This is a genomic window from Providencia sp. UF-183, from assembly GCF_058246155.1.
The window spans coordinates 171,925-229,595 of record NZ_JBSICD010000002.1 but is presented as its reverse complement, the minus strand read 5'-3'; the positions used below and the strand labels follow the sequence as shown (position 1 = coordinate 229,595).

Annotated in this window: 53 protein-coding genes and 1 pseudogene (2 of these 54 only partly in view); 36 read left to right on the top strand and 18 right to left on the bottom strand. The window is 38.6% G+C overall.

The window, feature by feature from the left end; genetic code table 11:
- The 8 genes from fadD to AC4IFT_RS02480 all read left to right on the top strand — a co-directional run.
- Window positions 1-660: the final stretch of a long-chain-fatty-acid--CoA ligase FadD gene (gene fadD / locus AC4IFT_RS02515; RefSeq protein ID WP_219248341.1), read on the top strand. Its footprint begins 1,029 nt before the window's first position; the window shows 660 of its 1,689 coding nt (coding positions 1,030-1,689); the start codon falls outside the window, past its left edge; its stop codon occupies window positions 658-660.
- Window positions 661-750: 90 nt separating this feature from the next.
- The gene (gene rnd / locus AC4IFT_RS02510; protein ID WP_490732833.1) at window positions 751-1,872 is read left to right on the top strand and encodes a ribonuclease D; all 1,122 of its coding nucleotides are present in this window, start codon (window positions 751-753) and stop codon (window positions 1,870-1,872) included.
- 245 nt (window positions 1,873-2,117) lie between these two features.
- On the top strand, window positions 2,118-2,858 hold the full coding sequence (locus tag AC4IFT_RS02505; protein WP_490750547.1) for a Slam-dependent surface lipoprotein: 741 nt from the start codon (window positions 2,118-2,120) through the stop codon (window positions 2,856-2,858).
- A 388-nt stretch (window positions 2,859-3,246) separates the two neighbouring features.
- On the top strand, window positions 3,247-3,999 hold the full coding sequence (locus tag AC4IFT_RS02500; protein WP_490750546.1) for a Slam-dependent surface lipoprotein: 753 nt from the start codon (window positions 3,247-3,249) through the stop codon (window positions 3,997-3,999).
- A gap of 90 nt (window positions 4,000-4,089) precedes the next feature.
- Window positions 4,090-5,502 (top strand): surface lipoprotein assembly modifier, encoded by a 1,413-nt coding sequence (locus tag AC4IFT_RS02495; protein WP_490750545.1) that lies wholly within the window; start codon window positions 4,090-4,092, stop codon window positions 5,500-5,502.
- Window positions 5,503-5,520: 18 nt separating this feature from the next.
- A complete protein-coding gene (locus tag AC4IFT_RS02490; protein ID WP_490750544.1) occupies window positions 5,521-6,177 on the top strand; it encodes a TonB-dependent receptor plug domain-containing protein in 657 nt (218 codons plus the stop codon).
- Between the two features lie 218 nt (window positions 6,178-6,395).
- On the top strand, window positions 6,396-8,531 hold the full coding sequence (locus AC4IFT_RS02485) for a TonB-dependent receptor domain-containing protein (RefSeq protein WP_490750543.1): 2,136 nt from the start codon (window positions 6,396-6,398) through the stop codon (window positions 8,529-8,531).
- A 50-nt stretch (window positions 8,532-8,581) separates the two neighbouring features.
- A complete protein-coding gene (locus AC4IFT_RS02480; protein WP_490750542.1) occupies window positions 8,582-9,358 on the top strand; it encodes an energy transducer TonB in 777 nt (258 codons plus the stop codon).
- Window positions 9,359-9,453: 95 nt separating this feature from the next.
- Here AC4IFT_RS02480 and minE read toward each other — a convergent pair whose 3' ends face one another.
- Genes minE through minC form a run of 3 tightly spaced genes read right to left on the bottom strand, consistent with a single transcriptional unit; the run spans window position 9,454 to window position 11,282 of the window.
- Window positions 9,454-9,738: a cell division topological specificity factor MinE gene (gene minE, locus AC4IFT_RS02475; RefSeq protein ID WP_206084203.1), complete on the bottom strand. Its 285-nt coding sequence runs from the start codon at window positions 9,736-9,738 to the stop codon at window positions 9,454-9,456.
- Between the two features lie 3 nt (window positions 9,739-9,741).
- Window positions 9,742-10,557, bottom strand: a complete 816-nt coding sequence (minD, locus tag AC4IFT_RS02470; RefSeq protein ID WP_490732507.1) for a septum site-determining protein MinD — start codon at window positions 10,555-10,557, stop codon at window positions 9,742-9,744.
- Between the two features lie 23 nt (window positions 10,558-10,580).
- Window positions 10,581-11,282: a septum site-determining protein MinC gene (gene minC / locus AC4IFT_RS02465; RefSeq protein WP_490750540.1), complete on the bottom strand. Its 702-nt coding sequence runs from the start codon at window positions 11,280-11,282 to the stop codon at window positions 10,581-10,583.
- 129 nt (window positions 11,283-11,411) lie between these two features.
- On the opposite strand from minC, the gene AC4IFT_RS02460 reads away from it, so the two are divergent.
- The 7 genes from AC4IFT_RS02460 (at window position 11,412) to AC4IFT_RS02430 (ending at window position 15,695) form a co-directional block, all read left to right on the top strand.
- A complete protein-coding gene (locus AC4IFT_RS02460; RefSeq protein ID WP_219248329.1) occupies window positions 11,412-11,681 on the top strand; it encodes a YcgL domain-containing protein in 270 nt (89 codons plus the stop codon).
- A 49-nt stretch (window positions 11,682-11,730) separates the two neighbouring features.
- Window positions 11,731-12,819 (top strand): lytic murein transglycosylase, encoded by a 1,089-nt coding sequence (locus AC4IFT_RS02455; RefSeq protein WP_490750539.1) that lies wholly within the window; start codon window positions 11,731-11,733, stop codon window positions 12,817-12,819.
- 20 nt (window positions 12,820-12,839) lie between these two features.
- Complete coding sequence (locus AC4IFT_RS02450) at window positions 12,840-13,496, top strand: fumarylacetoacetate hydrolase family protein (protein ID WP_490732513.1); 657 nt, start codon at window positions 12,840-12,842, stop codon at window positions 13,494-13,496.
- Between the two features lie 20 nt (window positions 13,497-13,516).
- Window positions 13,517-13,957 carry a cysteine cluster protein YcgN gene (gene ycgN, locus AC4IFT_RS02445; RefSeq protein WP_490732515.1) on the top strand — a complete coding sequence of 147 codons (441 nt, stop codon included), beginning with the start codon at window positions 13,517-13,519 and terminating at the stop codon, window positions 13,955-13,957.
- A gap of 298 nt (window positions 13,958-14,255) precedes the next feature.
- Entirely contained in the window at window positions 14,256-14,612 is a 357-nt protein-coding gene (locus AC4IFT_RS02440; RefSeq protein WP_490750537.1) for a hypothetical protein, read from the top strand.
- Between the two features lie 111 nt (window positions 14,613-14,723).
- Window positions 14,724-15,251: a hypothetical protein gene (locus AC4IFT_RS02435; RefSeq protein ID WP_490732519.1), complete on the top strand. Its 528-nt coding sequence runs from the start codon at window positions 14,724-14,726 to the stop codon at window positions 15,249-15,251.
- Between the two features lie 54 nt (window positions 15,252-15,305).
- Window positions 15,306-15,695 carry a hypothetical protein gene (locus AC4IFT_RS02430; RefSeq protein WP_490732521.1) on the top strand — a complete coding sequence of 130 codons (390 nt, stop codon included), beginning with the start codon at window positions 15,306-15,308 and terminating at the stop codon, window positions 15,693-15,695.
- 127 nt (window positions 15,696-15,822) lie between these two features.
- On the opposite strand, the pseudogene AC4IFT_RS02425 reads toward AC4IFT_RS02430, so the two are convergent.
- Window positions 15,823-16,122, bottom strand: a pseudogene (locus AC4IFT_RS02425) (helix-turn-helix domain-containing protein); the annotation flags it as partial.
- A 1,209-nt stretch (window positions 16,123-17,331) separates the two neighbouring features.
- Between AC4IFT_RS02425 and AC4IFT_RS02420 the strand changes: the two are divergent.
- The 7 genes from AC4IFT_RS02420 (at window position 17,332) to AC4IFT_RS02390 (ending at window position 25,473) form a co-directional block, all read left to right on the top strand.
- Window positions 17,332-17,751 (top strand): hypothetical protein, encoded by a 420-nt coding sequence (locus AC4IFT_RS02420; protein WP_490732523.1) that lies wholly within the window; start codon window positions 17,332-17,334, stop codon window positions 17,749-17,751.
- Between the two features lie 351 nt (window positions 17,752-18,102).
- Window positions 18,103-18,312, top strand: coding sequence for a hypothetical protein (locus tag AC4IFT_RS02415; RefSeq protein WP_490732527.1), 210 nt, complete (start codon window positions 18,103-18,105; stop codon window positions 18,310-18,312).
- A 518-nt stretch (window positions 18,313-18,830) separates the two neighbouring features.
- Entirely contained in the window at window positions 18,831-19,061 is a 231-nt protein-coding gene (locus AC4IFT_RS02410; RefSeq protein ID WP_490750536.1) for a putative hemolysin, read from the top strand.
- Window positions 19,062-20,625: 1,564 nt separating this feature from the next.
- On the top strand, window positions 20,626-21,201 hold the full coding sequence (locus tag AC4IFT_RS02405; RefSeq protein WP_490732531.1) for a fimbrial protein: 576 nt from the start codon (window positions 20,626-20,628) through the stop codon (window positions 21,199-21,201).
- A 97-nt stretch (window positions 21,202-21,298) separates the two neighbouring features.
- Window positions 21,299-22,000 (top strand): fimbrial biogenesis chaperone, encoded by a 702-nt coding sequence (locus AC4IFT_RS02400; protein WP_490732533.1) that lies wholly within the window; start codon window positions 21,299-21,301, stop codon window positions 21,998-22,000.
- Between the two features lie 9 nt (window positions 22,001-22,009).
- The gene (locus AC4IFT_RS02395) at window positions 22,010-24,490 is read left to right on the top strand and encodes a fimbria/pilus outer membrane usher protein (RefSeq protein WP_490750535.1); all 2,481 of its coding nucleotides are present in this window, start codon (window positions 22,010-22,012) and stop codon (window positions 24,488-24,490) included.
- Window positions 24,481-25,473, top strand: coding sequence for a fimbrial protein (locus AC4IFT_RS02390; RefSeq protein ID WP_490732537.1), 993 nt, complete (start codon window positions 24,481-24,483; stop codon window positions 25,471-25,473). The genes AC4IFT_RS02395 and AC4IFT_RS02390 overlap by 10 nt, the downstream gene beginning before the upstream one ends.
- 207 nt (window positions 25,474-25,680) lie before the next feature.
- Here AC4IFT_RS02390 and AC4IFT_RS02385 read toward each other — a convergent pair whose 3' ends face one another.
- Both AC4IFT_RS02385 and AC4IFT_RS02380 read right to left on the bottom strand, forming a co-directional pair.
- Complete coding sequence (locus tag AC4IFT_RS02385) at window positions 25,681-25,992, bottom strand: helix-turn-helix domain-containing protein (protein ID WP_490732539.1); 312 nt, start codon at window positions 25,990-25,992, stop codon at window positions 25,681-25,683.
- Window positions 25,993-26,497: 505 nt separating this feature from the next.
- Complete coding sequence (locus AC4IFT_RS02380; RefSeq protein WP_490732541.1) at window positions 26,498-27,097, bottom strand: DJ-1/PfpI family protein; 600 nt, start codon at window positions 27,095-27,097, stop codon at window positions 26,498-26,500.
- A gap of 175 nt (window positions 27,098-27,272) precedes the next feature.
- Here AC4IFT_RS02380 and grxB point away from each other — a divergent pair, with 175 nt between their 5' ends.
- Window positions 27,273-27,911: a glutaredoxin 2 gene (grxB, locus tag AC4IFT_RS02375; protein WP_490732543.1), complete on the top strand. Its 639-nt coding sequence runs from the start codon at window positions 27,273-27,275 to the stop codon at window positions 27,909-27,911.
- A gap of 81 nt (window positions 27,912-27,992) precedes the next feature.
- On the opposite strand, the gene AC4IFT_RS02370 is transcribed toward grxB, so the two are convergent.
- Window positions 27,993-28,433 carry an META domain-containing protein gene (locus AC4IFT_RS02370; RefSeq protein ID WP_490750534.1) on the bottom strand — a complete coding sequence of 147 codons (441 nt, stop codon included), beginning with the start codon at window positions 28,431-28,433 and terminating at the stop codon, window positions 27,993-27,995.
- A 12-nt stretch (window positions 28,434-28,445) separates the two neighbouring features.
- A complete protein-coding gene (locus AC4IFT_RS02365; protein ID WP_490732547.1) occupies window positions 28,446-29,444 on the bottom strand; it encodes a 2-hydroxyacid dehydrogenase in 999 nt (332 codons plus the stop codon).
- A 232-nt stretch (window positions 29,445-29,676) separates the two neighbouring features.
- Between AC4IFT_RS02365 and AC4IFT_RS02360 the strand changes: the two genes are divergently transcribed.
- From AC4IFT_RS02360 to AC4IFT_RS02350, 3 genes are read left to right on the top strand one after another with little or no spacing between them, the layout of a single operon-like run.
- Entirely contained in the window at window positions 29,677-32,277 is a 2,601-nt protein-coding gene (locus tag AC4IFT_RS02360; protein WP_490750532.1) for a YdbH family protein, read from the top strand.
- Window positions 32,274-32,501, top strand: a complete 228-nt coding sequence (locus AC4IFT_RS02355) for a YnbE family lipoprotein (protein WP_219248296.1) — start codon at window positions 32,274-32,276, stop codon at window positions 32,499-32,501. Before AC4IFT_RS02360 ends, AC4IFT_RS02355 begins: the two co-directional genes overlap by 4 nt.
- The gene (locus tag AC4IFT_RS02350) at window positions 32,498-32,827 is read left to right on the top strand and encodes a YdbL family probable chaperone protein (protein ID WP_490750531.1); all 330 of its coding nucleotides are present in this window, start codon (window positions 32,498-32,500) and stop codon (window positions 32,825-32,827) included. Before AC4IFT_RS02355 ends, AC4IFT_RS02350 begins: the two co-directional genes overlap by 4 nt.
- A gap of 64 nt (window positions 32,828-32,891) precedes the next feature.
- Here the strand turns inward: AC4IFT_RS02350 and AC4IFT_RS02345 are convergent, their stop codons facing one another.
- Window positions 32,892-33,491: an FMN-dependent NADH-azoreductase gene (locus AC4IFT_RS02345; protein WP_490732553.1), complete on the bottom strand. Its 600-nt coding sequence runs from the start codon at window positions 33,489-33,491 to the stop codon at window positions 32,892-32,894.
- A 214-nt stretch (window positions 33,492-33,705) separates the two neighbouring features.
- On the opposite strand from AC4IFT_RS02345, the gene hrpA reads away from it, so the two are divergent.
- Window positions 33,706-37,605: an ATP-dependent RNA helicase HrpA gene (hrpA, locus tag AC4IFT_RS02340; RefSeq protein WP_490732555.1), complete on the top strand. Its 3,900-nt coding sequence runs from the start codon at window positions 33,706-33,708 to the stop codon at window positions 37,603-37,605.
- Window positions 37,606-37,890: 285 nt separating this feature from the next.
- On the opposite strand, the gene AC4IFT_RS02335 is transcribed toward hrpA, so the two are convergent.
- Both AC4IFT_RS02335 and ydgH read right to left on the bottom strand, forming a co-directional pair.
- The gene (locus tag AC4IFT_RS02335) at window positions 37,891-39,231 is read right to left on the bottom strand and encodes a basic amino acid/polyamine antiporter (protein ID WP_490732835.1); all 1,341 of its coding nucleotides are present in this window, start codon (window positions 39,229-39,231) and stop codon (window positions 37,891-37,893) included.
- A gap of 362 nt (window positions 39,232-39,593) precedes the next feature.
- Entirely contained in the window at window positions 39,594-40,544 is a 951-nt protein-coding gene (gene ydgH, locus AC4IFT_RS02330; protein ID WP_490732557.1) for a DUF1471 family protein YdgH, read from the bottom strand.
- Between the two features lie 389 nt (window positions 40,545-40,933).
- Between ydgH and pntA the strand changes: the two genes are divergently transcribed.
- Together pntA and pntB are read left to right on the top strand one after the other, a co-directional pair.
- The gene (gene pntA / locus AC4IFT_RS02325) at window positions 40,934-42,463 is read left to right on the top strand and encodes a Re/Si-specific NAD(P)(+) transhydrogenase subunit alpha (protein WP_490750530.1); all 1,530 of its coding nucleotides are present in this window, start codon (window positions 40,934-40,936) and stop codon (window positions 42,461-42,463) included.
- A 13-nt stretch (window positions 42,464-42,476) separates the two neighbouring features.
- Window positions 42,477-43,865 carry a Re/Si-specific NAD(P)(+) transhydrogenase subunit beta gene (pntB, locus tag AC4IFT_RS02320; protein WP_490732837.1) on the top strand — a complete coding sequence of 463 codons (1,389 nt, stop codon included), beginning with the start codon at window positions 42,477-42,479 and terminating at the stop codon, window positions 43,863-43,865.
- Between the two features lie 62 nt (window positions 43,866-43,927).
- Here the strand turns inward: pntB and AC4IFT_RS02315 are convergent, their stop codons facing one another.
- The gene (locus AC4IFT_RS02315) at window positions 43,928-45,127 is read right to left on the bottom strand and encodes an MFS transporter (RefSeq protein WP_490732561.1); all 1,200 of its coding nucleotides are present in this window, start codon (window positions 45,125-45,127) and stop codon (window positions 43,928-43,930) included.
- 168 nt (window positions 45,128-45,295) lie between these two features.
- Here AC4IFT_RS02315 and AC4IFT_RS02310 point away from each other — a divergent pair, with 168 nt between their 5' ends.
- Entirely contained in the window at window positions 45,296-45,916 is a 621-nt protein-coding gene (locus AC4IFT_RS02310; protein WP_490732563.1) for a TetR/AcrR family transcriptional regulator, read from the top strand.
- Window positions 45,917-45,977: 61 nt separating this feature from the next.
- Here the strand turns inward: AC4IFT_RS02310 and uspE are convergent, their stop codons facing one another.
- Together uspE and fnr are read right to left on the bottom strand one after the other, a co-directional pair.
- Entirely contained in the window at window positions 45,978-46,928 is a 951-nt protein-coding gene (uspE, locus tag AC4IFT_RS02305; protein WP_490732565.1) for a universal stress protein UspE, read from the bottom strand.
- A gap of 125 nt (window positions 46,929-47,053) precedes the next feature.
- Window positions 47,054-47,809: a fumarate/nitrate reduction transcriptional regulator Fnr gene (gene fnr, locus AC4IFT_RS02300; RefSeq protein ID WP_068443675.1), complete on the bottom strand. Its 756-nt coding sequence runs from the start codon at window positions 47,807-47,809 to the stop codon at window positions 47,054-47,056.
- Window positions 47,810-48,173: 364 nt separating this feature from the next.
- Between fnr and AC4IFT_RS02295 the strand changes: the two genes are divergently transcribed.
- The 5 genes from AC4IFT_RS02295 to AC4IFT_RS02275 all read left to right on the top strand — a co-directional run bounded on the left by AC4IFT_RS02295 (window position 48,174) and on the right by AC4IFT_RS02275 (window position 53,751).
- Complete coding sequence (locus AC4IFT_RS02295) at window positions 48,174-49,184, top strand: NAD(P)H-quinone oxidoreductase (protein ID WP_490732839.1); 1,011 nt, start codon at window positions 48,174-48,176, stop codon at window positions 49,182-49,184.
- 402 nt (window positions 49,185-49,586) lie between these two features.
- Window positions 49,587-51,530 carry a pyridoxal phosphate-dependent decarboxylase family protein gene (locus AC4IFT_RS02290; RefSeq protein WP_490750529.1) on the top strand — a complete coding sequence of 648 codons (1,944 nt, stop codon included), beginning with the start codon at window positions 49,587-49,589 and terminating at the stop codon, window positions 51,528-51,530.
- Between the two features lie 77 nt (window positions 51,531-51,607).
- On the top strand, window positions 51,608-52,756 hold the full coding sequence (tyrP, locus tag AC4IFT_RS02285) for a tyrosine transporter TyrP (RefSeq protein WP_490732569.1): 1,149 nt from the start codon (window positions 51,608-51,610) through the stop codon (window positions 52,754-52,756).
- Window positions 52,757-53,003: 247 nt separating this feature from the next.
- The gene (locus AC4IFT_RS02280) at window positions 53,004-53,561 is read left to right on the top strand and encodes a PadR family transcriptional regulator (RefSeq protein ID WP_490732571.1); all 558 of its coding nucleotides are present in this window, start codon (window positions 53,004-53,006) and stop codon (window positions 53,559-53,561) included.
- Window positions 53,554-53,751, top strand: a complete 198-nt coding sequence (locus AC4IFT_RS02275; protein WP_490732573.1) for a DEAD/DEAH box helicase — start codon at window positions 53,554-53,556, stop codon at window positions 53,749-53,751. Before AC4IFT_RS02280 ends, AC4IFT_RS02275 begins: the two co-directional genes overlap by 8 nt.
- A gap of 101 nt (window positions 53,752-53,852) precedes the next feature.
- Here AC4IFT_RS02275 and AC4IFT_RS02270 read toward each other — a convergent pair whose 3' ends face one another.
- From AC4IFT_RS02270 to AC4IFT_RS02260, 3 genes are all read right to left on the bottom strand, one after another.
- Window positions 53,853-54,251, bottom strand: a complete 399-nt coding sequence (locus AC4IFT_RS02270; protein WP_490750528.1) for an exonuclease domain-containing protein — start codon at window positions 54,249-54,251, stop codon at window positions 53,853-53,855.
- Between the two features lie 117 nt (window positions 54,252-54,368).
- Window positions 54,369-54,506: a host cell division inhibitory peptide Kil gene (gene kil / locus AC4IFT_RS02265; protein ID WP_490732577.1), complete on the bottom strand. Its 138-nt coding sequence runs from the start codon at window positions 54,504-54,506 to the stop codon at window positions 54,369-54,371.
- A gap of 255 nt (window positions 54,507-54,761) precedes the next feature.
- Window positions 54,762-54,953, bottom strand: a complete 192-nt coding sequence (locus tag AC4IFT_RS02260) for a DUF551 domain-containing protein (RefSeq protein ID WP_490732579.1) — start codon at window positions 54,951-54,953, stop codon at window positions 54,762-54,764.
- 513 nt (window positions 54,954-55,466) lie between these two features.
- Here AC4IFT_RS02260 and AC4IFT_RS02255 point away from each other — a divergent pair.
- Window positions 55,467-56,054, top strand: coding sequence for a YiiX family permuted papain-like enzyme (locus AC4IFT_RS02255; RefSeq protein WP_490750597.1), 588 nt, complete (start codon window positions 55,467-55,469; stop codon window positions 56,052-56,054).
- A 95-nt stretch (window positions 56,055-56,149) separates the two neighbouring features.
- Here AC4IFT_RS02255 and AC4IFT_RS02250 read toward each other — a convergent pair whose 3' ends face one another.
- Window positions 56,150-57,671: the 3' portion of an ABC-F family ATP-binding cassette domain-containing protein gene (locus AC4IFT_RS02250; RefSeq protein WP_490732583.1), read on the bottom strand. It continues 221 nt past the right edge of the window; 1,522 of the gene's 1,743 nt are visible here — the last part of the coding sequence; its start codon lies beyond the right edge, outside the window; the stop codon is at window positions 56,150-56,152.

The window sequence follows — 57,671 nt, the reverse complement described above, 5'->3', positions numbered from 1 at the left end:
AAATGGCAACAATTGACAGGCAAACACTTACTTGAAGGTTATGGCCTAACTGAGTGCTCGCCGTTGGTGACAGGGAATCCATATAATCTTACGGCATACAGTGGTAGTATTGGTTTACCGGTTCCATCAACCGATGTGAAATTTCTTAATGATGAAGGCCAAGAAGTTCCTCTGGGTGAGCCCGGTGAAATGTGGGTAAAAGGCCCGCAGGTGATGAAAGGGTATTGGAATCGCCCAGATTCTACCGCTGAGGCAATCGTTGATGGTTGGATAGCGACAGGCGATATCGCAGAAATCGACAGTGAAGGTTACATCCGCATTGTCGACCGCAAAAAAGACATGATCATTGTTTCAGGGTTTAACGTCTATCCTAATGAAATTGAAGATGTTATTGCAACTCACCCTGATGTTATTGAATGTGCGGCGATTGGCGTACCTAGTGAAAGCACTGGGGAAGCCGTGAAAGTTTTTGTTGTCACGAAAAATGCGAATTTGACGGGGGATGAGCTAAAAACATTTTGCCGTCGTTCATTAACCGCGTATAAAGTGCCTAAAATATTTGAATTTCGTGAAGAATTGCCTAAATCAAACGTTGGAAAAATCCTACGAAAAGACTTACGCGATGAAGAAAAATTGAAAAGAAATAAGTCACCCGCCTAAAAGTGATTTAGAATGTATAAATATAACGAATAGATGACGCCGGTTTATACCGGCGTCTCTGTACTGAAAATAGACAAAGAGAAACGTGTTTTGAATTATCGTTTAGTGACCACAGATAGCGAACTCGCTCAAATATGCCAAGAAGCTAACGATGCACCTTGGCTTGCACTGGATACTGAGTTTGTTCGTACAAGAACATACTATCCTCAATTAGGTTTGCTACAGTTGTATGATGGAAAGCAAGTTTCGTTGATTGACCCACTTTCAATATCAGATTTCAGCCCTTTTAAAGCGCTGCTGATGAATCCAAATCAGCTTAAATTTTTACACGCTGGTAGTGAAGACCTTGAAGTGTTTATGCACGATTTTGATTGTGTACCAGAGCCTATGATTGATACTCAAATCGTTGCGGCTTTTTTAGGGTACCCAATTTCATGTGGCTTTGCGTCATTGGTTGCAGAGCACCTTGGTATTGAGCTGGACAAAAGTGAATCACGGACAGATTGGCTAGCACGTCCGTTAAGTGAGAAACAATGTGACTATGCCACTGCGGATGTGTTGTATTTATTGCCATTAGCTGAAATTCTCATGCAGAAGGTTACTGAAGCAGGGTATTTAGACGATGCGAAAGATGAATGCCAGCGTGTAGTTGCGCGTCGCCAAAAAGCGCTGAAACCAGAAAAAGCGTACTTAAATATCCGTAATGCGTGGCAGTTACGTGACGAGCAACTTGCTTGTTTACAACTGCTCGCTGATTGGCGTTTGAACCAAGCCAAAGCACGGGATATGGCAATTAACTTTGTGGTGAAAGAAGAACATTTATGGAAAGTTGCTCATTTCCTACCGACTTCCCTTGGCGAGCTAGATAACCTTGGTTTGACAGGGCAAGAAATTCGTTGCCATGGCAAGCGCTTGCTGAGCATTGTTGAGCAAGCTAAGAAGCTAGATGCAAGCCAATATCCAGCACCAGTGGCGAATATTACCGAACAAAGCCAATATAAAAATGTCTTTAAAGAAATTAAAGCCGTAGTTAAAGATATTGCTGAAAATGAAAAGTTTAATGCAGAGTTATTAGCATCAAGACGCCAAATAAATCAGTTATTATCTATTCATTGGGGGATTAAGTCTTCCAGCACACCACCTGAATTATTAGCAGGTTGGCGCGGTAAATTACTGGCTGAACCACTTACTAAATTATTGTCGAGCTTGTGATTTAAATTTAGTCTGAAAATGGCATGCCAAAAAAGGAATAATTAACGTTATTCCTTTTTTTATTTTTTATTCTTATTGGTTTTCATATAACTATCAATTTGATTATATAAATTATTAAAAAATAAATAATGAAAGGCATATTTGTATTTTAGGTGCACCTTAATATACTCGATTCGATTTAATTGAAAAGCTAACAGAGGTTAGCCTGAAATAGTATCAATCTGATTATAGAAAAGGATGAGTATATGACGAAAGTATCAACCGTAATATCAGTTGCTTCATTTATATTTTTACCTGCAATGGGAATGGCTGATGTTTTATCTCAACAAAGCCAAAGTTATAACCAAGGCAAGACAGACATTGACGTTGGTAAAACACAGTATGAAGGTGGCGGGGACGTGAAAGAGGGTGACCCCGGTTTAGGTTATCGTTTCGTGACAGAAGGCATCACAATTTCATTATCAGAGCTAAAAGAGAAAGCCACTAAAGCAGCTAATGGTGTTTATATCATAGATAAAGCAGAAGATTATCACGGCAGCATAGGTAGGTTTAATTTTACACAAGTTGCAGACGCCGAAATCTATTATGGGGATTGGTCTCAAACCGGCGATATAGCGGATTCAAAGCACACCGCGTTTTATTCTGGTAAAGAAATAAGCAACGATATCCCAATAGAAGGCCAAGCCAGTTATACAATCAGTGGTGTTAACCAGTATGAAAGTAGCAGTAAAATGCCCGGCACATTCTTGGTTAATTTTGGACAAAAAACGTACGAAGGCACATTGGATGGGCAACTGGCTAACATCAAATTTAGTGGTGAAATTGGTGAGAACGGTAAATTTTCAGGTGTTGCACTTGCTAATGACCAAGCCGAAGGCATAAGTGCTGGACAGTTATTTGGGCAAGATGCTGCACAGGTCGCAGGTATTACTAGCTTTGCAGGAAATCACCAATACGATACAGCATTTGGTGGCGTCAAAAATTAAGTTATAGATAAATTAATTATATTCAATGGGCGAATAATACTTGCCCATTTTTATTTTAAAAGATAGGTATGTTGAATCCTTATTATTAATAAACCAATTCCAAATTTCAAAATGAACTTAGTCTTAAAAACTTATCTATTTAAGTAAAATACTAACTCTAAATTTTAATTTATACCCATTAATACTATGCGGGATATAAAGTAATTTATTGAAATAAAAATAAAATAAAACTCTCTGTGAATTAATTATTTAAATTCAAATTATAATTAACCTATTTGTAAATGAAAATCATTTTCATATACTTGATCTCGGCTTAATGGAATGACTAAAGAGAGTTAGTCATTAATATGAGGATTTACCTCGTTATATCCTAAATAAGGAAATACAAATGAAAAAATTAACATTAGTTGTATTAATGGCGTCATTATCAGGGGCTTCTACCAGTGTATTTGCAGAGGCCACATCACAACAAAGCCAAAGTTATACTGACGGTGTTGTCGATATTCGTATCGATAAAACTGAGGCAATGGGGGGGCCTCATGGTGGAGTTGCGGGTGCACCGGGTATCGGTTATCGCGGTACGCATAATGGTAAGACAATCGCATTTTCAGGTTTGAAGATGATGTCCACGCAAAAACCTGATGATGTGTATCAGTTAGAAAGCAGCGGCGGCCACCATGTCAATATGGGTAAATTCCAATTTAGCCAAGTTGCAGATGCCGAAATCTATTATGGGGATTGGTCGCAAACTGGGGTAAATGGCGATAGCACACATACCGCTTATTTTTCAGGTAACAATGCGAGTACCGAGGTTCCCACCAATGGAAGCGCAGTATATAACATCGAGGGGGTTAACCAATTTGATGGTGAAGGTAAGTTAACAGGTACCTTTAATGTCGACTTTGGTCAGAAGTCGTATGAGGGCTTACTGGAGGGGAATGAATTAAAGCAATCCATGGAGGGGGACATTCTTGAAGATGGTAAGTTTGCAGGAACAGCTAAAGCCATTTCCCATGATTCTATTTCAGGGCATAGCATGGGACAATTCTTTGGGGATAATGCGGAGCACGTCGCCGGTATCACCTCATTCAAAGATAATCATGAGTTAGACACCGCATTTGGTGGCAAAAAAGCGAATTAATTATTGCTAAATAACCATTGTTAAATATGTAAGAGTAAAAAGTAGGCACAATGCGTTGCCTACTTTTTATTTTATAAAGGTAAACTATATATGTTTAATATTGTTAAAGTTGGAATTAATTTTTGTATTATGATTTTATCATCTTGCTTGTCTTTTTTTGTTTTCTCTCAACCTGAAAAACAAAAACCTTTTGTTGATATTTTAAATAAAGCAAATAATCACAATCAACAACGCTCTCATTATTTAGAAGAAAATAATCAAAAAAACATCGACGAAATGGGTTTTCTCCTTTATGATTTCCTGCGTAAAAAAGAGCTAAAAAAAATTGATGCAATAATTAATGAATATATACGCTATCAACAGCATGATAAAAACTTGGTGAAATTTATTTTCGCCGAAAAAGAAATAATAAAACGAAATTATGATAAGGCAATATTGTATTATCAAGAAATATTGGAAGATAAACCAAATACACTCGCTGTTGAATTAAAACTCGCACGGGTTTTATTTGATATTAAACGCGACCAAGACGCGTTATCGGTATACCAAGGGATACGGCTTAGTTACAAAAATAAATTACCGATAAGAATAGAAAGATTTGTTAATCAGCAAATAACCTACTTACAGAATAAAAACAGTTGGCAAGGCGCAATCAAGTTTGGTTCCAGTTATAATTTGAATTTAAATGAGGCATCAAATAAAAATAAACAACATTGTGCTTATCGAATCTGTATGGGCAGTGGGAGTAAACCGATAGCAGGTGGGAAATGGCAGTATAGCGTTGACGTTTCCAAACGATACCCAATATACCAGCAACATGCGGGCAAATGGCTACTGGGTGGTTCTGGTATCGAGCCCATGAAAGATATAACAAGTCGGAGAAATAGCCTATTTATTGGTGGGGGGTATCAGTTTGAGGATGACGTTAAAAAAGTGGAGTTATTCCCTGTGTTCAAAACACACTGGTGTGATAACCAATTTCGACATGCAAGTGTCGGTATTAAATCGGCAATAGGCTATTCGTTAGATGAACAAGTATCATTATCCGGTTATTTATCAGTCGATAAAAGTTACCATATTGCTAATTATGATTTTAATGATGGCCTTGAAGTGTCTTACTTTCTAATGGGGCGACATATAATAACCCCAAGTACAGTATTATCATTAAGCTTTCATGGCGAGAATAGGGATAAAAGGTTATCCAGTGACAGCTATCAACAACAGGGCGTTAAAGCTGATATTTTAAAGTATTATGATCTATTCGAACTATTAATAAGTACGGGGTATAAGAATACGCAGTTTAAGTCCTTTGACAGAAGTATTAATGTTAAAAGGGAAGACCATAATTGGTATTTAAATACACAGTTATCACTCAGAAATAAAAGTATCTTTAAATTTACTCCATCTATCTATTTTAATAATCAATTAAACAAAAGCACAGCGGATGTTATTTATTCTTTTAAGCAAAGTGAAGTCGGTGTCAATTTTATTAAGCGATTCTAATTTTCACCGGAAGGATTAATGAAAGTAAAGACAGTAATAGCAATCAATATTGCGACAGGGTTATCCTTATGCTGTATGCCAAGCGTATTATCTGCACAACTACGTGAAGATATTGGTGCCATTCAGGTTAATGACAAAGCCAATACGATCAAACAGCGGGATAAAAAAAAGGCGGATGAACAGTACGATAAAGATGAATCAAACATCTATATTGGTAAAGAGGAAGTGGAACGTTATAAAGGCACCAACCCCGCGGATACCATTAACCATGCCGTTGGTGTTTACAGCGGTGATGCACGTAACAGTGGCGCATTAGACCCGAATGTCCGTGGGATACAAGGGCAAGGGCGGGTTCCTGTGACCGTTGACGGCACGGAGCAAGCGATCACAGTTTGGCGGGGCTATAACGGGGCGAACAACCGTAATTATATCGACCCTAATATGATTAGCAGTATTTTGGTAATGAAAAGCGCAACATTAGACCGTGATGTGCGCACATCAACAGGGGGCGGCATTGCAATCAGTACAATAGGTATTGATGATGTAGTCAACCCTGATGACAAATTTGGTTTTGATATTAAATTAGAAACCAGCAGTAATACCACTAAGCCAAGGCTTGGTACATTAAACCATGGTATAGATTACCGCGACGATAAACTTTTTTTGACTCTTTAGATTATCAAACATTTCGTGGTATTTATTTTCAAGACCAAGAGATATTAGTTAAGCCACACGCTAAGGGCAGTGCCAATTTTTTTAATTTACAAGATAACGCAGCACGTATTGCCGTTGGAACACGGCAAGACAAATTCAATATTACGCTGGCATACAGTGTTCGCCATCAAGGTAATTATTTTGCGGGAAGCCGTGGGGCGGAGCAATATGATGAAGAGATGATTACCTATAACGGCAATTATGGCAAAAAACAGATTGACCCTTATATTCCTTTCGCGGCTAAAGTTTATGGTTCAAATAAAGAGGTCAGTAATACTTCAGCGGAAATGTCGACATGGTTAGCCAAGCTAAATTTTATGTTGCCTCACGGGCAAGATGTGTCCTTTGGCTATTACCGAACGGGCAGTCATTATGGCGAGATAATGCCATCCAAAATCCGCTACCATGATTTGAATGGCAAAGTGGTCCAATGGCCTTTAGCTAACCTCGCCTTAAATACGTTTTATGCAAATTATGCATTTAAGCCAGAGACGCATAATTGGGTGGATTTTCGTTTAAGTTATTGGTTAACTCGAACAGATTTAAATTCAAATACAGCTGGAGGGCAGCCGAGAGAGCCCTTTGATAGAGATTGGCAGTATGAGTTTAAGAGCCAGAACAAACCAAGAGACCCCAATATTGATGGAATATTAGTCGATGGCATTAAATTAAGTCAGCTGAATAACCGCCACGGTGTCTCACTTTCGAATAAATTCCAGCTTGCCCCAGACTTTAGCCTAACATTGATGGGCAATTTAATTGATGAGCGTATAGACAGCCGAGTTGATGTTTATAGCTCACGCACGACCCCTAAATCAGGCATGTTTAGAGCCGTTCCACGGGAAGGCCAGCGCAGGGAATATAACGGCGCAGTTAGGTTGGATTGGCAGCCCACAGATTGGTTAAAGTTTAATGCAGGGGCACAATACATTAGCTATTGGTCGAAAGATACCTTAAAAGAAAGGCGAATGGCAGCCAAAGATGAACGGTTTGCCTTAAATAGTGAAAAAACGGCAAGAAACTTCCAGTTATCCCGTGTACTGACACCTGAAGAGTACCAAAAAATTCAGAACTACGTTAATAGAAAAGGGCAGACATTTGAAGAACTAAGAGATGACAGAACATTTGATAGATTAAAACTGGTTGAAGAAGCATTAGGCATGCCAGCTCGTTCTTTAGAATATGCAACGTTTTGGCGTGGAAGGGGAGATAAAAAAGACTTGGAGTTTCGAATTTTAGAAGCAAACCGAATAGTTAAATGGCAGGCGGATGAAAATAAACGCTTTACCCGTAAAAATAACCCTTTTTATAACGGCGAAATAGATTTAAAAGAAACGGTTGTTGACCCTGTCACACAGCTTACCGCCCTAAAATACAGGGCTAGGGATGCACAAAATGGTTGGGATGAAATTAAATTCACGGGTGACGAACGGTTTAGACCACCAAAAAGAAAGGAAGACGCTGCGTGGGCACCTGCATTAGGGGCAACTATTTATGTGACAGAAAATGACCGTATTTTTGCACGTTATTTAGAAACGGTCAGAATGCCCAGCATTTTTGAAAGCACTGTCGGTTTTTCTGGAGGCTCAGTGTATAACTATATTGCCCCCACATTTTTACCCGAGCGCAGCCACACCATAGAGCTGGGTTATGTGCGTAATTTCCAAGAGTTATTGAATGCACAAAACCACGCCGATTTACGAGTCAATTACTATAGTACCGTAGTGGCGAATGCCTTTGATCGGGATATGGACCTAAACTTTACCCAAGTTGATAAACACAATACGGCAGGGTTAGAGCTACTTGCCCGTTACGATAACGGGGCTGTTTTTGGTGATATTGGCATTGATTACCGCTTAAAAAATGAGGTGTGTGACCAAGTCAATTTTATGTTGATGGACCCTAAAAATGAATTTGGGGGCTCTGAATGCATAACCGCAGGTTTCCCCGGTGGTTATTTGCGTACTCAATTACAGCCGAAATACAGCATCCATGCCAATTTTGGTCTGCGTTTCTTAGATGAAACACTAGAAGTTGGCAGCCGTATGCGTTATCACAGCACGGCCAAAAATGAAGACGAAGCGGAATTTATGGATAAATACCCGTATCAATTTATGCCGTTAAATAACAGCCCAATGCGTTGGAATGCGGTGTTTACGACGGATGCTTACGCAAATTTCCATGTGAATAAAAATCTATCGTTGGAGTTTATTGCAACAAACCTTCTGGATGAATATTACATTGACCCACTGACGCGCAGCATGATGCCAGCACCAGGGCGGGCTTTCCGCTTTAGTGTGACCAGCAAATTCTAACTGCAAGCCCTTTGTACCTCGGTATAAGGGGCTTTTTATTGGAATGTAAAATGACGAATTCACGTTTTCTATTTGCCATAATTGGTTCTTTAGCACTGCATGGTGGGCTGGTGTATTACCACATATTGAATCACAGTGATTCGAGCAAAATCATGATGCCAATAAATGCGCCGGTTATCGCCATCGCAGTGACCCAAGCAGTGATTGAGAAACATATCGCTAAGGTGGAGGAGATTGTTGAGGACAGTGGCGGGGCAATTCATTCACCTATTGAGGTCGATAAAGCCGTTATTGAGGTAGCTAAAGCGCGCAGTGAGAAAGCCAAAGACGGTCAATCGTCTAAAAAGCCTATTAACCCCACAAAGCCAGAGAAACCGCGCAAGATTGAGCCTAAAAAACGCATTGAAACGGAGGAAAAAGTAAAAAAAGACCAAACTGATGAAATTGAGCAGCAAGCAAAGTTGGGGGATAGCCAAGCTGAATCTGTCGCCAGTGGTGAATCGGGGACGCAGAAAAATTCAGTTGCGGGGGAAAATATTACGGATATTCGGCTCGCATATTTAGCCAAAGTGCGCAATGAATTAGAACGCCATAAACAATACCCACGGCGAGCACGGGCGATGCAAATTCAAGGTGCTGTTGTGGTGCATTTTCAAATTACGCAACAAGGTGATTTGGTGAATGCCACGATAGTTAAATCTGAGCGCAGTGAAATATTGGGAAAGGCGGTGCTTGATGCAACAAAACAGTATAAATCGGTAGGGGAAAGGCCTGCGGGTGTATCTCCGTTAGTAAGCTTAGTGATCCACTTTAATTTAGATAAATAAAACCAATAGGTGAACGTTGGCGCTTGGCGCCAAAGAATGGAGGAATATTTAACGTAAAAGCAAGCCGCCATACAACATAGCGGCTTCTTTGCGAATTATTTTTCTGTTGTTGTGGTTTTAATTTCGTCACCTTCTGGTAGCGTGACGTTTAACTCAAGAACAGAAATATCATCGTCTTTTTGTTCAAATTGTACGGAGAGCATCTCAGGGTCAACTTGAACATATTTACAGATGACTTGCAAAATATCACGTTTCATATCAGCAAGATATGCGGGTTCGCTATCACCGCGGCGGCGTTCCGCAACGATGATTTGTAATCGCTCTTTTGCGATATTCGCTGTCGTCTTTTTTCTCGACAGAAAGAAATCCAATAAAGCCATTATTTACCCCCCAAATAGGCGTTTTAAGAAGCCTTTCTTCTCTTCTTCAATGAAACGGATAGGGCGATCTTCACCTAAAATACGCGCGACACAGTCGTCGTAAGCTTGGCCTGCTTCAGATTCTTTATCTAGAATAACAGGTTCACCTTGGTTAGATGAGCGCAAGACAGATTGATCTTCTGGAATAACCCCAATTAATGGAATGCAAAGGATTTCCAGCACATCTTCCATACTTAACATATCACCGCGAGTAACACGACCTGGGTTATAACGCGTCAGTAGAAGGTGTTCTTTTATTGGGTCTTGGCCTTTTTCTGCACGACGTGATTTAGAGGCTAAGATGCCTAAAATACGGTCAGAGTCACGAACTGAAGACACTTCTGGGTTGGTGGTAATAATCGCTTCATCAGCAAAATACAGCGCCATTAATGCACCGCTTTCAATACCCGCAGGTGAGTCGCAAACAATAAAATCAAAGCCAAGGCTATCACTGAGCTCATCAAGGATTTTTTCAACGCCTTCACGGGTTAGTGCGTCTTTATCGCGCGTTTGCGAAGCAGGTAAAATAAACAGATTTTCGGTACGTTTATCTTTAATCAAGGCCTGATTTAGCGTTGCATCACCTTGGATAACGTTGACGAAGTCATAGACAACCCGACGTTCACACCCCATGATGAGGTCAAGGTTACGTAGACCGATATCAAAATCGATTACGACGGTTTTTTTCCCTTTTTGTGCTAGGCCAGTTGCTATGGCCGCGCTTGAAGTGGTTTTACCAACGCCACCTTTACCAGAAGTCACTACAATTATGCGTGCCATGAATAATTCCTTGTAAATAAGGTCTAATTTAAATATTCGATGTTAAGTTTGTTATCAACTAAACGAAGTTTAGCTGCTTTGGCGAGAAATTCAGCAGGGATTTGATCGCTCAGCCAATATTCACCTGCAATAGAGACCAACTCTGCTTGCAAATGAATACAATAAATCTGACTTTCCGTATCACCAGAAGCACCTGCTAAGGCACGACCCCGCATCACACCATATATATGAATATTACCATCTGCTAACAGTTCTGCACCTGCACTCACGTTACTTGTGACGATAAGATCACTATTTGGTGCGTAAATACGTTGCCCAGAACGAACAGGGGTATTGATAATTCGAGTCTTACGATAAACCGGCTCATTTTGGACTGCGGCAACACTTGCCTCAGTCTGAATTTCAACAGGTTTCTGGCTTTTACCTTCACTTAATATCGGTAAGCCAGCTTCATTGGCTTTTTGGCGCAATAAAGGGTCTGTACACCCACTAACCCCAACAATGCGCAATCCCGCAGAAACCACAGATTTATGAATGCTGTATAAATCTGCCTGTGCAGTTAATTCTGCAATATTGATAACGACAGGAGCATTTTTAAAGAAATCAGGGGCTTGGTTTACTTTATCTTGCAGCGCTTTTTTGATGAGTTTAGGCTCTTCACTGTGTAAGTGAATAACTGAAAGAGTAAAACTGCTGCCTTTAAGTTCTATTGGCGATTGTGGCATCTATCTAGACTCAGCAAATTAAAATTTCCGAAACAATCCTCGGGCGAAGATATTCTGTAAAACAATAGCATGTTATAGTTACTGTATTCTTCAAGCAAGCTAATGAACTAAGAAAAAGAGTTAAATATAATGATTTGTGCAATTTATAGAAGCCCTAAGCGTGAGCAAACCTATCTTTATGTTGAAAAGAAAGATGATTTTTCACGCGTTCCTGAAGAGTTATTAGCCCAATTTGGAACACCTCAATTCGCCATGGTGATTGCGTTAGATAAGCGTGAAAAGCTTGCTAATGCTGACTTGGCGCGAGTTAAGGCTGACTTACAAGAAGTTGGTTATTATTTACAATTCCCGCCTCCAGTGGAGGATCTACTTTCAGAACATAAAGAGCTTAATATTTAAAGCAATTTAAGAAAAACCTGAAAAAACTTGAGTGTTCTGGAGGATACGAATGAAACCAACGTTATTATATACATTAGTCGCTGGTTTGCTTTTAGCAAGTTGCTCGACAAAACAACATGAAACAGTTGCAGCTCAACCGATTACGGCAGAACAAAATGCCGCGATTATCCAAGAAGTTGCTGCACTTGATAAAGCGTTTCCTATTGAACAGCGTGAACCTTCGCAATTCCCTGCTTATGTGGAATTATTGAAAGAACATGCTATTGCGCAAGGGATCAAACCCGCTACGATTGAACGTGGTTTCGCCAATATTCATTTTATAGAGCGCGTGGTAAAAGCGGATAAAGGGCAGCCTGAAAAAAGAGCAACTGTCACATTAGCCAGCTACTTAAAAAATGTTCTTCCGCAATCACGTATTAATGCGGGATATGATAAGTATATTGAAAACAAGGCACTACTTGATTCAATTAGCCAAAAATATGGTGTTCCACCACAATTCATCGTCTCACTATGGGGACTTGAAAGTGGGTTTGGGCGCTCACAAGGCAAGGAAGATGTCATTTCAGCACTCGCCACGTTGTCTTTCGAGGGACGTCGTGAAGCGCTTTTTAGCAAGCAATTGCTGGCGGCGCTTGAGATAATGGATAAGGGCTATATTCCTGAAGACCAACAATTAAAAGGCTCGTGGGCAGGTGCGATGGGTCAAAGCCAGTTTATGCCAACATCCTATTTCTCCTATGCGGCAGATGGTGATGGTGATGGGAAAATGGATATTTGGAATAATAAAGCGGATGTTTTCGCATCAATCGCCAATTATTTATCAACAGAAGGTTGGCAATCCCAATTACCATGGGGTTACCAAGTCAGTTTGCCGGCGGACTTTAACCGAGCTCTAGAAGGCGTTAAAGCAGAGCAAGGTAAAACCGTCAGTGACTGGCAGCAATTAGGGGTTAAATTACCTGCATTTGCACAACTATCACCGGATGTAAAAACATGGGTTGTTATTCCGGATGATCCTGAAGGTAGAACATTTTTAGTGACTGAGAACTTTCGCACCATCATGCATTGGAACCGCTCATACTATTTTGCATTGAGTGTTAGCTTGATGGCCGATGGCATCGCTCAAAAAATACAATAACGATAATAGGAGTTACCCTTATGTATCAACATCGTGACTGGCAAGGTGCTTTACTTGATTTTCCAGCAAACAAAGTTGTTTGTGTAGGTAGTAACTATGCCAAGCATATCAAAGAGATGGGCTCAGCAGTACCCGAAGAGCCTGTCATTTTTATCAAACCTGAAACCGCACTTTGTGATATCACTCAATCAATTGTTATTCCAAAAGATTTGGGCGAGGTTCACCATGAAGTCGAAATGGCAATCCTGATTGGTATGCCGTTAAAAAATGCGGATGAAGACCGAGTTTCCCGTGCTATTGCCGGTTATGCTGTTGCACTGGACTTAACATTGCGTGATTTACAGGCAAAATTTAAGAAAGCGGGTCAGCCTTGGGAAAAAAGTAAAGCATTCGATGGCTCATGCCCAATTTCTGGGTTTATTCCTGTCAATAATCCAAGTGAACTGCAAAATGTTCAGCTATCACTGGAAATTAATGGGGAAATTCGCCAAGAAGGCTCAACGCGTGATATGATCACCCCGATTTTACCTCTTATTAGCTATATGTCCCGCTTCTTCACATTACGTGCAGGGGATGTCATTTTGACAGGGACCCCAGAAGGTGTCGGTCCATTGGCCTCTGGTGATATGTTAAAGCTATCGATTAATGACCACTCGCTGACTACTCGAGTTATTTAAGTATAGGATTAATAAGTATTATGTCGCAGTTCTGGCAGGTTAAGACACTAGATGAAATGACAGATGATGAATGGGAATCTTTGTGTGATGGATGTGGGCAATGTTGCTTACATAAATTAATGGATGAAGATACTGATGAAATCTATTTCACCAATGTGGCTTGCAATCAATTAAATTTAAAAACCTGCCAGTGCAAGCATTATGAAAATCGCTTCGAATATGAAGCGGATTGCATCAAACTCAATCGTTATAATTTAGAAACTTTTGAGTGGCTACCAACGACGTGTGCTTATCGCTTATTACTTGAAGGAAAAACCTTACCTGCTTGGCACCCGTTAAAAACGGGTTCCAAAGCCGCAATGCACAATGAAGGTATATCTGTGCGTCACATTGCCGTCAGGGAAATTGATGTGGTCGATTGGGAAGACCACATCATGAATAAGCCAAAGGGTAGGGGTTAACTCATTGGTTTTATTCAGTTAAGTTATTATCTATTTAACGCTTGGGGCATGAGTGGGGGCATTTTCTTCAAAACTTTGGTTTAGTAATGCTATCTGACTATCATTTTTATCAGACATCCATTTTCCATATACTGTATATAAAGCGTAAACAAATAACTAATTCAAACCAACCCACTCCGGTGGGTTTTTTATTGCTTGAATTTAATGTGTCATTGGTTATTTAGTCTATTTCTGACTGCAAAGTATCACCTAATAGAATAGCATTACTTAAACTAACTTAAATTAGATAGGGAAGTTAATGAAAAAATTATTGCTAACAGCTACCGTGGCTCTATTATCCTTTGGCTCATACGCAAGTGAAGGAAAGGAATATACAGCTGAACAATTACACAAGATGATAGATAGTAAAGAATACCCAGCAGTTTCAGCATACAAAGAAACGGGTAGTGGAGAGATGGGGGATATTAAGTCATGTAAGGAAAGAGTAGTAAGTAGGTCTGTTAGTTTCTCAGAATACCCAATTACAGTCGAGCGTGACATTGAAAATGAAGTTTATGAATCAACTGTGTGGATGCCATTAAAGGCACAAAAAGTTATTTGTGAGATTAAAGATGGAAATGCAAGAGGGGTGCAGTTGGATGCCTCGTATGAGTAAGCGAGTAACATAGAGTTTTTCATCCAACTTGACCTGCTTCGGCAGGTTTTTTATTGTCTGAAATCTGCATCTATCCTAGTATTCACGTACTTAACTAAAATATGGTGATGTATGAAAAAGGGAATTATTGCAGGTTTATTAACACTTGCTTGTTTTAATGGGTATGCAATAGAGGCAAGTACTGAAGCAAAAGCCCCGTTTGGCTTGGAGTGGGGACAACGTTTTGAAGACGTTGAGAAAGTTGAAGATATTGATTTAAGTAATTGCAAAAGCATGGGTGGGTATAAAGCGTGTGAGATAGATTTCTTCCTTGAGGGCCAAGAACCTTTCATGCCATGGACTAGTAATGCCATGCTGACGTTTAAAAATAACAGGCTAATATCAGTTGTGAACTCATATCCTGTGAGCGAATTTAAAAAGAGTGATTGTGGCAACATACCTAAAGAGATTAACTATTTATCAAGTCTAGGTATCGATACGGCGCAATTAACAGAGTTTAAAAAATCCTGCCGTGATTTTGAAAATAAAAGCATGAAGAAAATTATAAAGACAAATTATGGCTCTGTTGAATTTGCAGTAACAAAGGTTCCTTTTGCAGGCGTAATTGGTTACACCTTTTATAAACTAGACGGCGAATAGAATTTGCACTCCCGGTACGCTAACATTACTGAAACTAATTGATGGGATGGTGAGATGAAAAGGATAAACAGGTATCACGAAAATGACTTTATTGCCACTGAAAGCGATATTGTTCTCGATAGTGATGAGGTTACTGTATCAATAAAGAACGATATTGTTATTGGTTTAGAACCAGAGCAAGTCGTCAACTTTGAAAGCTTGAAGGGATTTATAGTTGAAATTAGCAGAAATATTCCTAATTTTGACAATCAAGTTCAAAGGTACTTTTACAACATCGACAAAGAGCCTGACTTTCCTCATAACTTGTCAGTTATTTATATAGAAGATAACTCTGCAATATTGGATTACTGGTCTGAGGAAGTAAATAATCAATTTACCATGACATTCCAATACAATAATGGCATATGGAAGCTAATAGATGCAAACGGTAGAAAACCTGATTGAGCAACTATATATCTAGCCCGTCCTTGGGCTAGGTGGTTATTTTTTGTTGGGTATATCATCATCCTCATGGATGCTCCCGCGCTCAACCATTTCTTGGTATAGTTTCAGTCTCTGTAAAACTACCTTGTTAAATGTCTTTCCAGTTTCTTCTGCTTGGGCCATAAGCGCATCGTATACGCCTGTGGGGAAATGAAACCAATGGTCGGTTTCCCTTTTCGGCCTTTGGTGCATCTATGGAGAAATTAGTTTCATCCCCAGTAGCTAACCACTCATATGGAACAGATAGCACTTCCGCAAGGGCTGCAATTGTCTTTGGACGAGGTTTATTTACACCAGATTCGTATCTTGATATTTGAGCAGGAGCAATCCCTGTTAACTTAGCTACCCAATCTTGAGTGTAACCAAGCTCAGCTCGTTTTCTTGTTAACCTGCTAGCTAAAGTGTCATGATATTTAAATACTAAAGATGATGAAAAAGATAAAAACTATAGCTCAAATAAAGGATATTGAGTTATTCAAAAAAAAATGTTAGCTAAGGTTGAAAAGGATAGTTCAACCAGTTGCTGGCTGTGGCGAGGAAGTAAAAATTATGATGGTTATGGTAATTTTTCTTTCGAAAGGCGTATAAACCAGCACTGACGTGAGAATATAGCAATCTCTGTTTCTTGTTTTATAATTTAAAGGGAGAAAGGAATAGGATTTTCTTGGCCAAATAGTTTTGATGTTTTTTCATTTACAATGCATTCGCAAATGGAAGGTTTAATGTGATTACTGTTATGCTTTTCCCTTTAGTGTTAAGTGGTTTTATCGCTGTTGGTACGATAGACCCATTTCTGATTTTTAAATTATCGTTGCTGGTGCTGTAGTACTCCTGAGAATATCTAGGCAGAGCAGAGCAGAGCAGAGCAGAGCAGGGTATTTTAGTAAGAGGCGTGCCTCTTTTTTGAAATGTTAGAGGCACGCTTTTTAGCTTTAAAAATTTTCTCCATCAATGAAGAAGATTCTTTCCTGTGTGTTAGATATGAGAAGTAAGGATCCCAACACTCAGTGCTAGAATCGACCAGAACCCAATAAATAAAGTATATTTTGTTAGCATAGGGTTTACTCCTTTAATTTTACTTATGTATATATACTTGGTTAATTTAAAGTTAAATATACAGTAAAATAAGCTAACAAAGTTTTACATGTTTTACAATATTGTTTCATTAAAGTTTGATTGATTATTTTTTAATGCGTAGATATACGTAATAAAATTGTTATTAACCAATAATTTTGTTAAGTTGCATCCTTATTTGGGTAGATATGTCATATTAGAATGAAAATTTTACTGGTAGTTATTTGTTTTACTCTTATTTCAGGGTGTTCTTCAGCACCAACTTATGAACCAAATAAGCCCACATGGCCTAAATCGCATAAGGACTCGCGTACTTCGACGCAAAAAAGAATAGATAGAGAAGCTGTTCATGAGCAGCAGCGAGCTATTATGCGTGGAGAAAGACCTGATTATGGTGTTTTTGACCGTTATTAAATCATTTTTTTTAAACGTTTAAAAATTGAATAGTTTTATCGCTGTGAGTTGCTCTCTTATCATATTAGAGGTAAATTTTAGTCATGTTTTCAGCAAGTGGTTTTTTATTGTGATTGCAATTTTTTTTCGTATACTCTGCTTTTTAATTCTAGTCCTTTTTGCATTTGTACTGGGTGTTTCATTTAATCTTAATCCTCAACTTGATGTGACTGCTCAAGCTAAGTTGATGGTGACAAATTTTATGTATCAACCTAAAGCAACAGAATTTAGAAATGTAAAACTTTATGCTGCAGCCCCAAACTCCCCACATAATATTGTCGGTAATGTTTGTGGTGAAGTGTTTACGTTCAAAGATGAAGCTCCTTACCATTATGAAAAATTTATTATCCAAGTTGCAAAAGATCATAATGGAAAAAATATCTTATCGTTTCCTTTATTCGATTTTGAAGGTGAAATGATACCCAAAGAGGATTTTCAGAAAATCTGGCAGCAACGCTGCGTTAATGAAATTTCAATAGTTGAACTATAAGGCTCGATATAAAAGGTTGTGGCTTTATTTTTTATATGTATAGGTACTCAAATGGAAGCATCTTTACCTGCTCTTGATTTAATTACATTATTAGATATCTTATTTTCATCATCACACTCCCCACTTTTAGAGAAATTAAGCTACCACGCATTAATGATTAATTATGCTTTTTAACTATTCCCTCGTGTTATGGCTTTGCAAACAAATAATATTACGAATCGAATTTAATATAATTGTTAGTTTATTGTAATTTCATTGTTAGAAAAAAATAACAGAAAAGGAAAGCAATTTTGCTTTTATTAAGATTGTTAGTTAACATATCCTAAATTAAGGTAATCTAAGGGGAACAGAATGAAAACGTTTGGTGTCGTTTTAACGATTATTGGGCTCATTACTGCTTTTCTATCCTATAATATGGATGTAAGTATTCCCATCGTCTATGGTGAGAATGTAAAAGATGCAGGTCTTGCATTTGATAGGCAAAATTACATCATAGGCAGCTTTGTTGTTGCTTGCTTAGGGGTTTTAATTGTTCTTTTTGATAATCGTAAGAAGAAATAATTTGGTTCAGTAATTACTCATGATTTAGATACTTGTCGCGCTGAGTAGGCTAATTATAGGAGTATTGGCAAGTAATTCTAGAGAACGTTGAAAAAAATAGCCCATCGTGAAATGGGCTGAACTTACATGATTTGTTATTCGCGTTCATCATAACCAATAAAATAATGACATTCTGTAAAAAAGTGGTTCAACTTCACTGTGTTTTGTTATATTTCTTTTTTGTAAAATCAATACATTCAAAATATCAAATTTATATACAATAAAAACAGTTGGTTAGATTTGTTCTGTTGTATTCCCTTTGTTTCTTCTTTGTAACACCTCGAAAAAATAATTTTCAACCAATTAAATAAGATTGCAACGCAGCTATAGGATTTTATCCAGATAAAATGGTGAAAAGTATATGATGAGGGTTTGTTATATCCTCATTATGATGTTAGGCCGGAATCTGACCACTATAATATTGCTCAGGCTATCTGGTTGGAATAAAATAAACCAACTTAACCTAAATAAGGGTGTATATGAAAAATATTCTGGTATTTTCAGCCTTGGTTTTAATTGTGGGGTGTAGCGCAAAAGAAACCACTGAAACGAAGCCTATTGGAATGGCTAATCCAGCTTCGGTTTACTGTGAGAAATTAGGCGGAACATCTAAAATTACTGACACTGCACAAGGGCAAGTAGGTATTTGCACATTACCTTCAGGTGAGAAAGTAGAAGAGTGGGCCTTATACCGTAGAGATCAGCAATAAATTTTCTAGCCTTTCTCCTAAAGCAAAAGCCTTTTTGGGTTTTTGCTTTGTCTTAGCTAAAAATAAATCATTTTGTACTCACCTTTTTCTGTTATTGACCGATAACAGTAGTACCGCTATCTATTCACTAGTTTTGATAAAACTGAGTATAAACTTTTGTGGGGGCATTAAGAGTTTCTATGGCGATATTTTTATCGTTTCATATTGCTTTTGATATCCCGGTTGATCGAACTATCATAAATTATTGATGTAAAATATTTTTATGGAGTGTTGTCTCATTATGTTCAAAAAAGAATACTAAAATATAGTTAGCTATTTTATGTTATTGAATAGAGGTAAAAACGGGTCTTATTGTACGAATTGAACATGCATAAGAACGTTATGATGATATTAAGAGTACGGACTTGCTTGTTTTGTAGTCTTTTTTTGATGTGTTTAATGTGGTAGATCACACTCTTACACACTATATGCGTAAATTAGGAATATTCCTAATGCTAAAAATGAGGGGTAATATCTTATTTTTTGATACTGTTCGTTTTAAGAAATCATGATGATTTTCATATGGTTATAAAACATGAAAATTGATATAAAACAGTTTGTTTTTTATGCTAACTGATTGGCTTTTTTATCTTATATCAAAAACAATGATAATTTTTTTTTACATTGCTTCTATTACTGATACTCTTATTTAGGTAATTTGCTCGTTTGTGTGATTGAATGAATAAAGCATTTTATTGCGATTTTATTATGGTTTTCTCAATTATTTTGTTTTCAATATTCACTTATATTTTCTTATTTGCAATAAATCAGATTTAAATCACCCCATAACTTATAAATCCCTCCCACTTTCCTGTATAAAGCCAATTATTAATATAAACAACCCTGAATACTCGTTATGTGTGTTTTGTCGGGGGTAAGCATAATAATTCGCTATTATCATTTCTTTAATTGCAGGTAAGTCACTTACTTTTGGTTAAAAAATACATAAATATTTCTTATGTGTATTAGTGTATTCACTACTGGAAATATGAAGTGTTTGGTTGTTATTTTGCGACTAAAAGTATCTAAATGTAAGTCAAATGTCTTTTTTGTTCATTAAAACCAAAAAAACACATTTTATAAAAACCCATGCAAATCAAAATAAATTATGTAATTCACTATAAAATTATAATAAATCACTTTTATATCTAAAAATTGAACTTTTTACGTGTAAATCAGCGAAAATAACACATCAGATAACTCAATCAATAGATCATTTTTAATAGGTGTCGTCTATCAAATATTTTGATATGCGATGATAAAAACGATTTAATAAAATTTAAGTTATTATGTATCCTCTCTGCGAAATCATATAGAGCATATGATTATGAATTCTAAGTAGGACTAATTAAGAAATATATTTATTTGCATTATTGCAGAAGGTTTCGGAATGAAACATAAGCCTGAGTATTCGTATATTCATTATACGATAGGATTTTTGTTTTCATTTTTTACCACTAAATAAAACAAAAACTTAATGAGTTCTGTAAGCGTAAAAATAAAAATCTCATATTAGGAAATGAAAATGAAGAAAGTACTACTGACTGCTATCGCAACAACAATCATCGGCTTATCAACTGCTAATGCAGCTGACACAAAGGTTGGCGGTGGCCAAGTGACTTTTAACGGTAAAGTTACGGATGTTTCTTGTAATGTTTCTATCGATGGTCAAGGTAGCGATGCAAACGTCTATTTAGCACCTGTTTCATTAGAAGAAGTTAAAACAGGAGGTGCTGGTAAATTACTGAAACCAAAATCTTTCGTTATCGATGTAACTAACTGTTCAGCGGCCAATGCAAAAGATGACAAAATTGGTGTGGTATGGACTGGCGGTAACTTATTAAGTGGTAGCGAAAAATTAGGTTATTTAGCTAACACAAATTCTACTGGTGCACAAAACATCCAGTTTATCTTATCTGCAGATGATACGAAAAAATTTATCGTTCCTAATGGCGAGAATCAACAAAAATCTGAATTAGTTACTGCAATCACTAATGGTTCACGTTTCGAATACTATGTTGGTTATATTACTAGCAAACCTGCTGATGTCACTGCGGGTGAAGTAAAAAGCTACGCAACATACCAAATCACTTACAACTAATTATTGATATATTTTAGTTAAATATGCGTTTGATATTTAAATAATATTCTTATTGTAAGCGGTAGAATCAGTACCGCTTTTATCTTTTGAGGAAAAAATGAAAGCAACTCTATTTTTATTCTGCTTCATTTTCAGTATGAGTTCGTTTGCAAATAATATCATCGTGAATGGCACGCGATTTATTTATCCTGGGAATGAAAAAGAAATTACCGTGCAATTAACGAATACAGCTGATCGACCTGCGGTAGCACAAGCTTGGCTTGATACTGGTGATGCCTCAGAAACACCAGATACGATTAAAACACCCTTTCAAATTACGCCACCTATCTCGCGCATTGAAGCTAAGGGTGGACAAAATATTCGAATTAAATTAATGGATAAAGGCAGTATTCCTCAAGATAGAGAAAGCCTATGGTGGCTTAATATTCTAGATATTCCGCCAATGGTTAAAGGGAAAAATGGAGAGGTCCAAAATGTTTTGCAACTCGCAATTCGTTCAAGATTTAAGTTCTTTTATCGTCCAACGGGTTTGAGTAGCCGAGAACTTGCCGCAGAGGAACTGATTGTTAAGTCAAATGGAAAAAATATCATCATTGAAAATCCATCCCCCTATTTTATTACTGTTACAAAAGTATCAGTGAATGGCGATGTGGCGCTAAATGATAAAACTATTTTATTAGAACCAAAGAGCCAGTCTATTGTGATGCTAAAACAGGCAGTTAAAGCAGGCAATAATATCGTTATTAATAACATAAATGATTATGGTTCAGATATTGCGGTAAAGACTACTGTTAAATAGGAACTCGAAATGAAACAGCGAGAGTTAAAAATTAAAATTAGTAATACACTCTCTGTAACGTGTCTTCTTGCTTGCTGCATGGGGGGGATATCTTCAGCCTCAGCAAAAGAGGATGCTGATTATGAATTCAATACTGGCTTTATTATTGGTAGCAAGGATGATGTTGATTTACAACGTTTTAATAGCTATGGAATTAGCCCAGGCGCCTATTCAGTAGATGTTTACACCAATAATAATTGGAAAGGGCGTTATGAGCTTGACTTTAAAGAACGCGAAGGTGGTCAACTAGGTGTTTGTTATACCGCGAAAATGTTGTCAGAATTTGGCGTCGATACTGAAAAGCTAAATCCTCAAATGAAGAAAGATAATGATGATTGTTTACCGCTAAATCAATGGAACAGCGATAAAGATATTTCGGATACTTTTTTATCTTCTACATTGCGATTAAATATTTCTGTTCCACAAATTTATGAGCAAAAACAATCAAGAGGTTACGTTTCACCTCAATTTTGGGAAACAGGTATTCCTGCGCTCAATTTTGGCTATGTGGCAAACTACTATGATAGCCACACCAGTGGCGCGCAAGGGCAAAATCAATCGACTGCTTTTTTGGGTGTAAATGCAGGGTTTAGTTATGACGGTTGGCTAATTAAACATACAGGAAACTTGAGTTGGCAACGTGCTAACGGGACTAATTGGACTAGCAATCAGACTTATTTGCAAAGACCTATTGCGACATTAAAGTCGAAAGCAACTGCTGGGCAATTTTATACAGATGGTGACCTATTTGATAGCATTAGCTTGCGTGGGGCTAAGATTGCGACCGATGATAATATGTATCCTGATGGGATGACAACCTATGCACCAGAAATTCGAGGTATTGCTCAAAGCAATGCCCTTGTGACCATTAAGCAAAATGATAACGTTATATATCAAACAACGGTGTCACCAGGTCCTTTTATACTCAATGATGTTTATCCATCAGGGTATGGTAACGATCTGAATGTCACTGTAAAAGAAGCGGATGGCAGTGAAACTAATTTTAGTGTGCCGTACACTTCACTTGCACAATTATTACGGCCTGGTTTTAGTCGATATCAAATTGCAGGCGGTAAGGCTGATTCGGAAGGTTTAAAAAACCGCCCATTCATCGTGCAAGGAACAATACAGCATGGTTTGAATAATATGTTTTCATTATATGGTGGAGTTACCGCGTTTGATGACTATCAAGCTTATTTGATTGGTTCTGGTGTGAATACGGGGATTGGTGCTTTAGCTGCTGATATTACTCAGTCACGTACTGCATTAAAAAATGAAACTAAAAATGGGCAAAGCTATCGAATAACATTTAGCCGGTTGTTTATGCAAACGGATACAAACTTAGTTTTAGCGGCTTATCGGTATTCAACAAAGGATTATTACAGTGTCAGTAATGGCCTTTATGCCCTAGATAATGATAAACGCGGTCTAGAACAGTATTTAGGTCGTGAAAAAAATGGTTTTAGTTACACGATTAATCAAAACCTACCTGAAGGCTATGGTGGTATTTATTTTACTGGGCGAGTTTCAAGTTACTGGGATAAGTCAGGCACTGAAAAACAATATCAATTAAATTATAACAATAATTATGAACGTCTGTCTTATGGCCTCTCTTTTGTCAGAGTTTATAAAGAAAATAATAATCAGAAAGATGACAGAATTAGCTTAAATCTGAATATCCCATTCTATTTTGGGGAAAGCCAAAGCACGACAATTTCTGCGTTCACTAACTTTAATAATGAGAAGTTTGGTTCAGGTCAGGTCGGAGCAAGTGGTACAGTTGATAAAGATAATAATTGGACTTATGGGGTTAATACTTCTGTAGCCAATGGAGTAGAGCATAATTTTGGCTTAAACACGGGGTACCGCACTCCTGCTGTAAATACGAACTTTAATTACAGCCAGGGTCAAGGATACCGCCAATACGGTTTAGGAGCGAATGGTTCAGTAGTCGTTCATTCTGGAGGGGTAACATTGACGCCGAACAGCTCTGCGACAATTGCATTGGTTGAAGCAAAAGGTGCTAAAGGGGCTTCTATTGTTGGTGCACAAGGAACCTCAGTTGATGGAAATGGTTACGCAGTTGCCCCTTATGTTCGCCCATATCGTATTAATAGTGTTGAAATTGACCCTAAAGGTAGTCCAGAAGATATTGTGTTTGAAAACACATCAATGCAAGTTGTTCCTTATGATGGAAGTGTAGTTAAAGTCATTTTTGGCACTAAAGTTGAGAAGAATGCGGTATACAACGTCGTCAGAGCTGACAACAAACCGTTGCCATTTGGGGCTAATGTGACCAATCAACAAGGTGATTCCATCGGTGTTGTTGGGCAAGGTGGTACAGTCTTTATCAGCAATGTCGAAACAAATATCGGCATTATTAAGTGGGATAAAGGTGAATGTAGATTTGTAATAGACGCTGGGGAAAGTAAGGAAAAATTATGTCAATAACAAAATACTGGCGTTGGTATATTGGAGTTGGGGTGCTTTTAACTTCAAGTATTGTTTCAGCAAAATGCACTCGTTTAAGTAATTATGTCTATGAGCTTGATATGGATATGGGGAGGGTGGTTGTAAGCCCAGACCTGAAAGTTGGTGATGTCATTAAAGAAGAAACTTGGACATTAAACTCTGGCGGTGGTCGTATTGCATATTGCGAGAAAGATACCAAAATCGAAGCTGAAATCGCAATGAATGGGTTAAAGCTTTGGCGTGATAATATTTATCAAACAAACGTCGAAGGTATAGGTATGAAGTTTCATCGAGGTGGTGAAATATCAATGACTTACCCACATACATTTGTGACACCAAGGAACAATAATTACTCGTTTGCAAGTTCTAAATTTACTTTAACACTAGTTAAAACAGCACCGATAACAGGATCAGGTACAGTCGCAAGTGGAATTTATACGACGTATGGAGATAGGCGAGCCCCCCCTGCTTTTTTGAGAACATATTTAAGTGCTAATGCAATTACGGTTGTTTCACCATCATGCCAAATAACCAGTGGTGTTAATCAAAATGTTAATCTTGATCCAATTAAAAGAACGCAATTAACAGGACGTGATACTTGGGCGAATGAAACTCCTTTTTCAATTCGTTTAAGGTGTAATGGTGGAGTTAGTCTTTCAGGACAAGCGAATGTTAATTTAGTATTTTCAGGATCTAAAGCTACAACGACACAAGTTAATGGTGTTCTCGCGAATGAAAGCCCAAAAAATGCAGCGAAAGGAATAGGAATTCAAGTTGTTAATCGTAATGATAGAAGTCCTATTAATTTTAATGGCAAAACTAAATATATTGTTGCTAAGCTCACCAATAATAAAGATAAAGATATAGAGTTAAATTATTTGGCTCGTTATTTTCAACATGATGAAGTAACGACGCCCGGTGAAGTGTATGCAAAGATGCGCTTTGATATTACCTATGACTAATAAACATAAAACTGGATAGGGAAATTAGATATTTAAGTGATATTAACTCAAGAGTGAATATTGGTTTTTATCGTTGAACGTCATTTCTATAATTTTATGTTCTGATAATCTCCTAATTTATATTTTAACAGTTGAAAAATAACATAGACTTTAGTGCCTATGTTATTTTTTTTGATTTATACAAAAGAATTCGATGACAGGATTTTATTAAGAATACTCTTTAGATGAGATGATAATACTTTCAGCAGCATATACTAGCTCTTTATTTATTTCACGATCTAGTTCATTTTTTTTGATTTTTGATGAACTTACACAATCTTGAAAAAACCATTCGATAGGGCAATTTAGTGCTTCAGCAATATCAACTAAATGATTAAGAGGTATTTTATTAATTCCATTTTCATAACGTGATATTTGCTGTTGGCTTAAGTGTAGTTTATCAGCTAAATTCGCACCTGAAAGACCTAACTCTTTTCTCCGGTTTTTTATTTTAAGACCAATAATTGTATGAATGTCCATATGACATCCTCGATTTTTTGTGAAGGGTTATTATTTGATTTTTAGTCAACTATTACGAGAGTAGTATATTAAAAAATAAAGCGGTTTAAAAGTTTTAATGTGCATAATTATGATGAAAACCTCTATTTATAATAAAATAACTAATATCATTATTTTTTGTGTGGGATAAGGATTGGAATTAAAACTGAATTTTTAATTTTTATTGTTAATATAATCAATAAAAATAATCATATCAATGATATCAAGTCATTATATTTATAATTAAAAATGAATGTTTCAATATGAAATCATTTTTAATTAGTTAATTAAAATCAATGTATTATGATGTTTTTTAAATGCATTAAATTACCTTTTATTAAAATAGGTTAATGCATGGATAATTCATTGTTAATAACATGATCATTAGTGTCTGGTTTAGATAATTAAAGATTGATTATATTGATTAGTAAATAGCATAATTTAATAAATGTTAGCCAAGGCAGAATATTAAAACCTAAAAAACATCTTATATGATGTTTTTTGCAAAGGGATCATTACTAGGATTTTGATTCCATAAATATTCCATCCTTAAGGCAATGTTTTTAGCTATTTCGATACCATAAAAGTCGCTGACGATCTGCAAAGACATATCAATACCAGCACTAATGCCTGATGATGTATAAAACTTACCATCATGCACCCAGCGTGCTGACGGTTGCCATAAAACTGATTGATTTAAGGAGGTAACCCAGTCATATGCCAGTTTATTCGTCGTTGCTTGAACCCCATTTAATAACGCAGTCTTTGCCAATAAAGCAGCCCCAGTACAGACCGAAATAGCTGTATCCGCAAATTCAAACTGGGCTTTTACCCATTGGATATAATTCGCATCCATCGAAAGAGGGCGGGTTCCTTGGCCTCCAGGGATTAAAATATGTTGGTAGACAGGAACGGGCACCGCACGAGTATTGAGGGTAACGCCTTGAGAGCTTGTCATCGCCCCGCCATTAGGTGAAATAAAATCTATCTGACAGTGCTCTAATCGGCCAAAGACTTCAACAGGCCCCATTACATCAAGTGTTTCAAACTGATCAAACAGAATAATAGCAATATTAGTTATGGGCATGGCGATTAAATTCTCATTTCAAAAATGATTATTTTGCCATAATCTTATCTTTTCGATTGGGATTTTGTGCACTAATACGAATATGCCTCAGACAAAAATCAATCACAAAATATGCGGATTAACATATACTATTATTAGGTTCTTCGAGCGCTTATCACTATCTGTGAGGTGAAAAATGAAACTGTATATTTATGACCACTGCCCATTTTGTGTTAGAGCAAGAATGATTTTTGGATTAAAAAACATTGCAGTAGAAAACATTGTTCTGTTGGATAATGACTATGAAACACCCATTAGAATGATTGGTAAGAAAATGCTACCCATTTTGGAAAAGGAAGATGGTAGCTATTTACCCGAAAGCTTAGATATCGTGCATTACATTGATCAAAAAAGCGAAATAAAATACGCAGCAGGTGCTTTATCATCACAAATTGAAACGTGGTCTAAAGCCGTCTCTAGTGTCGTTTATAAATTAGTGACACCTCGTTTTGTCGAAACTGATTTTCCTGAAATAAGCACAAATGAAGCAAGAGCGGCATATATTGAGAGAACATCGAAATCCTATGGCGACCTTGCTGAGTTTCGAAAAGAAACGCATACATTACTGGTCGAGCTTGCTCCTCAACTGTCATTACTAGATGTCTGGCTAGAAAACCGTAAAGAGGTTATTGATATAAATGATTTTTATATATTTCCTACGCTACGTAGCCTGAGTATTGTTGCTGGTTTAGCGTTTAGTAGCAATATTCATAATTATATGGATAAAATGTCGGATATAACGAAAGTTGGCTTGTTGTTTGATAAGGCAAAGTAGAATCGAACGAATGCTTGCCGATAAAACCGTACACATTTTAAACCACATTAATGTGTACGGTTTTGCATTGAGAATATTAAGTTAATTGGCGTAATCGCGAAGGGAATACACTAACTTGTAATGCCCTTGAATTAAAACCAGTTGGTTGTTTTTTAAATTAATTGTTGCGCCCTCTGTAAGCATGCGCTTTAACATCGTATCCCATTTAGATAAATCCTCATCAACACATTCAAGCTCAGTCTTACTTAAGTTTTTAACGGTAATTTTGGCGTTATTTATATTGCCTAACCCATTAAAATCGTTGCACATTGAGGCAGAAACAAACATTTTTTCGCCAAACGAGATATATGGCACAGTTTGTTTATTTTTTATTGCTTTCCCATCAACCTCTGTTAAAACAAAACGATGGTGGATTAGGGCATTTTCAACATTGCGGTCATCATTTTTTGCATCAACTTGGTGTGTTTGGCACGCGGCTAATAATAACCCCAAAATTGTCAGTGGAATTAAACGCTTCATCATTCTAACGTCCAATTATGCATTAACAGTGTTAGGGCAGGCTTCACCACGACTTACTTGAGCAATATTATTGAGAGTTGTTTGGCTAATACTGGTTAGCGCCTCTTCAGTTAAAAATGCTTGATGGCCAGTAAATAAAACATTATGGCAAGAGGAGAGACGGCGGAAAACATCATCTTGAATAACATCATTAGACTTATCTTCAAAAAATAAATCTCGCTCATTTTCATAAACATCCATACCGAGAGAACCTATTTTCTGGGATTTCAATGCATTGATTGCAGCAACAGAGTCAACTAATGCTCCCCGGCTGGTATTGATGATCATGACGCCTTTTTTCATTTTATTAAAAGCGCCTTCATCAAGTAAATGATGATTTTCAGGTGTAAGAGGGCAATGGAGTGAGATAACATCAGATTGTTTATATAATGTATCTAAGTCGACATACTCTGCACCTAAGTCTAAAACCGCTTGATTAGGGTAAGGGTCATGAGCAAGTAAGCGCATTCCAAAACCTTTTAATATGCGCAAAGTGGCTTGCCCAATTTTGCCTGTTCCAATGATCCCAGCGGTACGATTATGCATGTTAAAACCCGTTAAGCCTTCAAGTGAGAAGTTTGCATCTCGGGTACGTTGGTAAGCTCTGTGGATCCTACGGTTGAGACATAACATCATTCCAACAGCATGTTCAGCAACGGCTTCTGGTGAGTATGCAGGAACTCGAACAACCTGGATGCCTAATTCTTTTGCCGCTTCAAGATCAACATTATTAAACCCAGCACAACGTAAGGCTAAAATGTGAATATTTAATGCCGCAAGTTCTTCTAAAACTGCACGATTCGCTTCATCATTAACAAAGATACAAACAGCGTCTGCGCCAACAGCATTTTTTGCGGTCTGAACGGTTAATGGAAAGTCAAAGTATTCAATACTAAAATTAAATTCTGAACCTTGATTAACTTGCTCCATATGCTTACGGTCATACTGTTTGGTACTATAAGAAACAATTTTCATCGCGGAGACTCCAATTTTTAGGAACCAATAAAAAGAGTAGGTAAAATAGTGTACCTACAAAAGATAAACCCAGAATAAGACAATTAAGTTTGTAAATCACCTAGAAATTAAGAAAATAGGTATCTGTTCACATCTAATTATGGTTTATGCTTTTTAGGCAACGGGTTAATGGGTAAATTGAATTAAAATTGAACAATAATGGTATGAAGCTAATCAAACAAGGGCGCAGTTAATGCAGGTATTTAAAAGAGCAGGCAAAGTATTACTCTGGTTTATTGGAGGAAGTGCTGTTCTGTTAGCTGTATTATGGATAACGATTGCTCGCTGGCTACCTGTCGTCGCTTTTCATTATCTACCAAAACCACTCCAGTTATCATTCTCAGACCCTCGAATTAGTGACGGGCAATTGCATATTTCACTGCTCAGTTTAACTGCAAAAAATTGCAAACTTGTTGAATTAAGTGATGCACGTCTTTCCTTTTTCCCGCTTCATTTGAACATTGATAATGCGAATGTCTCTACCGAATGTGTGAGCGCACTTGAAACTGAGCAAGATAATTCAAGTGAACCACTGAATATTGCTGAGCTGATAGATAATATCCCGCTATTTTCGTTGGTGATAAATAATATAAATATTCAGCCGTGGAATGACTATCAGGGAAGTATTTGGTTACGCCGTACAGATCAAAATACGCCTCTACAGTTTGAGTTTAGAGGCGATAACCTAAGGTTATCCTCGTTAATTACTAAAGATAAACAGCTGGTAATCAGTGAATTTTCTGCATTCTTACCAGAACAACAGCAAACAATAACATTAACGGGTGATGTTCAATTACCACTCATTGCAAGCGAGTTACCACAAAAAGGGGCGTTGGCAGCAAACTTCAAATTATTCAACCCCGAGAAGTATCTAGAAGCAAAATTAGCGTGGCAGGGTGACAAAGGTGCATTAATTGTCACCGACACAGGTACGCAAAAAACGTTACTTAATCTTCCATGGGCATTATCTGCATCAATGTTTACCGTTTCACAAGGACAGTGGCAATGGGATGAGGCGGGGATCCCAGTCGAAGGTGGTATCAGCTTTCAAATTGAAAATTGGAATCAACCCTTAGGGGATATGGCCTTTTCTGGCCGCTTGAATATGCTAACCCAAGCGAAGAAAGGTAAAGGAAATATCGTTTTAACATTACCAGAAACGCATCTCGATTTATTAAATACTGATGTCAATTTTAGGCTAAACGGACAAGTTAAATATGACGATATGGTACTTGATATTAACTTGCCAGCAAAAATTTCAGGGCAATTAATATCGCCTAAAGTTTCTTTTTTATCTGGCTCATTATTGAGAGCTTATGGACGAGCATCGCCAACAATGGTGTTAAAAGAAATCAGGTTACCTTTAGCGGGAACATCATTAAGCGAAGAGGGAATATCCGGCAGGTTGCAAGCAATATTAAAAGTGCAAGAGCAATACTGGGGGGACTTTGATATCCACCTTGATGGTAAAGCCAATAAATTTACCCTTGATAATGGCAAATGGTTCTGGAATTACTGGGGGAGCGCTAAATTACCATCATTAGCTGCACGTTGGGATATTAAGGGCAATGGTAGTTGGCAAGACACATTAATTACCTTAAATAACCTGACAACAGGCTTCGACCAAATTAAATATGGTTTGTTATCGATGAGTGCCCCTCGTTTAAAACTCACAAAACCATTGCAGTGGCAAAGAGATAGGACAAAAGCTAGTTTTAATGGTGCATTGCAATTAACCAGTAATCGAATGCAATTTGGTACCGAAAGTTATTTGCCTAAAATAACAGTTAACATGGATATTAAAGGAAAGTCGCCAGCTGAATTTCAATTAAAAGGCGATTTAAGCACAAAAGACGTGGGCCCCATCGTTGTTTTTGGGCGTTGGGATGGCGAGAGACTTCGGGGAGAAGCCCGTTGGCCTGAACAGTCTGTGACAGCTTTTCAAACGTTGATACCTGCTGATCTTGGGCTCGAGCTAAGGCAAGGTAAATTATTCTCGCAGGCAGCATTTTCAATGACCCCAGAAGATGGGTTTATCGCTGGTGGGCATTGGCGTGTTGAAAACACCAGTCTTTGGCTAAAGGATGGTGAGTTATCGGGTTTGGATTTTGTATTGCCGTGGCGTTTAAAGCAAAGTACCTGGACTTTTGGCGAAAAAACGCCCGTTGAATTGCGGGTAAAAAAGCTCAACAATTTGTTTGAATTAACAGACATTCGCGCTGATTTAGAGGGGACATATCCTCCAACAGATTCGACCCCACTAAACTTATCAAATGTCGGGTTTAAAATGTTGGGTGGCGATGTTTCAATGGACTTATTGCGTTGGCCACAAAAAGATGCATCAACTATTAGGTTACATCAAATTGAACTAAGTCAATTATTTACCATACTAAAAGTATCGCAATTCGCCGTTTCAGGCAAAGTAAATGGTGAGTTGCCATTTTATTTAAATAATCCTGAGTGGATAGTAAGACAGGGTTGGTTGGAAAATAGCGGGCCTCTGACATTGAGATTAGATACCCAATTTGTGGAATCTATTCAGAAAGATAATATTTCAGCCGGCTCAGCCATTGGTTGGTTACAGTACTTAGAAATAAAGCGTAGCCGTACTGATGTGAATATCACCAATTTAGGGCAGCTGACCATGAAAACGATTTTGGAAGGATTCAATGCCCAAGAAAAGAAAAAGCGCGAAGTGCATTTAAACTATCAACATGAAGAAAATATCTTTCAGTTGTGGCGTAGTTTACGATTCGGTAGTTCTTTAGAAGAATGGCTAGAAAAGAATCTATGAAGGTTCTAAGGAATAACGTGGGTACATTAAAAGCAAGTGCAGTGATTATCATGGCCTTTTTATTAGTGGCGTGTTTACGGGTGGAAGTCGCTACTCCTGATAAGCCAATTAATATTAATATGAATGTGAAAATAGAGCATGAAATACAAATAAAAGCCGATAGGCAAGTTGAAGAGTTGCTTAAAGAGAATAGTGATTTATTCGGGGAGGTCAGCGATAAATGAACCGAATAATAAAAGCATTAACGTTATGCTCATTATTAAGTGTGTTTTCTGCATTTGCACTTACGGTGGATGAAGCAAAAGAAAAGGGCATGGTGGGTGAAACGTTATCAGGCTATTTAGCAGTGGTAAAAGCGAATAATGCGGAAGCTGTTAAATTAGCAGAACAAATTAATCGCGAACGTGAAAAGAAATACAGCGAAATTGCGTCTAAAAATAACCTTAAAACGAATGACGTTGCTCGAATTGCAGGGCAAAAATTAGTTGAGAGGGCGAGCGAAGGGGAATATGTTCGAGGTATTAATGGCCAATGGCTTAAGAAAAAATAAAAATGCGCACTAGGAAAGTGCGCAAAGTATAACAAAGGTAGCTTAGGTTGTTTTGATGATTGATTTAGTCAACAAGCTTATCAATATGTAGTTGAGCTTGTTCGTGAGCTTTTTCTACTGAATCAGTGCCTAAAGCGGTACCTTCAGCAAAAATAAATTCAACATCCTTAATGCCCAGGAAATTTAAAAATAAAGTCATATAAGGCACCATGGTATCTGCTGGAGTGTCTTTATATATTCCACCACGGCTTGTTAAAACAAATGCACGTTTATTTTCCAGCAAACCGACAGAACCTTGTTCGGTATACTTAAAGGTATGGCCTGATCTGGCAATAAAATCAAAGTAATGCTTTAAGTGTGAAGAAATCGTAAAGTTGTACATTGGCGCAGCAATGACAATGACATCGTGTGCTTTTATTTCTTCAATTAATGTATTAGACAGGTCTAAATGTGCTTGTTGTTGCTCAGTTTTCGTGTCACTAGGGCCAAAAGCTGCTAAAATTTCACCATCAATGGCAGGGATCGGCTCATTGACGAGATCTCGAACAGTCACTGCGTCCTCAGGGTTCTTTTCTTGCCATTGTTGAATAAAGTAATCGGCCATTTTATTGCTTTGAGAGTAGTCTGCCAGAATACTTGATTTCAATAGTAATACGTTACTCATTGTAGTCCTTAAATTTATTGATATTGCTTTACGTATAATCATACGTGATACATAACTGATTGATAGAAAGAAAATTAGACTGCCTTCTTCAAAAAAATTGATGGTATTTTTTATGTGATAACAACAACTAAAAACTAAAACGAAATATTGTTGCTAAACGACGAAGTACAAGGCCGTCGTGCATTATAATTGATTAAAAATAAGGGTTTAAAGCGTGAAATCCATACTGACGGCATTAGATGCTGAAATAGGACAAACTTCACTGCGTGATCAGTGGTTATTGAGAAAAAGAATTCATGGTATTGCAAAAATTCGTGATGAAAAATCGCGTAGTGCGGTACTGGATGCTATTAAGGCAGATATCGAATCAGCGAAACAGAAAGTTGCGGTTAAAAAACTCAATCCACCTAAAATTGTTTACCCAGATAACCTTCCTGTTAGCCAAAAGAAAGATGCCATATTAGAGGCAATTAAAAAGCATCAAGTGGTCATTATTGCGGGTGAAACAGGGTCAGGAAAAACAACGCAGATCCCGAAAATTTGCCTTGAACTAGGCCGTGGTATCCAAGGTTTTATTGGCCATACACAGCCGAGACGACTGGCTGCACGTTCAGTTGCGACGCGTCTTGCACATGAGTTAGAGTGCGAACTTGGTACAAATGTGGGCTATAAGGTGCGTTTTAGTGACCAAGTTAGCGAATCAACTCAAGTCAAACTCATGACCGACGGGATTTTGCTGGCGGAATTACAAAATGACAAATTGCTCTTGCAATATGACACCATCATCATTGACGAGGCTCATGAAAGAAGTTTAAACATTGATTTCATCTTAGGTTACCTTCGCCAGTTATTGCCAAGGCGCCCTGATTTAAAAGTTATCATTACTTCTGCAACCATTGATCCTGAACGTTTTTCTAAACACTTTAACCATGCACCTATTGTCGAGGTTTCAGGGCGCACTTACCCAGTTGAGGTACGTTATCGACCAATTATGGGGGATGATAACGATAGTGAACGTGACCAAATTGATGGGATCATTGATGCAGTTAATGAGCTCTCTGTTGAAGGCCATGGCGATATCTTGATTTTCATGAGCGGTGAGCGGGAAATTCGTGATACTGCGGATGCATTATCTAAATTATCATTGCGTCATACTGAAATTTTGCCATTATTTGCAAGGTTGTCCAATAGCGAGCAGAACCGAATTTTTCATCCTCACGGTGGGCGTCGTATTATTTTAGCAACTAACGTTGCGGAAACGTCACTTACTGTACCTGGCATCAAATATGTTATTGATACTGGTTATGCGCGAATTAGCCGTTATAGTTACCGAACAAAAGTTCAGCGCTTACCAGTTGAGGCGGTTTCTCAAGCTTCAGCAAATCAGCGAAAAGGCCGCTGTGGGCGTGTTTCAGATGGTATTTGCATTCGGTTATATTCAGAGGAAGACTTCCTTTCTCGCCCTGAATTTACCGATCCTGAAATCCTAAGAACTAATTTAGCTTCCGTTATTTTGCAAATGACCTCGATAGGATTGGGGGATATTGCCGCATTTCCATTTGTTGAAGCGCCGGATAAGCGCAATATTCAAGATGGGGTGAAGTTGCTCGAAGAGCTAGGTGGTATTAAACCGCATAAACAAGTGGATAAAGGTTATCAACTTACGGATACCGGTCGACAACTCGCACAATTGCCAGTCGATCCTCGGTTGGCTCGTATGGTGATTGAGGCGCGAAAACACGGTGCAGTGCGTGAAACGATGGTTATTGTATCGGCATTATCGATTCAAGATCCAAGAGAGCGCCCATTAGATAAGCAGCAGGCTTCTGATGAAAAGCACCGTCGCTTTCATGATAAGCAATCGGATTTTATGGCGTTTTTGAACCTTTGGGATTATCTCAAAGAGCAACAAACACAGCTTTCGAATGCACAATTTCGCAAAATGTGTCGCCAAGATTTTCTAAATTACTTACGTATTCGTGAGTGGCAGGATCTTTATACTCAGCTACGTCAAGTGGTGAAAGAACAAGGTTTTGCAATTAACAGTGCTGAAGCAGATTTTCGCGGTATTCATGTCTCATTATTGTCAGGCTTGCTCTCGCACATTGGGCAAAAAGATGCTGATAAACATGAGTTTACTGGGGCACGAAATGCGCGTTTCACCATCTTCCCGGGCTCAGGTTTATTTAAGAAGCCGCCGAAATGGGCTATGGTTGCAGAGTTAGTTGAAACATCGAAATTATGGGGGCGTATAGCGGCTTCTATTGATGTTGAATGGGTGGAGCCTCTCGCTGGGCACTTAACCAAGCACAATTACAGTGAGCCACATTGGTCAAAATCAGAAGGTGCGGTCATGGCATCTGAAAAAGTGACGTTATATGGCTTGCCAATTGTCGCATCACGGCAAGTGAATTATGGCAATATTGACCCACTGCTGTGCCGTGAGTTATTTATTCGCCACGCCTTGGTTGAAGGGGATTGGTCAACACGTCATGCATTCTTTAAAGAAAACCTGAAATTGCTCTCAGAAGTTGAAGATTTAGAACATAAATCTCGACGCCGCGATATCCTTGTTGATGATGAAACTCTGTTTGCTTTTTACGACCAACGTATTCCAAACGATGTGATTTCATCCCGTCACTTTGATAATTGGTGGAAAACAGCGTCAAAACAGCAAGCTGATTTGCTGAATTTTGAAAAGAGCATGTTAATCAAGGAGGATGCAGGAAATGTTTCTGCGCTTGATTATCCTAATTATTGGTATCAAGGGGATTTAAAATTCCGTTTAAGCTATCAATTTGAACCGGGAACAGATGCAGATGGGGTGACGGTACATATTCCATTGGCAATTTTAAATCAGGTGCAAAATATTGGGTTTGATTGGCAGGTACCGGGCTTGCGCCATGAGCTGATTGTCGCGTTAATTAAATCATTACCTAAGCCTATCAGAAGGAACTTTGTTCCTGCACCTAATTATGCATCAGCTTTTCTTGAGCGTGTCCCCGAGCCTGACGGAAATGTATTAGATAAGCTGGAAAAAGAGCTGCGCAGAATGACGGGTGTCACCGTTGATCGTGATGCGTGGCAACTTGACCAGCTTCCTGTGCACTTAAAAATGACGTATCGCGTGATTGGTGAAAAAAATAAAACCATCGCGGAAGGACAAGACCTTGATATTCTAAAAAACAACTTAAAAGAAAAAGTACAAGAAACGCTTTCTGAGGTTGTTGACGATGGTATTGAGCAATCAGGTTTACACATCTGGAGTTTTGGTGAACTGCCTCAACGTTATGAACAAAAACGGGGCGGTTATTCAGTGAAAGCCTACCCAGCGTTGGTTGACGAAAAAAATAGTGTCGGTATTCGGGTATTTGAAACAGAATTTGAGCAGCAACAAGCCATGTGGAGTGGTGTTCGTCGGTTATTATTGCTTAATATTCCTTCACCTATTAAATACTTACATGAAAAATTACCCAATAAATCTAAATTAGGTTTGTACTTTAACCCATATGGAAAGGTATTGGACCTCATTGACGATTGTATCGCTTGCGGTGTCGATCAACTGATAGCTAACTTTGGTGGCGCGGTGTGGGATGAAACGCAATTTGAGAAACTCAAAGAGTTTGCCCGAGCTGAGCTTAATGATGTAGTCGTTAATATTGCGAAGCAAGTTGAGCAAATTCTTAGTGCCGTGTTTGCCATTAATAAACGCTTAAAAGGGCGGGTTGATTTTTCCATGGCGTTAGCGCTTTCTGATTTAAAAGCACAGATGGGCAACTTAGTCTTTAAAGGGTTTGTTACTGCGCATGGCTGGAAGCGTTTACCTGACGTACTGCGTTATTTAAATGGTATTGAACGCCGCCTTGAAAAATTGGCGATTGACCCAAACCGTGATCGCGCACAAATGAGTAAAGTTGAGCATGTGCAAAACATGTGGCAACAATGGTTAGCCAAACTTTCACCCATTCAAAAGAATATGCCGGAAGTACAGGAAATTCGCTGGATGATTGAAGAGCTACGCATAAGTTTATTTGCTCAACAATTAGGAACGCCATACCCAATTTCAGACAAGCGAATTATTCAAACGATGGAAAGTTTGTCGCAAAAACTCTAGTATTTTTTTGAAGTTAGATAAATAAAACCGTTTTGGGCTTAATAGCTTGAAGCGGTTTTTTTATAGTTAATGGTATTAAATTGCCATTTAGTTACAACATACTATTTGTTTGGTAAAAACCAGACACATTTGAGTCAATACAACAGTTTTAGCTCACTAAGTGAAAATGGGAAATAACGTGAGGTCACGAGTGGGAGGTTTGAGTGAATAGAGGGGGAGATGCTATATGAGAGGTTTGTATTGAAAGGTGGTGAGCAAGGAGGGCTGAGACCCTCCTTTTGCCTATTAAGCAACTAAATAATAAAGAGCTGGTAGTGCTGTGATCATAATGGCGAATGCTATGGTAGTCTCAATGACTTTCAATGGGGCTTTGTTGGATTGCTGTTGGCGTGCATAGTAAAAGACCAATATCCCCGGTGCGTATAACACAACAGACAACATGAGATTAATTAACCCTGAGGCATACAACAGCCATAGGCCGTAAACACTCGCGACAAATCCAACCATTAACAGTGCTTTGCTGTGTCTTTCAAAAGCAACCTTCATTAAGAATGCACCGACCAGAAAATATGGCACTAAAATCATCTCAGAGGCAATTGTTAGTAGTGTATTGTAATTGCTGCCGCTAAGCCAAATTAACACCAATGATAGCTGTACAGCACCGTTTGTTAACCATAAAGATGAAGAGGGGGCATCATTTTTATTCAGCTTATTGAAGATTTTTGGGAAGGACTGATATTGCGCTGCAATATAAGGCACTTCAGCGGCCATAATAGTCCAACTCAGATAAGCCCCACAAACCGAGATAATTAACCCAGCAGCGATGATGATATCACCGCTAGACCCTATCAAATTAACCATCAAAGTGGCCATTGATGGGTTTTTAATTTCAGCCAATTCAGCACGAGGCATAATGCCTAGTGATAATAACGTGACAAGTATATAAATAATGAGGGCAGAGCTAACTGCAAAGATGGTTGCTAATCCCACATCTCGGCGGTTTCTGGCGCGGGCGGAAACGACAACAGCGCCTTCGATACCAATAAATACCCAAAGGGTGATTAACATGGTGTCTTTAACCTGTTCCCAAACTGGCATTTTAAGTTCAATCCCAGTGAAATCAGCATTAAAAACATCCAATTTAAATGCAAAAAAAGCCAAGACGATAAATAATCCAAGTGGGACTAATTTTGCCATGGTAGCTAATTTATTGATGCCAGCTGCTGTTTGTACGCCACGTAGAACCAAATAATGGACAAACCATAGCAGGATAGATTCACCTATCAATGCTTGCCATGTATTACCATCACCAAAAATAATGTTGTCAGGAGTATCGGTGAAAAAACTGATCGCCGCAAAAACGATAACTAAGTAGGAAACGTTGGCCACAACGGCACAAAGCCAGTAACCCCACGCGGAGCAAAAACCAACAAGCTCACCAAAGCCAACTTTTGCGTAGGTAAAAATGCCCCCATCAAGATCAGGACGAATGCGTGATAGCAATAAAAGGGCAAATGCGAGAAATAAGATACCAACGCCTGTAATAGACCAACCAATGATTAATGCCAGTGGGCTAGCCACTTCAGCCATATTCTGAGGAAGACTAAATACACCTGCACCAACCATTGAACTAAGAACAAGGGCAGTTAACGCAGTAAGGCTTAACGTATTTTTCAAAGTAAATCCTGAATGTTCAACAATCAAAAGTTAAAATGACGTTAAAACGTCATTGTAGTAATAAGTTTAACTAATAGCTTTCAATAATCCAGTGAGATTGACTGCTATAATTTGAGTGGTGGATTCTACGAATGAAATGGCCGTTATGCAATGGGAAAATATGCATTTTATCAGGTGATTTATTCACTTTTGAGTTAATCGTGAAAAAGGGAGGAAAGAAATGGGATAAAGGGCGAGGGAGAGGAGCAATCAAGGGTGAAAAAAAACCAGCCTAGGAACGTAGACTGGTTTTTATATGTGAGAACTATTTATTATTTAAATAGGTCTGCACTAATGGTCACACTGCCACCATTAGACTGCCATTCTCTTGTAATATGGAAATATTTTGCACCTTTAGCTTCTGCACGTTTCGCAATTTGATAACGTACTTCAGGGGTATTGGTGTAATAACCAGAGAATGTGATTGAGTCAAATGGAACCATCTGCGCAGCAGCGGTTTTATTAACTTCTTCAATTACATAGCCACTTGGTAAAGTGACACTAGTACGGCCCGGTTGGCTACTTGAAGTTTCGAAGAAACGACCAACCGCGGTTGTTGGTTCTTCTGATGAAGCAACCCCTGGGATACGTACTTTTTTAGCAGCTTCGCCACCTTCAGCTAATAGAGCACGCCCTGCATCTGAATCAGCTGGTACAACAGCTTCTTCGTTAAGAACTTGGCGTTTTGGCGCATCTTTCTTATAGATATAAGCGGTTGCTAATGTATTTCCGCCATCATTCATTGCAATATTGCGAACAACGTAGAATGAAGCAGCATTCTTTTCGAGTGCTTTTTTCGCGATGGCTTCATATAAGTCTGGCTGGGAAGGGTAAAAACCACTTACAGTAACAGTATCGAAAGGTTCGTACTGAGCTGCATCAGTTTTAGACATTTCTTCAACACCACCGAATATACGGCGTTTTGGCTCATCGACACTTGGTGCATCTTTGGCATAGACATCAGCCACAACACGCATGTTGCCACTATCACCTATATCATCAAGGCTTTGAATGTAAAAGGCATATGCCCCCATTTTATCAGCCCTACGGGAGACGGCATCGGATGCTTCATAGATAGCATTAAAGCGCCCTGTGACTGTTATACGCTCATAAGGTTTTAATTCAGTAGCCTGTTTTGGCGTCAACTCAACAGCCGCCTGAGTAGCAGTTATACTTGTTAATGATAACACCGCGGCTGCGATGACCGTAGTTTTCAGCTTCATACAAAATCCTTCCGCCTTGCGCAATTTATTATAATAAACGTGCTGAATCTTAGTTGTATCACATGTAGGTGATTATTACACGTAACTGAACCTGTTGTCTCATGATTTTCTTTTTATAAGAAATAAATAATTATTGACTAGTCAAATTTACCAGATTTTTTAAAGTATCCAGTATTTTATTGACCTAAAACTAAGATTTTCACTGTGAATTCCATTTACTGTCTAAGAATCGTGATCAATTATGGATCAAGAAGCATATTTTCAGTAGGTTATTAGAACATTTAAAATCTGTTTTATGCACAAAATAAGACTTTTCTCTGTGATGATGGTCATTATTTTAGCAAGCACCCTATAAACAACATTACATTAGGCTTTAAAAAGGGAACATTATGCGTATTGGTATACCAAGAGAACGACTTGCCAATGAAGCGCGTGTTGCAGCTACACCTTCAACAGTTACACAACTTCTCAAGTTGGGTTTTTCTGTTTGTGTAGAGCAAAATGCAGGACATTTAGCCAGTTTTGATGATATTGCCTACGAGCAAGCTGGGGCGGAGATTGTCGATCGTGACACAGCCTTTGCCGCGGATATTGTTTTTAAAGTCAACGCACCATTTGAAGATGAAATCCCTCTGTTACAAGAAGGGGCTACACTGGTGAGTTTCATCTGGCCAGCACAGAATGCTGAGCTAATGGAAGCTTTAAAAGCACGTAATATCAACGTGATGGCAATGGATGCAGTACCTCGTATTTCCCGTGCACAATCACTGGATGCGCTAAGTTCAATGGCAAATATTGCAGGGTATCGCGCCATTGTTGAAGCCGCACATGAATTTGGACGTTTTTTTACTGGGCAAATAACTGCGGCAGGTAAAGTGCCACCAGCGAAGGTGATGATCATCGGCGCTGGGGTGGCAGGGCTTGCTGCGATTGGTGCAGCTGGCAGCCTTGGCGCGATTGTGCGTGCATTTGATACGCGCCCAGAGGTGAAAGAGCAAGTTCAAAGTATGGGCGCGGAATTCCTTGAATTAGATTTCAAAGAAGATGCGGGCAGCGGTGATGGCTATGCAAAAGTGATGTCTGAAGCCTTTATTAAGGCGGAGATGGAACTGTTTGCAGCTCAAGCAAAAGATGTTGATATTATTGTGACGACAGCGTTGATCCCAGGTAAGCCAGCACCAAAATTGATCACTAAAGAAATGGTTGAATCAATGAAGCCGGGCAGTGTTATCGTGGATTTAGCGGCACAAACGGGCGGAAACTGCGAATTAACACAAGCGGATAAACTCGTTGTTACTGATAACGGCGTTAAAATTATTGGTTACACTGATTTACCAAGTCGTTTACCAACACAATCCTCACAGTTATACGGCACCAACCTCGTTAACTTGATGAAACTCCTCTGCAAAGAAAAAGATGGTGAAATTAATATTGATTTCGATGATCTGGTTATTCGCGGTGTGACAGTCATCAAGCAAGGTGAAATCACTTGGCCCGCACCACCAATTCAAGTATCTGCACAACCGCAGGCGAAACCGAAAGCGGTGGAGAAAGTTAAAGCGCCTGAGAAGAAAATGTCACCAGCGTTGAAATATGGTTTGATGGCATTAGCTATCATCCTTTTTGGCTGGTTTGCAAATTCTGCACCAAAAGAGTTTTTATCACACTTTACGGTATTCGCGCTTGCATGCGTGGTGGGTTACTACGTGGTTTGGAACGTGACACACGCGTTGCACACACCATTGATGTCAGTCACCAATGCGATTTCAGGGATCATTGTTGTTGGTGCGTTACTGCAAATTGGCAGTGGCGGCTGGGTAAGCTTCTTATCCTTTATTGCCATATTGATCGCTAGTATCAATATTTTCGGTGGGTTCACAGTAACTCAACGCATGTTAAAAATGTTTCGTAAAGGGTAAGGGGTAACTTATGTTGTCGAGTGGAATTGTGACAGCGGCGTACATTGTTGCTGCTATCCTATTTATTTTCAGCCTAGCAGGGCTATCACGCCATGAAAGTTCCCAACGTGGGAACACGTATGGTGTGGTCGGTATGGCTATTGCGCTCATCGCCACCATTTTGGGGCCTCACAGTGCTAATGTAGGCTGGATGATCGTTGCAATGGTTATTGGTGCCGTGATTGGTATTCGTTTAGCGAAAAAAGTTGAAATGACGGAAATGCCTGAACTGGTTGCTATTTTGCATAGCTTCGTCGGTTTAGCGGCAGTGCTAGTAGGCTTTAACAGCTTTATCGCGAGTGAAGGCCATGCTGATGTCGTCATGGAAAATATTCATTTAACCGAAGTTTTCTTAGGTATCTTCATCGGTGCAGTAACCTTTACGGGCTCTGTTGTCGCTTACGGTAAGCTGTCAGGCAAAATGTCATCGAAACCGATGATGCTGCCAAATCGCCATAAACTTAACTTAGCGGCACTGGTTGTTTCATTTATCTTACTCGTGATTTTCGTTAAGACTCAAAGTGTTGGCTTGCAAGTGTTCTTAATGTTAATCATGACCGTGATTGCATTAGCTTTTGGTTGGCACTTAGTGGCCTCTATCGGCGGTGCAGACATGCCAGTGGTTGTTTCGATGCTGAATTCATATTCAGGTTGGGCAGCGGCGGCGGCAGGTTTCATGCTAAGCAATGACTTGCTGATTGTCACAGGGGCATTAGTTGGTTCATCCGGTGCTATTCTGTCTTACATTATGTGTAAGGCAATGAATCGTTCATTCTTCAGTGTGATAGCGGGGGGCTTTGGTACAGATGGCTCTTCAACAGGTTCTGAAGAAGAAATGGGTGAGTACCGTGAAAGCACCGCTGAAGAAGTTGCTGAAATGTTGAAAAATTCAACGTCCGTGATCATCACTCCGGGCTACGGCATGGCAGTTGCTCAAGCACAGTACCCAGTTGCGGATATTACAACTAAACTGCGCGAGCGCGGTATTAATGTCCGTTTTGGTATTCACCCAGTTGCTGGGCGTTTGCCAGGCCATATGAATGTGTTACTGGCTGAAGCCAAAGTTCCATATGATATTGTTTTGGAAATGGATGAAATCAATGACGATTTCTCTAACACTGATACCGTATTAGTTATTGGGGCGAATGATACGGTCAACCCAGCAGCGCAAGAAGATCCAAATAGCCCAATTGCAGGTATGCCTGTACTGGAAGTTTGGAAAGCGAATAATGTGATTGTATTTAAACGTTCAATGAATACGGGATATGCTGGTGTGCAAAACCCATTGTTCTTTAAAGAAAATACACAAATGTTGTTTGGTGATGCGAAAGACAGCGTCGATGCTATCTTACGTGCATTATAATCACTAAATAATTAAGTCGTCTTGTGGGGTTATTGGCCAATGCCAGTAACCCCATTTTTTAATTATTTATCACTGCAAAAGCGAGCACAGTTGGTTAAACCGCGTGCAAAAGTAAAGACTAATAAGAATGCAAGTGCTGCGATCGTCAACATACTTGCCATTAAAACGCCACCGTCGAAGTGATCCATCACATACCCGCCAACTAAGCTACCGATAGTAATTAAAATCAAGAACATAAAGGTAATTAGTGCCGAGCCTTTTTCTGTTAATTCAGGTACATGCACATGCATCCACATATTGATGGTGGCAGGAACCATCCCAGCCGCTACACCCCATGAAAAAACAAATATGACACTGGTTGCCCAATTAAAATCTAAAACTGATAGCGCTAAAAAGGCTAAGGCTAGCAGTAATGCACTGATGGCAAAGTTATAGCGAACGTTATATTTCCCCACGTAACCCGCTAAAATATTGCCTACCACGCTCGCGAGACCAAAAAATAGTAATAGTGCAGAAATTTGCCCCTCAGCAAACCCAGCGGTTTGTTTGAAAAACACGGTAAAATAGTTATAAGCCGAAAAATGCGCTAAGAAAATCAACGTGAATATCACCAGCCCTTTACGTGCGATAGGGTGTGATGGCATGAGTAATAACTCATTCCACTGCATTGATGATGACGGTTTCAACGAAGGTAACGAAAAATATTGCATTAATAGCGCTGCAATACCCGCAATAACTAATGCGATGTAAGGCATTCTCCAACCGTAATTGTCAGATAACAATGCACCTAATGGAACGCCGATGACGGTGACTAATGTTACCGCGGAAAAGAATATCGTCACTGATGTGGTAATTGCCATATTTTTAGGCGCTAAGCGGATCACTAGGCCAGCCGCAACGCCCCAAAAACCACCTAATGCGATACCTAGCGCAAATCGGCCTAATAAAACTAAACTAAAACTGGATGCAAACGCGGTGATTGCATTGGCAAATATCATCAGTGCAACCAAAAAGAGTAATACTTGGCGCCTATCGATATTTTTTGCATAAATTGGCACAAACAGAGCTGAAACCATCCCCGCAATAGAGGTGACAGTGACGGTAAGACCTGCAGTTCCCGTTGATATTTGAAAATCGCTAGCGATATCATTTAGCACGCTAATGGCTAAAAATTCACCAGTAACAATAATGAAGCAGGCAAACGTTGCAGATAATAGTGAAAGCCAGTTACCATTGTGCGACGAAAGATTAATTGTTGTCATGTGCTTTCCATGGAAAATTGAGTAATATGTAAAAATATAATTTTATAGTGACCGCTATAAAATTATTACGCTATTCTTTATACTTATTTAATCGCTGTCAATTATTTTTATAGTGATCGTTATGAAATAGTTGTGCTACAGTATATTGATTACTGGTGAAGTGAGAATATGAAACCGACAAAACGTGGGCGGCCCAAGGGGTTTGACCAACAGGACGCATTAGAAAAGGCCATGTTATTATTTTGGCAAAATGGTTATGTGGCGACATCGATTAGTGACCTAACGCAAGCGCTAGGCATCACTGCGCCCAGCCTTTATTGCGCGTTTGGTGATAAAGCGTCGCTGTTTAATCAATGCATTGATTACTATTTAACTAACGAAGCATGCCCAATTTTATCTATCGTTAAGCAAGCGAAAACAGCCAAGGTGGCGATAGAGTTGTTGATGTATGAAAGTGCTAAAAAACTTATTCAACCAGGTAAACCAGCGGGTTGTATGTTGATTACAGCCACGATGAATGGTTCTAAGCAAATAGAAGATGTGCAATTAAGTGTGCAAGAAAAGCGCAAAAGTTACCAAGAAATTTTGTTGCAGCGTATGCAAAAAGGGATTGAAGATGGTGATGTTGCGCCTGATGCCCCCATTCATGCCATTGTGGATTTTTATATTACGGTGATTGATGGTTTTACCATCCAAGCTTGTGATGGTATTGAGTTAGAAAGACTGAACCAAGTTATTTTTAATGCGATGCAGGCATGGCCGTTGCTCAATACAAGTCTACAACAATAATGCCTTTAAATAGAAAACCCCCAATGAATGGGGGTTATAACGTTATATTTTAGGCAATAGATTAATCGTCATCATCAGCGACGTTAATCGGGCACACAAAACCATCCGGTTTTATTGCCAATAAGTCACATTTCAGCTTATCGATAACGTGCTCAGCCGTATTTCCTAAGAATGCCGCGGATAGGCCTGTGCGGCCTAAAATACCAAGTACAACCACACCAGCTTGTAATTCCTCACACATTTCAGGAATGATTTTCTCCGGTAACCCTTCGCGAACATGAGTGTATTTCTCATCGATACTGAATTTTTGCCTTAATTCTTTCATGGCAATGAGATGCTGGCCCCGTAACGCATTGTTATACAGGCTAGGGTCAAAATCTGGAAGTTCAATCGCGATATTCATTGGTGCGACAGGGTAGGCGCTGACAAGATGAATTTCTTGTTCCTTAATAATGCGCGTCGCTAAATCACGCGTTTTTTCGACTAACTTAATATTTAAGTCGTCGTGATAGGATTCTTCATTGGATAAATTAACTGCAACTACCACTGAGCCATGATCAGGCCAGACCTTATCTTTTACCATCCACACCGGAGATGGACATTTTCTGAGTAAATGCCAATCTAAAGGGGTGAAAATTATCGATTCAAAATTATCCGTTTGATGCGCCATTTTTAATAACAAGTCATGCTCGCCACTGATGACTTCTTGAATAATGGCTTCATAAGGCTTGTTATGCCAGATCACTTTAATTTCGATATCAATACCCGCTTCGAGGTAGAAGTGGGCTTGCTGTTTAATCCACGCCGCTTTTTGGCTAATGACACCTTTGCGCATCGCATTACGTTCTTCAGGAGAAAGTAATGTCGTCATGTCATAAGATAAATCATAGATAGGTAAAAACGCTTTTATCCGTCCACCATTACGCTGCACGATGTAGACGGCACGTCTTAATGCAGGTTGATCATCCTGATTTGGGTCAATTGCAACTAGCAGGTTTTTATAGTTTGCCATATTGGAGTCCTCTCGATACACGGATATTTCCACATAGATAAACTAAGATATTGGCGTTAAATAGGCAAGAAATCTGGGAAAAAAAACAAAAACGGATCACGGTTAATGTGATCCGTTTGGGGAAGTTAGCAAGTAATTGCTGAAACTTTACCAGCAATATCAGTCAATTTGGTCATATCTTCGATAGTGATATACTTGCCTTTTACGCTAAGCATGCCACTTTTTTGGAAGCGACCTAATAGGCGACTAATAGTTTCAACGGTTAAACCAAGGTAATTACCAATATCGCCACGGGTCATGGTTAATCTGAATTCTCTTGGTGAAAAACCACGTTCAGCGAAACGATGGGAGAGATTAAGAATAAATGCAGCTAAACGCTCTTCTGCATTTTTCTTAGATAATAAAAGGATCATTTCTTGATCGCCTTTAATCTCACCACTCATTAAACGCATGATTTGTTGACGCAGATTAGGCATTTTGCCAGATAAATCATCTAACGTTTCAAATGGAATTTCACAAACCATTGATGTTTCAAGTGCCTGTGCAAAACTTGGGTGCTGTGTATGAATAATGGCATCAAAACCAACGAGATCGCCCGCTAAATGGAAACCTGTGATTTGCTCATCACCTTCTTCAGTTATAGTGTAGCTTTTTATTGTGCCTGAGCGGATGGCATATAAAGAACGTAACTCATCCCCAGCCTTAAATAACGCTTGGCCTTTTTGAATAGGTTTTTTACGCTCAATGATATTATCAAGTTGATCCAGTTCATGTTCATTCAGTGTGAAAGGAATGCAAAGTTGACTAATACTGCAGTCCTGACAATGAATTGCACAACCACCAGACTGGATGCGACGAACAACTCTTTTTTCTGGGATCATATTAAATGCTCAATCAAGTTAAAATTATTGATATGAGTCAATTTTAACATAAGATAAGGCAGCTGGTAAGTAGTAATATATGACAGAATTGGCTAATTAAATAAAATAGCCAGATAAGTGAAGGGCACCAAGTTAGGAAAATTAGACGTTAATGCTAAATTAACGCAGATTACTAAATATTATGTTTGATATAGATTAAATATTAACACCTAAACAATAAAAAGATGACTTATGTCATCATTAGAATTAATACTTAAAAATGCAATTTTAAAGCACGATTCATTAAACTTATTAGCATTAATTTAACACAAAAATAAATTTAAAAATATCAATTTTTCAAATTAACCTCAAAAAGGAGACCATGATGACTCATGTTCAACAGCCTTTACCAATCACAATGACCGTTGTGGATATTATTGAACCAGGTGGCCCTGAAAAATTGCAATTAATTGAAAAACCACTGCCCAGAATTTCTGCAGGATATTTACTTGTTAAGGTAGAAGCCGCTGGAGTTAATCGTCCCGATATCTTTCAGCGAAAAGGCTCTTACCCACCACCCGCGGATGCGTCTCCAATTATGGGGTTGGAAATCGCAGGAACGGTTGTTGCAAAAGCGGATGATGTCGACAATTGGCAACTGGGTGACTCGCTTTGTGCATTAGTCGCAGGTGGGGGATATGCGGAATATTGCTTAGTGCATAAAGATATTGCATTACCACTAGGGAATTTGTCCTTTATTGACGGTGCTGCCATTCCTGAAAACTTTTTTACTGTCTGGGCAAACATGTGCCAGATTGGCCAACTAAAAAAAGATGAAACGGTGCTTATTCATGGGGGTACATCTGGTATTGGCAGCGTGGCTATCATGATAGCAAAAGCAATAGGCGCTACAGTGATAACGACTGTCGGCTCTGAAGAAAAAGCCAATGTGGCAAAAACCTTAGGCGCAGATTGCATCATTAACTACCGAACTGATGATTTTGTCGAAGCCACACAGAACTTCACATTATCACGCGGTGTAAATATGGTGGTTGATATTATTGGTGGTGATTATGTGGAAAAAAACTATTTAGTCGCTGCAAAATTTGGGCGAATAATTCAAATTGGCATGATGAAAGGAAACCCAGAACGGCTCAACATGATGCCGCTCATGGTTAAGCGGTTAACGCACACAGGTTCAACCATGCGCTCACGCTCTATTGATGAAAAAATACAGATTGCGGCAGAGTTAAAAGAGCACATTTTACCTATGTTACAAAACGGTAAAATAAAGCCAATAATTAACAAGTTGTATACGTTATCGCAAGTGAAAGAAGCGCATCAATATATGGAGTCAGGCGATTTAATTGGGAAAATAGTTTTATTAAATAGTTAGTTATGAATGATTGGTTATGAAAATACGACTTCCCACTGGACTATGGGAAGTCGTTGCAATCAATTTCATTTATAACAAATAATTTACATTATCAAGCTTTTTTAGCGTAAATAACTCTTTACAGCTGAATAATTTTTCATTTTTTGTACCCGCCCACAATTCCAAACAATATTCTGATTAGTTTGTTAATAATTAAATAAAAATGAATTATACCTATAAGTAAGTTGGCCATTAACGGTTTGTTTATCAATAAGTAATACTTAAATGATATTTTAAAATGTATATCATTAATATATTGATATCTTTTATATAAACACAGTCCGTTATGCACTCTCCAATGATATTAAGTGAATAGACTTAAGACAATTAATGTTAATTAGTTGTGAATTGAAGGTGTGTGAAATGCGTAATTTTAACAATTCAAAAATGAATGTAGATGCACTATTTTTAGGTCCAAAATCTGAAAATGCAGTATTTTTCAAAGAGATGATGGAATATTCAGTAATGGAACACATGCATTGGCGTTCAAGTTACCATCCGGAAGACCCTGAGCACATTACTGCTGTAGATCGTTATGCTCCTGAGTATAGAGACACTCTGTATCGAACTGAAGGGATCCTCAATCAACTCTCCTCAAAGCTAAAAAGTACATCCGTGCCTTGGTTTTCCCCTCGTTATATGGGGCATATGAATGCCGATACACTGATGGTGTCAAATCTCGCCTATGTGATGGCGATGATGTATAACCCAAACAATTGCACACAAGAAGCTTCGCCGACGACAACTGCCTTAGAACTTGAAGCGGGGTTAGATCTGTGTGCAATGTTTGGTTATGACGTGAACAATGCATGGGGGCACATTACTTCAGGAGGGACAGTTGCAAACTATGAAGGGTTATGGGTGGCTCGAAACCTGAAAAGCTTGCCATTAGCTATTGCTCAACATGAAGAATCTGAGCATTTATTAATGGGGAAATCAGAAAAAGAGCTGCTTAATTTACCGGTGGCCGCTGTTTTAGATCTTATTGATGAGCTAAAAAAATCAAATACTTTTGAAGAAGTTAGAGAGTTAACAACCCGAGGTGTAGGTGCGTCACCACAAACATTGGGTAAATTATTAGTCCCCCAATCTAAGCATTATTCATGGATGAAAGCGATGGATATCTTGGGGCTTGGTCAGCAAAACATTGTGCAGCTATCCGTTGATGCAAGCTATCGCACTGATGTGCAGAAAATGCGTGAAACAGTATTTTCATTAATCGAGCAAGGAGAACCTATTCTTGCCGTCGTTGCGGTTGTCGGTACGACAGAAACAGGCGCTATAGATAATGTAAAAGCTGTTATTGATTTACGTCGTGAATGTGAAGAACAATTTGGTGTGTCTTTTTATGTGCATGTCGATGCCGCATATGCAGGTTATGCTTGTGCGATGTTTCGAGATGAAGACAACCAATTTATGGAATATGACGCACTTATTCATCGTTATCATCAGGAAGGTATTTTCCCCAATGATGTTACTTGGCCAAAAGCCGATGTTTATGAAAGCTTTAAAGCACTAAACCAAGCGGACTCGATTACAGTTGATCCTCATAAAGCTGGTTTTATCCCTTATGCAGCGGGAGCCATTTGCATGAAGGATAAGCGCATTGTTGATTTAATTTCTTATCATGCAGCCTATGTTTTTGAAGAAGTTCAAGAAAAACACCGTAAATCAGACAAACAGCAAAATGTTGTTTTAGGTTCATCAATCATGGAAGGTTCGAAAGCAGGCGCAACTGCAGCGGCGGTTTGGGCTGCGCATCGGTTAGTTCCTTTGAATCTTTTAGGGTATGGCAAAGTCCTTGCTGCGGGTATCACTACCACTAACTGGATGATAGAAAAAATCAAACAATGCGAACCATTTGATATTGATGGGCGCAAGTTTACAATTTTTGCGATGCCAGACCCGGATTTCCATATGATTAACTTTATGTTCCGTGAATTAGAGAACCCATCTTTAGAAAAGCAAAATCAATTAAACAAACGGCTTTATGAACTGTGTTCTTATGCAACCGGCCGTAGTTATTCAAACGATTTTTTAACCTCATCTACATCACTCACCTATGAAGAGTATGGTGATAACCCATTGAATCTATGCCGTGATGCTAATTTTTCTGACAGTGAATGGCATAAGGTCAAGTCTGTGTATGTTTTACGATCCGCTGTAATGACCCATTGCTTACGTGATAAGGAGTATTTCGAAAATTACTGGGATGCATTAACCACAATTTTTGAAGAAAAGTTACAGCAACTCGTTGATGAAGAAAATAAAATAAAAAATTCCAATTATAAATTAGCCTCTAATTAATTTGTTAGGATCTCAATATGAAAAATCGCACATTGGGTAGTGTTTTTATCGTTGCAGGCACGACAATAGGTGCTGGGATGTTGGCAATGCCAATCGCAGCTGCGGGTAATGGTTTTTTAGTTAGTTTAGCCATGTTGTTAGCCCTATGGGCTTTGATGTGTTATACCGCGCTTCTATTGGTGGAGGTTTACCAGCATGAATCTTACGAAACAGGGATCGGCAGCGTAGCTCAACGTTATTTAGGCTCGGGTGGTAAATTTATCACTGGTTTTAGCATGATGTTCCTGATGTACGCTTTAACTGCGGCTTATGTGAGTGGTGCGGGCGAAATCATTACGTCAAATCTAAAAAGCAGTTTTTCAGTTGAAATGGCAGATTGGATGGGGATTGTCCTGTTTACGGTAATTGGTGGTGGGGTCGTTTGCTTCGGAACTTCATCCGTCGATTTTATTAACCGCATACTGTTTACTGCAAAAATTATTTTCTTGGTCATTATTTTGGCGCTAATGATGCCACATGTAGAGCAGCAAAATTTGTTGGCAGCGCCAACAGAGAAGGTTCTTATTTTATCTGCAATCCCTGTCTTTTTTACCTCATTTGGTTTTCACGGCAGCGTCCCAAGCATTGTGAAATACATGGGGGGGGACGTCAAAAAGCTGCGAGTTATTTTCATCATTGGTAGTGCCATCCCGCTCATCGCTTATATTTTATGGCAGATAGCAACATTAGGGAGCATTGGAACAACAACGTTTGTGGGCATCTTAGCAGAAAATGCAGGGCTTAATGGATTATTGGATGCAATTAAAGATGTGGCACAATCAGGGCGCACAGAGTTAGTTGCACAAATGTTTATGAGCTTGGCACTGGCAACATCCTTTTTAGGGGTAGCGTTAGGGTTATTTGATTTCTTAGCCGATTTATTTAAGAGGCAAGATAACGCAGCAGGGCGCATACAAACAGGTTTGTTGACGTTTGGGCCTCCTTTAGTATTTGCACTGTTTTATCCGAAAGGATTTGTGATGGCGCTGGGTTATGCGGCAATCGCCTTATCCATTCTTGCTTTATTATTACCAAGCGCAATGGCATTTAAATCACGAACATTAAATCAGCGCCGATACCAAGTATTAGGTGGGCCCATTGGTTTACTCGTCGTATTTTTATGTGGAATTGTCGTAATTGGTGTTCAACTGGGTATTGTATTTAAAGTTTTACCCGATATCGGTTAACCAGCTATTTTGAAGATAAACCAGTCTGCGGGCTGGTTTTTTTATGCACAAAATAAGCGATTCAGATAATTTACAGCACAATAATGACTGTTTTACAGTATCTCAATGCGTATAATTCAACTAAGAATGATTATCATTAGCACGTTATGCGCAAAAACAGATATATCTAAAGCTAGCATTTTTCGTAGAAATGACTATTATATCCGATATATCGGTTTTGGCATCAAAACAATTACTGAGAATTTGAATGGCAAACGAACAACAGCTTGATCCTTGCTTATGTAATGGCAAAAGTGTGAGTCGAATGTTTAACCCTAAGCAGCTTAGAATATATATTCTACACTTACTGGTTGGGGGAATAAATTATGGCTATGAGCTGATCAAAAAAATTTCAGAAGAAACAGCAGGGTTTTATTGTCCAAGCCCAGGGGTTATTTATCCCACATTGACGTTATTAGAAGAGTTAGGTTTTATTACTGCAGGTGTAGGTAAAGAGAATGATAAAGGGCGTAAGTGTTTTGTCATCACACCAGAAGGGCGGTGCTTTTTATTATTAAAAGCTGAACTTTTAGCAGAAGTTCAACTAAAGTTAAATTATGCACAAGAGCTTAAAGCGGGAAACCAATTTGCCAATGAAATTGAATGTGCAGTGGATAAATTTAAATCACTCTTAAGACATAAAATTGTATTACAGCAATTAAGTAAAGAAGAATCAGCAAAAGTCGTTGAAATCATTAACCTAGCAGTTGAAAGAATAGAGGAAGTCAACGCGGTATTAGTGAAAGAAGGAAAATCAAATGGCTAAAACTAATGACATAATTCAAGCAAAAGAGCACTTATATATGACAGATAATCGTAAAACGACACAGGAAAATACGTCTCCACCGATGGAAGCTGAAAAAAGTACAAAAAAAGAAGATAAATTTAAAGAAGTTATCTGCCCAAATGTGCCTACATCATATTTTAAACGCGCAAAAAAACAAAAAATTAAATAGCAAGATGGATGGTTTACAAAATCTTTATTCAACAGTGGCTTGAATGAATGGTTAGCTTTCTCTAATTGGTTACTGTTTAGGCTATAAGCGGCGAGCTAGTTTTATGTGCAGATAAAAGGTTCGTCCATTTCTGGCATCATTCGTTTATCGAAATCGACGTTATGTGCAACCAGATAATCAGCGCCTTTGTAAGCCTCAATTACATCTTCAATAAACGGGGATAGCTCCAGCATCTCATTGGTGATGTGGTGAATAGCCATTACGCTTATTGAGATTGGTTTCTGTGGGTTTACAAAGTGGGATTGCTGCGAGTTATAATCAATTTCTGTATCGTTTAAATCGATGCTTGCTATTTCAACTATTCCGCCATCAAAATCACAAGTCTCAGTGTCAATAGTTTTGTATTTAGTCACCAACTTTCCTACGCCCCATTGGTAATTCTTGAATGTCACGATAAGGGGAAAGTGTTGCTTATCTGGGTAATTCTCATGCTGCGTCATTATGTGAATGCTTTTGCTCCACGGTTATTAATTTCATGCTGAATGAGTTTCGTGCGCTCTATCGATGATTTCATTTTCCACTGAAAGATTAAGTCGTCGATTTGCGCATTTTTCATTTCAGACTCGTAAAGCAGGGTGAATATTTGTTGTTTTTAATGTTTCGTTTCCTTCGCTCCATCTGTCCTCATCCTTAAGGTAACGAGTAATTCCAGATTGTGATTGAGCTAAACAAAGTTTGTATTTATCAATATTCATGCTTACTTCTATATGTGCGAGACCCTCACTTATCGATTGATAGTGATTGTTTATGTGGTATATTTTGTTTTTTATAACTGCATGATTAAAAATAAAAATTATGAGGACGTTATGTTATTTTTTTCTTTAGGTATGGCGATATCATCGATACCCGATTTAATGTTTCCAAAGCACCCCTTTTATATATTTCAGATGATAGAAGGGTATATAATGGGGATGTACATGTTGTATTAGTTCTGGTGTTGGTGCGGAGTGTTACTGCTTTGTCGGTTCTGGTAATTCCTGCCAGTGGGTTGCTGTTATCTCCTGCTCATATCTATTAAATCTATTTCCCTTTAATCGGTTTGCTTCAACAACATGTCTGTATATCGTTGTGATAAGGGCTCGCTTATTAACTAAAGGCAATTGCTCATCACAGCGAATCCTGCCGTTATTATCATTTGCCATTTCCTATTTCTTAAATATGCGTATTCCTCACTATTAATAGCGATATAAGCGGTTTCTTATTGATTTAGTTTCTTTAATGCAGTGATATGCTGTTGTTAAACACAAGGAGATTCTATGTATATTAATTTTGCATATGACATGGTGAATATTGGTTGGTTAACGTTTGTTATCTTTATGCCTGTTGACCCTATTTTTTCATATTCTGCACTATTAGATATATCTACATTATCAGTAAATGCAGCTAAATAAGGTGTTATTGCTGACCGAGGGCTTTTGTATTGCTAAACGAGTCTTTTCCATTGACTATTCGTATTTAGTATCCCATCTTTGCTTAAATCCGTTACGTTGCATCTCAACCAAAGCCTCTAATCACTCTGGTTGTATTGTATTGGAGCGACGGGTGGGATGGGCGGCAGAAGGGAAAAGCAAAGTTGGTTATTCATCAACTGCGGTAGGTTTTAACGGTTTACTCTCAGAAAATGAATACAAAACTTTGGAGCTTTAATGAACAGCATGATTAAATTTTTAGGGTGCTTATTTCTTTTATTTATATCCTCGTCTTATGGGTACAGCCCCAAGCAAGGAGATATTATATTTCAAACTTCAAAATCACCTCAGAGTCTTGCTATTCAAAAAGCCACAAAATCGCCATATAGCCACATGGGGATAGTATTATTTAACAATAATCAACCGTATGTTTACGAAGCTTCTAATGTTGTTAAATTTACTCCGTTAGAAAAGTGGATAAAGCAAGGAAAGTCGGGGAAGTATGTTGTTAAGAGAATGAATGGATTAACTGACAAACAAGAGGCTATTTTATATAAAGAGGCAATGAAATATCGCGCCAAGCCTTATGACCTATATTTTTCTTGGTCGGATGAAAAAATATATTGCTCAGAACTTGTTTGGAAGATTTATTTCAATGGCTTGAATATTAAAATAGGAAAGTTACAAAAAATGAAAGATTTTGATTTAAGCTCTGAAATAGTGAAATCAAAACTTACAGAAAGATACGGTAAAAATATTCCTCTTGATGAGGTCGTTATTTCACCAAATGCAATTTTTGAATCACCATTACTTACAACTATATTTGAGAACTAATACTAGGTTTTGAATTTAACTTATATCTAACTTTTTCTTTATATCCTCTACTTGATTAAAAAACCCCTGACTACAAGCGTAATCAGGGGCTAAATTTATAACCCTAATTGGGCTTGTATCTGCGCTATTTCATCAATCCATTGTTGCTGAAGTTGTGGTTTTTGGTGGCTTAATTTACGTTGCTTATCAGCATGCAATTTTTCCTCTAAAACCAATAAGTTCTCTAACAACTCGTCCTCATGTGAAATAACCTTTGTCTGAACATTTACCGTATTACAGTGTTCAACATCTTCAGTCGGACTACTAGATAACAATTGGGCCTGCTGTTCAATTTTATGATAAATATCATCAATGTTCAGATATTCTACTAACTGATGTTCATCAATAAACCAAAAACGTTGGCAACTATTTTCAATCAACCATCTGTCGTGGCTGACGACAAGTAATGCTCCTGAAAATTGGCTAATTTCTTCACTCAGTGCTTCTTTTCCTTCAAGATCAAGGTGGTTAGTCGGCTCATCCAATAAGATAAGTTCATACTGGGCTAAACTTAAACCAATAAAAAGCAGCCTTGCGCGCTCACCACCACTGAGTGTTTCCACGGTTTGTTGATGGCGTGAATAGGCAAATCCAGCACCAATAAGTGCCATTTTGCGTTGTTCATCTGTAATAGCGGCAAAGGGGCGTAGCGCATCCAATAGGCTGTCGTTATCATTCAATTGTTCTAATTGCTGGTCGTAATACCCAGCTCGAATTGTTGGATGAAACTTCAGGTGCTTGGTATAGCGTAAATCTTGTTGATAATGCTGCCAAAGCAGGCGCAATAATGTTGATTTACCACAACCATTTGCGCCCATAATGGCGATACGGTCGCCGCTTTTTACCTGATGAAACGCGGTTTTAAACAAATTTTCACCCGTTGGCGTTGAAACCTCAGTGCCTTCGAGCTCTAAAACACGGTCGGCAGGAATCGATTTACCATTTAATGCCAACTTCCATTGATAACCTTCAGTGAGCTCTGTTTGAGTCTCTTTAAGCCTATCAATGTGTTTCTCCATTTGTTTCGCTTTGCGAGATAGCCCTTCGTTATCATACACATGGCCCCAAATAGCCAAACGTTTAGCACTAGACGCTATCCGGTCAATCTCTTTTTGTTCCGCTTGATTACGCCTCTCATCGGTAATGTCTTTTTCGGCCATGGCAAGGCGTGCCTCACTGCATGGTAATCGATAGAAATGTAACGATTTATCACGTAAAACCCATGTACAATTAGTGACCTTATCAAGCAAAGCCTGGTCGTGAGAAACCAATACAAAACTCCCTTTCCAAGACTGAAGGAAATTTCCTAACCAAATCAGGGTAGGTAAGTCTAAGTGGTTACTCGGTTCATCTAGCAATAATAAATCAGGCTGTTCAATTAACGCGCGACCTAACAAAAGGCGAGTATGTTGACCGCCACTAATTTCATTGGCTTTTTGTTCCCATTGTTGGGCAGTAAAACCTAATTCAGACAGTAATACCTCAGCTCGCCAACGTTCAGCGACTTTGTCTTGTTCTGGGATTTTTTGAACAAGCGCATCAATCAGTGTCAGATGGGCAACATCCTCAGGTAAATGT

Coding starts and splice junctions, on each gene's coding strand:
- AC4IFT_RS02505 (WP_490750547.1), top strand. CDS start 2,118: ATGACGAAAGTATCAACCGTAATATCAGTTGCTTCATTTATATTTTTA.
- AC4IFT_RS02500 (WP_490750546.1), top strand. CDS start 3,247: ATGAAAAAATTAACATTAGTTGTATTAATGGCGTCATTATCAGGGGCT.
- AC4IFT_RS02495 (WP_490750545.1), top strand. CDS start 4,090: ATGTTTAATATTGTTAAAGTTGGAATTAATTTTTGTATTATGATTTTA.
- AC4IFT_RS02490 (WP_490750544.1), top strand. CDS start 5,521: ATGAAAGTAAAGACAGTAATAGCAATCAATATTGCGACAGGGTTATCC.
- AC4IFT_RS02485 (WP_490750543.1), top strand. CDS start 6,396: ATGATTACCTATAACGGCAATTATGGCAAAAAACAGATTGACCCTTAT.
- AC4IFT_RS02480 (WP_490750542.1), top strand. CDS start 8,582: ATGACGAATTCACGTTTTCTATTTGCCATAATTGGTTCTTTAGCACTG.
- minE (WP_206084203.1), bottom strand. CDS start 9,738: ATGGCTTTATTGGATTTCTTTCTGTCGAGAAAAAAGACGACAGCGAAT.
- minD (WP_490732507.1), bottom strand. CDS start 10,557: ATGGCACGCATAATTGTAGTGACTTCTGGTAAAGGTGGCGTTGGTAAA.
- minC (WP_490750540.1), bottom strand. CDS start 11,282: ATGCCACAATCGCCAATAGAACTTAAAGGCAGCAGTTTTACTCTTTCA.
- AC4IFT_RS02460 (WP_219248329.1), top strand. CDS start 11,412: ATGATTTGTGCAATTTATAGAAGCCCTAAGCGTGAGCAAACCTATCTT.
- AC4IFT_RS02455 (WP_490750539.1), top strand. CDS start 11,731: ATGAAACCAACGTTATTATATACATTAGTCGCTGGTTTGCTTTTAGCA.
- AC4IFT_RS02450 (WP_490732513.1), top strand. CDS start 12,840: ATGTATCAACATCGTGACTGGCAAGGTGCTTTACTTGATTTTCCAGCA.
- ycgN (WP_490732515.1), top strand. CDS start 13,517: ATGTCGCAGTTCTGGCAGGTTAAGACACTAGATGAAATGACAGATGAT.
- AC4IFT_RS02440 (WP_490750537.1), top strand. CDS start 14,256: ATGAAAAAATTATTGCTAACAGCTACCGTGGCTCTATTATCCTTTGGC.
- AC4IFT_RS02435 (WP_490732519.1), top strand. CDS start 14,724: ATGAAAAAGGGAATTATTGCAGGTTTATTAACACTTGCTTGTTTTAAT.
- AC4IFT_RS02430 (WP_490732521.1), top strand. CDS start 15,306: ATGAAAAGGATAAACAGGTATCACGAAAATGACTTTATTGCCACTGAA.
- AC4IFT_RS02415 (WP_490732527.1), top strand. CDS start 18,103: ATGAAAACGTTTGGTGTCGTTTTAACGATTATTGGGCTCATTACTGCT.
- AC4IFT_RS02410 (WP_490750536.1), top strand. CDS start 18,831: ATGAAAAATATTCTGGTATTTTCAGCCTTGGTTTTAATTGTGGGGTGT.
- AC4IFT_RS02405 (WP_490732531.1), top strand. CDS start 20,626: ATGAAGAAAGTACTACTGACTGCTATCGCAACAACAATCATCGGCTTA.
- AC4IFT_RS02400 (WP_490732533.1), top strand. CDS start 21,299: ATGAAAGCAACTCTATTTTTATTCTGCTTCATTTTCAGTATGAGTTCG.
- AC4IFT_RS02395 (WP_490750535.1), top strand. CDS start 22,010: ATGAAACAGCGAGAGTTAAAAATTAAAATTAGTAATACACTCTCTGTA.
- AC4IFT_RS02390 (WP_490732537.1), top strand. CDS start 24,481: ATGTCAATAACAAAATACTGGCGTTGGTATATTGGAGTTGGGGTGCTT.
- AC4IFT_RS02385 (WP_490732539.1), bottom strand. CDS start 25,992: ATGGACATTCATACAATTATTGGTCTTAAAATAAAAAACCGGAGAAAA.
- AC4IFT_RS02380 (WP_490732541.1), bottom strand. CDS start 27,097: ATGCCCATAACTAATATTGCTATTATTCTGTTTGATCAGTTTGAAACA.
- grxB (WP_490732543.1), top strand. CDS start 27,273: ATGAAACTGTATATTTATGACCACTGCCCATTTTGTGTTAGAGCAAGA.
- AC4IFT_RS02370 (WP_490750534.1), bottom strand. CDS start 28,433: ATGATGAAGCGTTTAATTCCACTGACAATTTTGGGGTTATTATTAGCC.
- AC4IFT_RS02365 (WP_490732547.1), bottom strand. CDS start 29,444: ATGAAAATTGTTTCTTATAGTACCAAACAGTATGACCGTAAGCATATG.
- AC4IFT_RS02360 (WP_490750532.1), top strand. CDS start 29,677: ATGCAGGTATTTAAAAGAGCAGGCAAAGTATTACTCTGGTTTATTGGA.
- AC4IFT_RS02355 (WP_219248296.1), top strand. CDS start 32,274: ATGAAGGTTCTAAGGAATAACGTGGGTACATTAAAAGCAAGTGCAGTG.
- AC4IFT_RS02350 (WP_490750531.1), top strand. CDS start 32,498: ATGAACCGAATAATAAAAGCATTAACGTTATGCTCATTATTAAGTGTG.
- AC4IFT_RS02345 (WP_490732553.1), bottom strand. CDS start 33,491: ATGAGTAACGTATTACTATTGAAATCAAGTATTCTGGCAGACTACTCT.
- AC4IFT_RS02335 (WP_490732835.1), bottom strand. CDS start 39,231: ATGGTTGGTGCAGGTGTATTTAGTCTTCCTCAGAATATGGCTGAAGTG.
- ydgH (WP_490732557.1), bottom strand. CDS start 40,544: ATGAAGCTGAAAACTACGGTCATCGCAGCCGCGGTGTTATCATTAACA.
- pntA (WP_490750530.1), top strand. CDS start 40,934: ATGCGTATTGGTATACCAAGAGAACGACTTGCCAATGAAGCGCGTGTT.
- AC4IFT_RS02315 (WP_490732561.1), bottom strand. CDS start 45,127: ATGACAACAATTAATCTTTCGTCGCACAATGGTAACTGGCTTTCACTA.
- AC4IFT_RS02310 (WP_490732563.1), top strand. CDS start 45,296: ATGAAACCGACAAAACGTGGGCGGCCCAAGGGGTTTGACCAACAGGAC.
- uspE (WP_490732565.1), bottom strand. CDS start 46,928: ATGGCAAACTATAAAAACCTGCTAGTTGCAATTGACCCAAATCAGGAT.
- fnr (WP_068443675.1), bottom strand. CDS start 47,809: ATGATCCCAGAAAAAAGAGTTGTTCGTCGCATCCAGTCTGGTGGTTGT.
- AC4IFT_RS02295 (WP_490732839.1), top strand. CDS start 48,174: ATGACTCATGTTCAACAGCCTTTACCAATCACAATGACCGTTGTGGAT.
- AC4IFT_RS02290 (WP_490750529.1), top strand. CDS start 49,587: ATGCGTAATTTTAACAATTCAAAAATGAATGTAGATGCACTATTTTTA.
- tyrP (WP_490732569.1), top strand. CDS start 51,608: ATGTTGGCAATGCCAATCGCAGCTGCGGGTAATGGTTTTTTAGTTAGT.
- AC4IFT_RS02280 (WP_490732571.1), top strand. CDS start 53,004: ATGGCAAACGAACAACAGCTTGATCCTTGCTTATGTAATGGCAAAAGT.
- AC4IFT_RS02275 (WP_490732573.1), top strand. CDS start 53,554: ATGGCTAAAACTAATGACATAATTCAAGCAAAAGAGCACTTATATATG.
- AC4IFT_RS02270 (WP_490750528.1), bottom strand. CDS start 54,251: ATGACGCAGCATGAGAATTACCCAGATAAGCAACACTTTCCCCTTATC.
- kil (WP_490732577.1), bottom strand. CDS start 54,506: ATGAATATTGATAAATACAAACTTTGTTTAGCTCAATCACAATCTGGA.
- AC4IFT_RS02260 (WP_490732579.1), bottom strand. CDS start 54,953: ATGGCAAATGATAATAACGGCAGGATTCGCTGTGATGAGCAATTGCCT.
- AC4IFT_RS02255 (WP_490750597.1), top strand. CDS start 55,467: ATGATTAAATTTTTAGGGTGCTTATTTCTTTTATTTATATCCTCGTCT.